The sequence below is a fragment of the Dyadobacter sp. CY327 genome, assembly GCF_021390415.1.
GTDB lineage: Bacteria > Bacteroidota > Bacteroidia > Cytophagales > Spirosomataceae > Dyadobacter > Dyadobacter chenhuakuii.
Genome location: NZ_JAJUXJ010000007.1, coordinates 749,730 through 806,314, shown reverse-complemented (window position 1 = coordinate 806,314; position 56,585 = coordinate 749,730). Strand labels below are relative to the sequence as shown.

Annotated in this window: 55 protein-coding genes and 2 tRNA genes (2 of these 57 cut by a window edge); 33 read left to right on the top strand and 24 right to left on the bottom strand. The window is 46.7% G+C overall.

The window, feature by feature from the left end:
• A protein-coding gene (locus LZG74_RS19700) for an AraC family transcriptional regulator (protein ID WP_233798219.1) crosses the window boundary here: on the bottom strand, window positions 1-703 show its 5' portion. 203 nt of this gene lie to the left of the window's left edge; the window shows 703 of its 906 coding nt (coding positions 1-703); the start codon lies at window positions 701-703; its stop codon lies off the left edge, out of view.
• A gap of 165 nt (window positions 704-868) precedes the next feature.
• Here LZG74_RS19700 and LZG74_RS19695 point away from each other — a divergent pair, with 165 nt between their 5' ends.
• From LZG74_RS19695 to LZG74_RS19645, 11 genes are all read left to right on the top strand, one after another.
• On the top strand, window positions 869-2,479 hold the full coding sequence (locus LZG74_RS19695) for a carboxylesterase/lipase family protein (RefSeq protein ID WP_233798218.1): 1,611 nt from the start codon (window positions 869-871) through the stop codon (window positions 2,477-2,479).
• A 142-nt stretch (window positions 2,480-2,621) separates the two neighbouring features.
• Window positions 2,622-3,476, top strand: a complete 855-nt coding sequence (locus tag LZG74_RS19690) for an aldo/keto reductase (RefSeq protein ID WP_233798217.1) — start codon at window positions 2,622-2,624, stop codon at window positions 3,474-3,476.
• 51 nt (window positions 3,477-3,527) lie between these two features.
• A complete protein-coding gene (locus LZG74_RS19685) occupies window positions 3,528-4,013 on the top strand; it encodes a nuclear transport factor 2 family protein (RefSeq protein WP_233798216.1) in 486 nt (161 codons plus the stop codon).
• A 13-nt stretch (window positions 4,014-4,026) separates the two neighbouring features.
• A complete protein-coding gene (locus LZG74_RS19680) occupies window positions 4,027-4,497 on the top strand; it encodes a nuclear transport factor 2 family protein (RefSeq protein ID WP_233798215.1) in 471 nt (156 codons plus the stop codon).
• Between the two features lie 17 nt (window positions 4,498-4,514).
• A complete protein-coding gene (locus LZG74_RS19675; protein WP_233798214.1) occupies window positions 4,515-5,147 on the top strand; it encodes a flavodoxin in 633 nt (210 codons plus the stop codon).
• Window positions 5,148-5,191: 44 nt separating this feature from the next.
• Window positions 5,192-6,259 carry an alpha/beta fold hydrolase gene (locus LZG74_RS19670; protein WP_233798213.1) on the top strand — a complete coding sequence of 356 codons (1,068 nt, stop codon included), beginning with the start codon at window positions 5,192-5,194 and terminating at the stop codon, window positions 6,257-6,259.
• 103 nt (window positions 6,260-6,362) lie between these two features.
• A complete protein-coding gene (locus LZG74_RS19665; protein WP_138484962.1) occupies window positions 6,363-7,046 on the top strand; it encodes a carboxymuconolactone decarboxylase family protein in 684 nt (227 codons plus the stop codon).
• A gap of 38 nt (window positions 7,047-7,084) precedes the next feature.
• Window positions 7,085-7,564 (top strand): (2Fe-2S)-binding protein, encoded by a 480-nt coding sequence (locus tag LZG74_RS19660; protein WP_255699428.1) that lies wholly within the window; start codon window positions 7,085-7,087, stop codon window positions 7,562-7,564.
• Between the two features lie 25 nt (window positions 7,565-7,589).
• On the top strand, window positions 7,590-8,231 hold the full coding sequence (locus LZG74_RS19655; RefSeq protein ID WP_233798212.1) for a hypothetical protein: 642 nt from the start codon (window positions 7,590-7,592) through the stop codon (window positions 8,229-8,231).
• 41 nt (window positions 8,232-8,272) lie between these two features.
• Entirely contained in the window at window positions 8,273-9,286 is a 1,014-nt protein-coding gene (locus LZG74_RS19650) for an aldo/keto reductase (RefSeq protein WP_233798211.1), read from the top strand.
• Between the two features lie 143 nt (window positions 9,287-9,429).
• Complete coding sequence (locus LZG74_RS19645; RefSeq protein ID WP_233798210.1) at window positions 9,430-11,682, top strand: xanthine dehydrogenase family protein molybdopterin-binding subunit; 2,253 nt, start codon at window positions 9,430-9,432, stop codon at window positions 11,680-11,682.
• Between the two features lie 198 nt (window positions 11,683-11,880).
• On the opposite strand, the gene LZG74_RS19640 is transcribed toward LZG74_RS19645, so the two are convergent.
• Window positions 11,881-11,953: transfer RNA gene (locus tag LZG74_RS19640), tRNA-Thr, on the bottom strand.
• Between the two features lie 113 nt (window positions 11,954-12,066).
• Window positions 12,067-13,971 carry a DUF349 domain-containing protein gene (locus LZG74_RS19635; protein ID WP_233798209.1) on the bottom strand — a complete coding sequence of 635 codons (1,905 nt, stop codon included), beginning with the start codon at window positions 13,969-13,971 and terminating at the stop codon, window positions 12,067-12,069.
• Window positions 13,972-14,077: 106 nt separating this feature from the next.
• Here LZG74_RS19635 and pdxH point away from each other — a divergent pair, with 106 nt between their 5' ends.
• Window positions 14,078-14,719, top strand: a complete 642-nt coding sequence (pdxH, locus tag LZG74_RS19630; RefSeq protein ID WP_233798208.1) for a pyridoxamine 5'-phosphate oxidase — start codon at window positions 14,078-14,080, stop codon at window positions 14,717-14,719.
• Here pdxH and LZG74_RS19625 read toward each other — a convergent pair.
• The 7 genes from LZG74_RS19625 to LZG74_RS19595 form a co-directional block, all read right to left on the bottom strand.
• The gene (locus tag LZG74_RS19625; RefSeq protein ID WP_233798207.1) at window positions 14,708-15,313 is read right to left on the bottom strand and encodes a hypothetical protein; all 606 of its coding nucleotides are present in this window, start codon (window positions 15,311-15,313) and stop codon (window positions 14,708-14,710) included. The two genes, pdxH and LZG74_RS19625, sit on opposite strands and share 12 nt — an antisense overlap.
• A 76-nt stretch (window positions 15,314-15,389) precedes the next feature.
• A complete protein-coding gene (locus LZG74_RS19620) occupies window positions 15,390-16,673 on the bottom strand; it encodes a citrate synthase (protein WP_233798206.1) in 1,284 nt (427 codons plus the stop codon).
• Window positions 16,674-16,983: 310 nt separating this feature from the next.
• Window positions 16,984-17,442: a hypothetical protein gene (locus LZG74_RS19615; protein ID WP_233798205.1), complete on the bottom strand. Its 459-nt coding sequence runs from the start codon at window positions 17,440-17,442 to the stop codon at window positions 16,984-16,986.
• 31 nt (window positions 17,443-17,473) lie between these two features.
• On the bottom strand, window positions 17,474-18,427 hold the full coding sequence (gene miaA, locus LZG74_RS19610) for a tRNA (adenosine(37)-N6)-dimethylallyltransferase MiaA (protein ID WP_233798204.1): 954 nt from the start codon (window positions 18,425-18,427) through the stop codon (window positions 17,474-17,476).
• On the bottom strand, window positions 18,428-19,318 hold the full coding sequence (locus LZG74_RS19605; protein ID WP_233798203.1) for a hypothetical protein: 891 nt from the start codon (window positions 19,316-19,318) through the stop codon (window positions 18,428-18,430).
• 88 nt (window positions 19,319-19,406) lie between these two features.
• On the bottom strand, window positions 19,407-20,012 hold the full coding sequence (locus tag LZG74_RS19600) for a hypothetical protein (protein WP_233798202.1): 606 nt from the start codon (window positions 20,010-20,012) through the stop codon (window positions 19,407-19,409).
• 214 nt (window positions 20,013-20,226) lie between these two features.
• Window positions 20,227-21,066 (bottom strand): methylated-DNA--[protein]-cysteine S-methyltransferase, encoded by an 840-nt coding sequence (locus LZG74_RS19595; RefSeq protein ID WP_233798201.1) that lies wholly within the window; start codon window positions 21,064-21,066, stop codon window positions 20,227-20,229.
• 167 nt (window positions 21,067-21,233) lie between these two features.
• Between LZG74_RS19595 and LZG74_RS19590 the strand changes: the two genes are divergently transcribed.
• The gene (locus LZG74_RS19590; protein WP_233798200.1) at window positions 21,234-21,536 is read left to right on the top strand and encodes a hypothetical protein; all 303 of its coding nucleotides are present in this window, start codon (window positions 21,234-21,236) and stop codon (window positions 21,534-21,536) included.
• 268 nt (window positions 21,537-21,804) lie between these two features.
• On the opposite strand, the gene LZG74_RS19585 is transcribed toward LZG74_RS19590, so the two are convergent.
• Window positions 21,805-22,785, bottom strand: coding sequence for a Gfo/Idh/MocA family protein (locus LZG74_RS19585; RefSeq protein ID WP_233798199.1), 981 nt, complete (start codon window positions 22,783-22,785; stop codon window positions 21,805-21,807).
• 116 nt (window positions 22,786-22,901) lie between these two features.
• Between LZG74_RS19585 and LZG74_RS19580 the strand changes: the two genes are divergently transcribed.
• The 3 genes from LZG74_RS19580 to LZG74_RS19570 all read left to right on the top strand — a co-directional run bounded on the left by LZG74_RS19580 (window position 22,902) and on the right by LZG74_RS19570 (window position 25,382).
• Window positions 22,902-23,123, top strand: coding sequence for a VF530 family DNA-binding protein (locus tag LZG74_RS19580; RefSeq protein ID WP_026633021.1), 222 nt, complete (start codon window positions 22,902-22,904; stop codon window positions 23,121-23,123).
• A 60-nt stretch (window positions 23,124-23,183) separates the two neighbouring features.
• The gene (locus tag LZG74_RS19575) at window positions 23,184-24,062 is read left to right on the top strand and encodes a DnaJ C-terminal domain-containing protein (protein WP_233798198.1); all 879 of its coding nucleotides are present in this window, start codon (window positions 23,184-23,186) and stop codon (window positions 24,060-24,062) included.
• An 84-nt stretch (window positions 24,063-24,146) separates the two neighbouring features.
• Window positions 24,147-25,382, top strand: coding sequence for a DEAD/DEAH box helicase (locus LZG74_RS19570; protein ID WP_233798197.1), 1,236 nt, complete (start codon window positions 24,147-24,149; stop codon window positions 25,380-25,382).
• An 80-nt stretch (window positions 25,383-25,462) separates the two neighbouring features.
• Here LZG74_RS19570 and LZG74_RS19565 read toward each other — a convergent pair whose 3' ends face one another.
• Together LZG74_RS19565 and LZG74_RS19560 are read right to left on the bottom strand one after the other, a co-directional pair.
• The gene (locus LZG74_RS19565) at window positions 25,463-25,927 is read right to left on the bottom strand and encodes a CHRD domain-containing protein (protein ID WP_233798196.1); all 465 of its coding nucleotides are present in this window, start codon (window positions 25,925-25,927) and stop codon (window positions 25,463-25,465) included.
• 78 nt (window positions 25,928-26,005) lie between these two features.
• Complete coding sequence (locus tag LZG74_RS19560; protein ID WP_233798195.1) at window positions 26,006-26,620, bottom strand: SH3 domain-containing protein; 615 nt, start codon at window positions 26,618-26,620, stop codon at window positions 26,006-26,008.
• A 203-nt stretch (window positions 26,621-26,823) separates the two neighbouring features.
• Here LZG74_RS19560 and LZG74_RS19555 point away from each other — a divergent pair.
• From LZG74_RS19555 to LZG74_RS19540, 4 genes are all read left to right on the top strand, one after another.
• Window positions 26,824-26,896 (top strand) — tRNA-Lys (locus LZG74_RS19555).
• A gap of 253 nt (window positions 26,897-27,149) precedes the next feature.
• Window positions 27,150-28,382, top strand: a complete 1,233-nt coding sequence (locus tag LZG74_RS19550; RefSeq protein WP_233798194.1) for a site-specific integrase — start codon at window positions 27,150-27,152, stop codon at window positions 28,380-28,382.
• A 393-nt stretch (window positions 28,383-28,775) separates the two neighbouring features.
• Window positions 28,776-29,237, top strand: coding sequence for an ankyrin repeat domain-containing protein (locus LZG74_RS19545; RefSeq protein WP_233798193.1), 462 nt, complete (start codon window positions 28,776-28,778; stop codon window positions 29,235-29,237).
• A 358-nt stretch (window positions 29,238-29,595) separates the two neighbouring features.
• Window positions 29,596-30,351: a DUF6882 domain-containing protein gene (locus tag LZG74_RS19540; RefSeq protein WP_233798192.1), complete on the top strand. Its 756-nt coding sequence runs from the start codon at window positions 29,596-29,598 to the stop codon at window positions 30,349-30,351.
• Window positions 30,352-30,946: 595 nt separating this feature from the next.
• Here the strand turns inward: LZG74_RS19540 and LZG74_RS19535 are convergent.
• On the bottom strand, window positions 30,947-31,867 hold the full coding sequence (locus LZG74_RS19535) for an AraC family transcriptional regulator (protein WP_233798822.1): 921 nt from the start codon (window positions 31,865-31,867) through the stop codon (window positions 30,947-30,949).
• Window positions 31,868-31,928: 61 nt separating this feature from the next.
• Window positions 31,929-32,675 (bottom strand): SDR family NAD(P)-dependent oxidoreductase, encoded by a 747-nt coding sequence (locus tag LZG74_RS19530; protein WP_255699557.1) that lies wholly within the window; start codon window positions 32,673-32,675, stop codon window positions 31,929-31,931.
• 237 nt (window positions 32,676-32,912) lie between these two features.
• Between LZG74_RS19530 and LZG74_RS19525 the strand changes: the two genes are divergently transcribed.
• The 4 genes from LZG74_RS19525 (at window position 32,913) to LZG74_RS19510 (ending at window position 34,859) form a co-directional block, all read left to right on the top strand.
• On the top strand, window positions 32,913-33,353 hold the full coding sequence (locus LZG74_RS19525) for an SDR family NAD(P)-dependent oxidoreductase (protein ID WP_233798190.1): 441 nt from the start codon (window positions 32,913-32,915) through the stop codon (window positions 33,351-33,353).
• Window positions 33,307-33,474: a hypothetical protein gene (locus LZG74_RS19520; protein ID WP_233798834.1), complete on the top strand. Its 168-nt coding sequence runs from the start codon at window positions 33,307-33,309 to the stop codon at window positions 33,472-33,474. The genes LZG74_RS19525 and LZG74_RS19520 overlap by 47 nt, the downstream gene beginning before the upstream one ends.
• A 31-nt stretch (window positions 33,475-33,505) precedes the next feature.
• Complete coding sequence (locus tag LZG74_RS19515; RefSeq protein ID WP_233798189.1) at window positions 33,506-34,225, top strand: AraC family transcriptional regulator; 720 nt, start codon at window positions 33,506-33,508, stop codon at window positions 34,223-34,225.
• A gap of 199 nt (window positions 34,226-34,424) precedes the next feature.
• Window positions 34,425-34,859, top strand: a complete 435-nt coding sequence (locus LZG74_RS19510; RefSeq protein ID WP_233798188.1) for a VOC family protein — start codon at window positions 34,425-34,427, stop codon at window positions 34,857-34,859.
• An 80-nt stretch (window positions 34,860-34,939) separates the two neighbouring features.
• On the opposite strand, the gene LZG74_RS19505 is transcribed toward LZG74_RS19510, so the two are convergent.
• Complete coding sequence (locus LZG74_RS19505) at window positions 34,940-35,311, bottom strand: RidA family protein (protein WP_233798187.1); 372 nt, start codon at window positions 35,309-35,311, stop codon at window positions 34,940-34,942.
• A gap of 229 nt (window positions 35,312-35,540) precedes the next feature.
• Here LZG74_RS19505 and LZG74_RS19500 point away from each other — a divergent pair, with 229 nt between their 5' ends.
• On the top strand, window positions 35,541-36,866 hold the full coding sequence (locus LZG74_RS19500; RefSeq protein WP_233798186.1) for a glycoside hydrolase family 28 protein: 1,326 nt from the start codon (window positions 35,541-35,543) through the stop codon (window positions 36,864-36,866).
• A 68-nt stretch (window positions 36,867-36,934) separates the two neighbouring features.
• On the opposite strand, the gene LZG74_RS19495 is transcribed toward LZG74_RS19500, so the two are convergent.
• The 3 genes from LZG74_RS19495 to LZG74_RS19485 all read right to left on the bottom strand — a co-directional run bounded on the left by LZG74_RS19495 (window position 36,935) and on the right by LZG74_RS19485 (window position 44,254).
• A complete protein-coding gene (locus LZG74_RS19495) occupies window positions 36,935-39,415 on the bottom strand; it encodes a hypothetical protein (RefSeq protein ID WP_233798185.1) in 2,481 nt (826 codons plus the stop codon).
• A 69-nt stretch (window positions 39,416-39,484) separates the two neighbouring features.
• Entirely contained in the window at window positions 39,485-41,155 is a 1,671-nt protein-coding gene (locus tag LZG74_RS19490; RefSeq protein ID WP_233798184.1) for a RagB/SusD family nutrient uptake outer membrane protein, read from the bottom strand.
• Between the two features lie 36 nt (window positions 41,156-41,191).
• Entirely contained in the window at window positions 41,192-44,254 is a 3,063-nt protein-coding gene (locus tag LZG74_RS19485; RefSeq protein ID WP_233798183.1) for a TonB-dependent receptor, read from the bottom strand.
• A gap of 182 nt (window positions 44,255-44,436) precedes the next feature.
• Here LZG74_RS19485 and LZG74_RS19480 point away from each other — a divergent pair, with 182 nt between their 5' ends.
• From LZG74_RS19480 to LZG74_RS19465, 4 genes are all read left to right on the top strand, one after another.
• A complete protein-coding gene (locus LZG74_RS19480; protein ID WP_233798182.1) occupies window positions 44,437-45,783 on the top strand; it encodes a hypothetical protein in 1,347 nt (448 codons plus the stop codon).
• Between the two features lie 97 nt (window positions 45,784-45,880).
• The gene (locus tag LZG74_RS19475; RefSeq protein WP_233798181.1) at window positions 45,881-48,277 is read left to right on the top strand and encodes an ABC transporter permease; all 2,397 of its coding nucleotides are present in this window, start codon (window positions 45,881-45,883) and stop codon (window positions 48,275-48,277) included.
• 91 nt (window positions 48,278-48,368) lie between these two features.
• The gene (locus tag LZG74_RS19470; RefSeq protein ID WP_233798180.1) at window positions 48,369-48,671 is read left to right on the top strand and encodes a type II toxin-antitoxin system HigB family toxin; all 303 of its coding nucleotides are present in this window, start codon (window positions 48,369-48,371) and stop codon (window positions 48,669-48,671) included.
• A 10-nt stretch (window positions 48,672-48,681) separates the two neighbouring features.
• Window positions 48,682-49,041: a type II toxin-antitoxin system HigA family antitoxin gene (locus tag LZG74_RS19465; protein ID WP_233798179.1), complete on the top strand. Its 360-nt coding sequence runs from the start codon at window positions 48,682-48,684 to the stop codon at window positions 49,039-49,041.
• Window positions 49,042-49,050: 9 nt separating this feature from the next.
• Here the strand turns inward: LZG74_RS19465 and LZG74_RS19460 are convergent, their stop codons facing one another.
• The gene (locus tag LZG74_RS19460) at window positions 49,051-50,334 is read right to left on the bottom strand and encodes a Gfo/Idh/MocA family protein (RefSeq protein WP_233798178.1); all 1,284 of its coding nucleotides are present in this window, start codon (window positions 50,332-50,334) and stop codon (window positions 49,051-49,053) included.
• Between the two features lie 162 nt (window positions 50,335-50,496).
• Here LZG74_RS19460 and LZG74_RS19455 point away from each other — a divergent pair, with 162 nt between their 5' ends.
• Entirely contained in the window at window positions 50,497-52,059 is a 1,563-nt protein-coding gene (locus LZG74_RS19455; protein ID WP_233798177.1) for a M81 family metallopeptidase, read from the top strand.
• 88 nt (window positions 52,060-52,147) lie between these two features.
• Here the strand turns inward: LZG74_RS19455 and LZG74_RS26420 are convergent, their stop codons facing one another.
• Window positions 52,148-52,789, bottom strand: coding sequence for a glycine zipper family protein (locus LZG74_RS26420; RefSeq protein WP_233798176.1), 642 nt, complete (start codon window positions 52,787-52,789; stop codon window positions 52,148-52,150).
• 280 nt (window positions 52,790-53,069) lie between these two features.
• Between LZG74_RS26420 and LZG74_RS19445 the strand changes: the two genes are divergently transcribed.
• Both LZG74_RS19445 and LZG74_RS19440 read left to right on the top strand, forming a co-directional pair.
• The gene (locus LZG74_RS19445) at window positions 53,070-53,645 is read left to right on the top strand and encodes a helix-turn-helix domain-containing protein (protein WP_233798175.1); all 576 of its coding nucleotides are present in this window, start codon (window positions 53,070-53,072) and stop codon (window positions 53,643-53,645) included.
• An 86-nt stretch (window positions 53,646-53,731) separates the two neighbouring features.
• Entirely contained in the window at window positions 53,732-54,808 is a 1,077-nt protein-coding gene (locus LZG74_RS19440; RefSeq protein ID WP_233798174.1) for a spore photoproduct lyase family protein, read from the top strand.
• Between the two features lie 7 nt (window positions 54,809-54,815).
• Here LZG74_RS19440 and LZG74_RS19435 read toward each other — a convergent pair whose 3' ends face one another.
• Both LZG74_RS19435 and LZG74_RS19430 read right to left on the bottom strand, forming a co-directional pair.
• Window positions 54,816-55,424: a dihydrofolate reductase family protein gene (locus tag LZG74_RS19435; protein WP_233798173.1), complete on the bottom strand. Its 609-nt coding sequence runs from the start codon at window positions 55,422-55,424 to the stop codon at window positions 54,816-54,818.
• 226 nt (window positions 55,425-55,650) lie between these two features.
• The gene (locus LZG74_RS19430; protein ID WP_233798172.1) at window positions 55,651-55,920 is read right to left on the bottom strand and encodes a SymE family type I addiction module toxin; all 270 of its coding nucleotides are present in this window, start codon (window positions 55,918-55,920) and stop codon (window positions 55,651-55,653) included.
• A 151-nt stretch (window positions 55,921-56,071) separates the two neighbouring features.
• Between LZG74_RS19430 and LZG74_RS19425 the strand changes: the two genes are divergently transcribed.
• Complete coding sequence (locus tag LZG74_RS19425; protein ID WP_310589349.1) at window positions 56,072-56,281, top strand: helix-turn-helix transcriptional regulator; 210 nt, start codon at window positions 56,072-56,074, stop codon at window positions 56,279-56,281.
• A gap of 14 nt (window positions 56,282-56,295) precedes the next feature.
• On the opposite strand, the gene LZG74_RS19420 is transcribed toward LZG74_RS19425, so the two are convergent.
• On the bottom strand, window positions 56,296-56,585 hold the end of the coding sequence (locus LZG74_RS19420; RefSeq protein ID WP_233798170.1) for a PIN domain-containing protein. The gene runs 940 nt beyond the window's last position; 290 of the gene's 1,230 nt are visible here — the last part of the coding sequence; its start codon lies off the right edge, out of view — the gene reads right to left on this strand; it ends in the stop codon at window positions 56,296-56,298.

Genomic DNA, 56,585 nt, shown 5'->3' with positions numbered 1-56,585 from the left:
TCTTGATCAGGTCACCAAAATATTTTGCTGATAAATTGAGCTCTTCGGCACAATACGAGACAGACGGCAGGCCAATGGTCTGGGGTTTCTCTGAGCTGAAATAGCTGCTCAAAAGGGTCTCAAATTTTGCCAGGATTCCCCGGTGTATGGTATCGCGCGTAATAAACTGCCGATCGTAAAAGCGTGTGCAATAGTCCAGGAACAATTCGAGATTCGCGACAATGAGTTTTCTGCTGTGCTTGTCAATAGCGTGTTCTAGCTCATACTTGATCTTGCCAAAACAATCCATCACTATCTGCCTTTCACGCTGTGATAAATGCAGGGCTTCATTGACCTGGTAACCAAAAAACGAAAATTCATACATCTTCCCGTTCAGCGAAGTTCCCAAAAGCAGATCAGGATGAAATACGAGCGCGTGGCCTTTGGGTTGATAAAGCTCCCCGTCATTTTCGACAGTGAAAACCTGTCCAGGAGACATGAAGACAAGCGTGCCCTCCTGATAATCATAATATTCTTTCCCGTAACGAAGATCGCCGCAGACGACATCTTTTAAGAAAATCCCGTAGCAGCCCATGTATTGGCTGGTCTTCTTTCTGGGACTGGCGGTTGACAAATCAATCACAGTAACCAGCGGGTGCAATGTTTCCTGTTGGTTAAATGCATTGTATTGATTTACAGTTTCGAAACGAATGATGTCTTCCATAGTCTGAGAATTTTATATGCCCAAAGTTACCCAATTCATTACCCGGTTGAAAACCTGGAAAGTCAAATCAGGAATATTGGTAGACAAATCGGGAATCTGTATACCATTTGCTCTGAAAGCAAAGCCGAAATTTACAATCCAATTAAACTGCGGAAATATCCAAAAATGAGAAACATACTTACAGGTTTAACTTTCATTTTAAGTTTTGGTTTGCAGGCCCAGCCAACATCAACCAATACAGGTGCCAGCGCAAGTCCTACGGTGCAGACAAGCGCTGGAACTTTACGGGGGCTCACAGAAGCAGACGCTGATGTCTTTAAAGGAATCCCCTATGCGGCAGCACCGGTTGGAGAATTCCGGTGGCGGCCCCCGCAGCCATTTACTGCATGGCAGGGCGTAAAGGATGCAACCAAATTTTGCGCCGATTGTGCCCAGGCGGGCTGGCCACGCCAGGCGGGTAAGATCCGGGAAAACACATCGGAGGATTGTCTGTTTCTAAATATATGGAAGCCTAGTGCAGCCAAGCTGGGAGCCAAACTACCTGTCATGGTATGGATTTACGGAGGCGGGTTTGTGGGCGGTGGGAGTTCCTATCCTGAAACTTTCGGCACTCAGTTTGCCAAACAAGGCGTCATTCTGGTGAATTTCAATTATCGCCTGGGTCGGCTCGGGCATTTTGCGTTCCCTGCATTAAGCGCTGAGCATCCCAATGAGCCAAAAGGGAGCTATGCCTATATGGATCAGATCGCGGCGCTTAAATGGGTGCAGCAGAATATTGCCGCATTTGGTGGTGATCCAAAGAATGTGACGATTTTTGGAGAATCGGCTGGTGGCGTTTCAGTGCATTCACTGCTGACGATCCCGTCTGCGAAAGGCCTTTTTCAAAAGGCAATTATCGAGTCGGGCGGCGGCCGTGACGGCGTTTTATCAAGCAGGCCGATCAGTAAAGAAAATGCCGACAAATATTATCCTGTGTCAGCCGAGACAATCGGCGTAAACTTTGCTGCTAAACATGGTATCCAGGGTAAGGATGCAGCAGCCTTGGACAAACTGCGCTCACTTTCTGTGGAAGATATTGTCGATAATGGACAAGAAAGCAATGGCCAGGGCGGGGCGCTGATTTACGCCGGGCCGATCCTGGACGGCAAATTGGTTGTAGAGACATTCGAGCAGGCATATAAGGCAGGCAGGCAGATCCGTGTTCCAATCATCATTGGTTCGAATAGTGCAGAAGTACCGGCTGGCTTTGTGAATGCAAAGTCAAAGGACGAATTGCTGGCGCAGTTTGAACCTGTACGTAAGGAAATGACTGCTGCCTATGATCCGGATGGTAAAACAGACTTCGCTCAAATGCTTTCGATGGTCAACACCGATAAAGTTTGGGCAGAGCCAGCCCGTTTTACTGCAAGTGCGGTCACAGCCAAAGGTGACAAAGCCTACGTTTATCTTTTCTCCTATGTTGCAGCTGCTATGCAACAGCGGATGCGTTTTGGTGCATCGCATGCTTCCGAAATCGCTTATGTTTTTGACAATCTGATCGAGCGCAACGGAGCTACAATTGCACCAACAGACAAACAGGTTGCTACGATGATGAACACGTATTGGGCCAATTTTGCCAAGACATCAGACCCGAATGGTAAGGGCTTACCAAAGTGGCCGGTTTATGATCCAGGGAAAAACGAAATCATCGAGTTCCGCTCTGACGGCTCGGCTATGGGCGGGCCCGACCCTAAAAAAGCACGGCTGGATGTGATGCAGCAGGCTGCGGAGAAATAGACTAAGAGCGGTTCTGGCATAGCTTTCCTATAATGGTTTGACCCAAACTTCTACCGGGAATATTGGTAGAGAAAACGGGAATCCATATACCAAATATGCCCTTGGGAAGGCGGAACTTTGCATCATCAAATTAAAGACCACTATGGAAACAGTGAAATTGAATAACGGCGTAGAAATGCCAATTCTAGGGTTCGGGGTTTTTCAAGTACCGGACCTGGCAGAATGTGAGAGAAGTGTATTAGACGCGATCGATACAGGTTACCGTCTGATTGATACAGCGGCGTCTTATCAAAACGAAGAAGCCGTAGGGAATGCAATAAAGAAAAGTGGCCTTGCCAGGGAAGAGCTCTTTATCACTACAAAGCTCTGGATACAATCCAACGGATACCAGGATACCAAAAAGGCATTTGAGGTTTCGCTGAAAAAGTTACAGCTGGACTACCTGGACTTGTATTTGATCCACCAGCCATTCGGCGATGTGTATGGAGCGTGGCGGGCAATGCAGGAACTATATAAGGAGGGTAAAATCAGGGCAATTGGTGTAAGTAACTTCCAACCTGACAGGCTCATTGACCTGATCATCCACAACGAAATAGTCCCGGCAGTCAACCAGATTGAAACGCACCCTTTTCACCAGCAGATCCAGACACAACAGTTCCTGGAAGAAAACAATGTGCAGATCCAGTCCTGGGGGCCATTCGCAGAAGGTAAAAACGGCTTGTTTCAAAATGAGCTTTTAGCCTCGATTGGTCAAAAATATAACAAAACAATCGCGCAGGTAGTCGTCCGTTGGCTCACGCAGCGGGGGGTGATTGCAATTCCCAAATCAGTCCGTAAAGAAAGAATGGCAGAGAACCTGAACATTTTTGATTTCCAGCTGAGCGCGCAAGATATGGACGCGATTAAATCTCTGGATACCCATGCGAGTAGCTTCTTTGATCACCGCGATCCTAATATGGTGAAATGGCTGGGTGAAAGAAAGCTCAACGACAAATAGCCTATAAGAGCCAAGAAATTAATATTTAACCTCTAAATCAACTTATTACCTATGCATTCTCAATCATTTTTCAAATCTGTTCTGGTAGCTACGTTTTTGGGGCTATGCTTCGTGCTGGCAGGTACTCAATCGTCACTTGCACAAGGCGCAGCCGGCCAGGAGCAACAAATCATTGAGCTTTCAAAAAAGAAGTGGCAATGGATGGCTGATAAGAACGTGGACGAGCTGGCCAAACTCTTTGATGACAAAGCAAAATTTGTCCATATGAGCGGCACCTGGAAAAAAGACGAAGAGCTCGAAATCATAAAGACCGGAAGCATCTGGTATAAAAACGCAGACGTCAAAGATGTTGCTGTCGAGATTGTGGGTAACACGGCAATTATTTGGAGCCGGATTATGCTTTCAGCGATGGTCAGGGGCAATGAAGCCAATACAGAGTTTACTGTTACAGAGGTTTATACCAAACAGGCCAGTGACTGGAAACTGTTGGCGCTCACATTCAGCAGCGTGCGCGATACGCATGTTATCAAACATTAAAACCGGGGATATAATGAAATTGAACGTAAATAAAACAATCACCAGAATCCTTACCTGCCTGATGCTTGCAGCAGGCTTGATCCTAGGATCTCAGGGAGCATTCGCGCAAGTTGAAAATAGCGCCGAGCAGAAAATCATTGCACTTTCTAAAACGAAATGGCAATGGATGGCAGACAAGAATGCAGACTCGCTTGCTGCGCTCTTTGATGAAAAGGCCATCTTTGTTCACATGGGCGGATCCTGGGGCAAACAGCAGGAAGTCAATATCATCAAGTCCGGGGGCATTCACTACAAAAAGGCAGATATCCATAAAGTATCTGTAAACATCATTGGATCAACGGCTATCCTTCTGAACAGGATTACACTGTTAGCGATCGTTGGCGGCAGGGAGGTTACCAACGAGTTTGAAGTGACGGAAGTGTATGTGCAGCAAAAAGAAGGTTGGAAACTGGGATCACTCTCATTTACCAAGGTGGGTGGATAATAAACAGATCAGAAAACATGAAACTAACCGCTCCATTAGCACACCTGCTGCTGGCTTTTTTGTTTTTGGTTTCGGCTTGCTCTTCTACTCAAACGGAGCGGATCGATGCTGAAACGGGTCCTGAGAAAGCAGCTGGCAAGATCCTGATCGTCTATTTATCCCGCACGAAGAATACCAAGGCAGTTGCGGAAATGATCCAGAAGACCGTAGGTGGAAAACTGGTAGCAATTGAGCTGGAAAAGCCGTATCCTGAGAATTATCAGGCAACTGTCGCGCAGGTAGCCAGTGAAAACCAGTCGGGATATCTGCCGCCTTTGAAAACTAAAATTGATAGTATCGGCCAGTACGATGTGGTCTTTGTCGGTTTTCCGACCTGGGGGATGCAGCTACCGCCGCCGATGAAAAGTTTTTTAAAACAATACGATTTGAGCGGTAAGACCATCATTCCATTCAATACGAACGGTGGCTACGGCATTGGCAGCACGTTCGAAACAGTCAGGCAGCTATGCCCGAACAGTAAGATACTGGAAGGTTATTCGACCCGGGGCGGCCTTGAAAGGGACGGGCAACTGCTGATGATCAAGGATGAGAAAGCGCGCCAGACCGAGGATGAGATCAAGCAATGGCTCGAAAAGCTTAAAATAATTTAATGCGAACAATTTGATTCAAGCGTCGCAAATTAAATGCAATAGATATGAGAAATAAAGCAATGCTAAGCCTTGTATGTGTGATATGCTCCATAGTAAGCTTGCAAGGCCAGCCACAGAAAACTAAAAGTCAGAAACCTTTAATCATCCAGGAGCAGGGCGCTTTTTCGGCTGGCGGCAGCGTAACCAAAAGTGAGGGCACATTCGACGCGCTAAAACCCTGGAATGTAGCGCAGGGCGGACAAACCCGCCACGGGGACCATGCCGACGTGTTTTACCAGATCCCACCAAAGGCAAAGCGACTTTCTATGGTTTTCCTGCATGGCTACGGGCAGTCTCGCCGCAGTTGGCAAACCACGGCCGATGGAAGGGAAGGCTTTGCCAATATCTTTCTAAGAAAAGGCTACGGTATTTATCTAGTAGACCAACCCGGGCGTGGCCATGCAGGGCAAACTTCAAAGCCGGGACAGATCACGGCCACACCAGATGATCAGACCTGGTTCACCCAGTTCCGGATCGGCTTGTATCCAGATTTTAATGAGGGCGTGCAGTTTCCAAAAGACAGCGTATCGCTCAATAATTTTTTCCGGATGATGACGCCCAACACGGGCAGTGTCGATGAAGCAACGATTGTAAATGCTATGTCGGCAGTGATGGATAAATCTGGCGACGGGATCTTGTTTACCCATTCCGCCGGTGGTTCGCCGGGATGGAAGACGGCTATTATAAACCAGCATGTTAAAGCCGTTGTGGCCTATGAGCCGGGCGGGTTTACCTTTCCCGAAGGCCAGGAGCCCGAAGGCAACCGTGGCGGTAAAGGAGTGCCGCTTGAAGAGTTCAAGAAACTAACCAAAATACCCATCGTGGTTTATTTCGGTGATTTTATCCCGAATGACGAAACGAAAGCAGCTTCACTTAATTTTTGGAGGAATGTATTGGCTACGGCGCGCCAGTGGGCAAAGGTGGTAAACAGCCACGGGGGTGATGCGACTATTGTCCATTTGCCAGAGATAGGTATTAAAGGCAATACCCATTTTCTGATGTCGGATTTAAACAGTGAGCAAGTTGCAGGCGCGTTGGAGAAATGGTTAAAAGAAAAAGGCCTGGATAAGTAATCATTAGACTATGGATTTAAGCAAAATCAAATTGAGAACCATCAGGTTAAAATCATCTGCCTTAATAACGGTGTTAGCGGTAATTTTGGTGGCTACTAGCGGCATGAATGCACAGAAAGTGACCAGCTCCAAAGAAGGGTTAGATTCAAAAGAGAAAAGTATCATTATTATTTCTTCCCTGACAGCACAAGGTGAGATCCCAAAGCTAAAAAAACAGCTTGAAGGGGGCCTTGATGCAGGTTTGAGTGTCAATGAGATTAAGGAAGTCCTGGTACATACCTATGCCTATTGTGGCTTTCCACGGAGCATTCGAGGCCTGCAAACATTCATGCAGGTCATTGAAGAAAGGAAAGCCAGGGGCATTAATGATAATATGGGAAAAGAAGCATCGCCTGCTGCTGCTGATAGCAACAAATATGAGCGCGGCAAAAAAATATTAGGAGAGCTGACGGGCACGCCGCAGCCCGAGCAGCCTTCGGGCTATGGGGCATTTGCGCCGGCCATAGACACATTCTTAAAGGAACATTTGTTTGCAGACATCTTTGAAAGAGATGTGCTGACCTACGGCCAAAGGGAACTGGTGACCATTTCGGTAATCAGCGCTATTGGCCAGGCAGAGCCGATGCTCAAAAGCCATTTGAACATTTCACTACGTACAGGTTGGTCGCCTGCCCAGTTAAAAGAGTTTGTCACGGTCATTGCCCCAACAATTGGCAAGCAGAAAACCACAGCGGCAAATACAGTTTTAAACGAAATATTAAGCAGCAATAAATCCGACGAAAGATAAAAAGTATCATCTCACCATCAATGTAAACACTATTCACCATGGCCAAAATCACATTAAACATCAACAAAAAGGATTACCCTTTGGAAGCTGATCCGCAAATGCCGCTCTTGTGGGCGATCCGCGATCTGGCTGGTCTGAAAGGGACTAAGTATGGTTGTGGGGTCGCGCAGTGCGGGGCTTGTGTGGTGCATTTAGACGGCGAAGCAGTACGCTCTTGTGTGACCAAGGTCAGCCGGGCTGCTGGAAAAAAGGTGGTAACGATCGAGGGGTTGTCTGAAACAAATTCACACCCTGTCCAGAAAGCCTGGCAGGAAATTGACGTGCCGCAATGCGGTTATTGCCATTCCGGGCAGATTATGTCGGCTGCGGTGCTGCTGCGCGAAAAGCCTAATCCGACCGACCAGGATATTGATGATGCGATGGCGGGTAATATTTGCCGCTGTGGCACCTACCTGCGGATTCGCGAGGCAATCCACACGGCTGCCGAGATGCAGAAAAAAACAGGTACGAAGTGTTAACACCGTCCATTTTCAAACTCACCTTATGAAGCAAAAATCAGAAAATGGAATGAAACTATTTGTTCCAAAAAAGGCCGCTACCGTGCTGTCAATATTCATTTTTATCATCGCCGTCGGGGCATCTGCATTCCGAAATGATGCGCCGGTAAAACAGATTACATTCAGTACCATTAACCGTGATAGCGTAGCGTCGGTGCAAGCTTTTGACACTGTTTACAAAACGCTGATGAGCCCGCGCTGTATGAACTGCCATCCGGCTGGTGATGTGCCATTGCAAGGTGATGACAGCCATTTGCATGCGATGGGACCCAAACGTGGCTTGGATGGCAAGGGCGTTTATGCCATGAAATGTTCTAATTGCCATCAGGAAACCAACATAGCTGGCCTTCATATGCCGCCCGGCAACCCTGAGTGGCATTTGCCGCCTGCTGCCATGAAAATGGTTTTTCAAGGAAAAAGTGCGCATGAGCTGGCTAAACAGCTGGTCGACAAAAAGCAAAATGGGAACAAGGATATCAAAAAGCTGATCGAGCATGCCGATGATGGGCTTGTGTTGGCAGGCTGGGATCCAGGAGAAGGAAGGACATTGCCACCGGTAACACATGCCGAATTTAAAAAAGCCTGGATTACCTGGCTTCAAAGCGGCGCTTACGCCCCCAAGAAGTAAGACTTTCAATTCAGGATCATCAACGACAAAGTAAGAACACAATGGAAAAAAGACAATTAGGAAAAAGCGGGCTTGAAGTGTCAGCACTTGGCCTGGGTTGCATGGGATTGAGCTTCGGCTACGGCCCGGCGATAGATAAAAATGATGGCATTGCACTAATTAGGGCTGCATTCGAGCGCGGTGTAACTTTCTTTGACACTGCCGAAGCTTACGGGCCATTTACCAATGAAGAGCTGCTGGGCGAAGCACTTGAACCTTTTCGGGATCAGGTAGTGATTGCGACAAAATTTGGCTTTGAAGGTGGCGACTCGAAAGGCGGGCTCAACAGCAAGCCTGAAAATATACGTGCATTTGTTGAAGCGTCACTCAAACGCCTTAGAACAGACCGCATCGATTTGCTATATCAACACCGGGTCGATCCACAGGTGCCAATAGAAGATGTGGCCGGAGCAGTAAAAGAGTTGATCCAGGCTGGAAAAGTCAAACATTTCGGACTTTCAGAAGCAGGCGCGCAAACGATTCGCCGGGCGCATGCGGTTCAGCCAGTCGCTGCGTTGCAAAGTGAATATTCATTATGGTGGCGAGAGCCAGAAAATGAGATTATCCCCACTCTTGAAGAGTTGGGGATCGGTTTTGTTCCATTCAGCCCGTTAGGCAAAGGGTTTTTGACTGGGAAGATCGACGAGAACACAAACTTTGACAAAAACGATTTCAGAAATATCGTACCCCGCTTCACCATAGAAGCACGTAAGGCAAACCAGGAAATGGTGGAATTGCTTAATCGTATTGCGCAGCAAAAAGGTGGAACAGGAATGCCTGACACAGGAATGCCTGCCACCCCGGCGCAAATTGCATTGGCCTGGTTGCTCGTGCAAAAGCCCTGGATTGTGCCTATTCCAGGAACAACGAAGCTGCACAGGTTAGAAGAGAACTTAGGCGGGGCAATAGTCCAACTTAGCGAGCAGGACCTGGCTGAAATCGAAACTGCAGCTTCGAAAATTAAAATTGAAGGGGCGCGATATCCCGAAGCGTTGCAGAACCGGGTTGGCAAATAGCCCGTGGACGCTGCTTTATTTGCTATTGCTGATGAAAGTCTGTCCTTACAGGATTAGCCCGAAAAGATAGAAATACATGCACTTGGCCAGTTAGAGATTGAAGCAAAAAAGATTCTTAGTTAACTATTTAAAGATATCCGAACATGGACAAAGATAAAACAGCCTTGAACAGACGCTCTTTCCTAAAAGCTTCAATCCTGTCTGGTGGCGGAATGATGCTTACCGTGAGCTGGTTATCCAGCTTCAAATCTGCTGATGAGACCCAGGCGCTGGGCTTGCCTGAGCAGTGGGCAACCCTGAATGGTTACATTCATATCTTACCTGATAACAAGGTGAAGCTCATTTGTCCCAACCCTGAATTTGGTCAGAATGTAATGACTTCCCTGCCGATGATGCTGGCCGAAGAACTGGATGTGGATTGGAAAAACGTGAGCGTCGAAATGGGGCCACACGATCCGGCCAAACTCGGGGCACAGTTTACAGGCGGAAGCAATTCTGTGCGCATGTACTGGAAACCCCTTCGTGAGGCCGGGGCAGCTGTCAGGCAGATGCTGCGAGAAGCTGCCGGCCAAACCTGGAATGTGCCAGCCAGCGAAGTGAGCACCAAGGCAGGTGTCTTGTCGCATTCGAGCGGGAAATCGGCCAAGTATGGAGATATGGCCAGCAAAGCAGCCAGCGTGCCTGTACCAAAAGATTTGAAGCTGAAAGCACCAAAGGATTTTACCATTGTCAGCAAGTCCAAAAAGAATGTAGAAATAACGAAGATCACTTCCGGCCAGCCGCTTTTTGGGTTGGATTATAGTGTTGACAGAATGCTGATCGCCATGATCCAGCACCCGCCTGCTTTTGGAATGAAACTAAAATCCTTCGATGCTGCCGAAACATTGAAAATGCCGGGCATTAAAGATGTTTTCACCCTGAAATTATATGCGGCCGATTTTGAACAAGGCGGTTTTGATACGCGTACGTTCAATGATCTGTTGGTTATAGTCGGAAGTAGCACCTGGGAAGTGATCAGTGCGCGTAAAAAACTGGTTGCCAACTGGGAAGCAGCTGGTGATGTGAAAGACACAATGGGTGGAAGGGGCGGAAAGCGGGAAGTTACCGTTCCAGGAGCGCTCGAAAGTACAACCACACAGATGCAGCAAATGCAGGAATATGCTGCCAAACCAGCTCAGGAGTTGAGACGAGATGGTGATCCGGAAGCAGCGTTTAAGAATGCAGCCCAGGTAATCGAGCGTACATACAACGGGCCCTTTTTGGCTCATAATTGCATGGAGCCGATGAATTTCTTTGCCCATGTGACAGATGAAAAGGCGCTGGTAGCGGGGCCCTTGCAAGCCCCAGGTTGGTCTGAGCCTACACTTGCAAAGCTATTAAACCTGCCCGCCGACAAGATTGAGATACAAATGACGCGCATGGGCGGTGGCTTTGGACGCAGGGCGTATGGGCATTATCTCTACGAAGCTGCGTTGATTTCCAAAAAAATGAAAGCGCCTGTTAAGCTGATGTACACAAGGGAGGACGACATGACCTACGGTATTTACCGCCCGATGTACACAGCCACTTACCGCGCTGCTTTGGACGGCAATAAAAACCTGATTGCTTTTCATGTGAAAGGAGGCGGCATTCCCGAGCATCCAATACATGCAAACCGTTTTCCGGCCGGGGCTGTTGACAACTACCTGGCAGAAGGCTGGCAGATCGCCTCAAACATTACCATAGGTGCTTTCCGGGCTCCCCGGTCCAATTTCAACGCAGCTGCCGAACAATCGTTTCTAGATGAAGTAGCAGAAGCAGCTGGCAAAGATCCGATCGCATTCAGGCTGGAACTTTTGAAAAGGGCAAAGGAAAAGCCGGTAGGCAAAAACAACGAATATGATGCAGACCGTTACGCAGGTGTACTGGAACTGGTGCGTGATAAATCTAACTGGAACAAGCCCGGAAATGAGAAATACAACCGTGGGGTGGCCGCTTATTTTTGTCACAATTCCTATGCGGCGCACGTCGTGGATATGATCACACGAGATGGCCAGCCTTATGTCGAGCGCGTTTTCAGCGCAATGGATTGCGGGATTGTCATTAATCCCGATGCTGCTACCAATATGGTGCAAGGCGCGGTCGTGGATGGGATCGGTAATGCATTTTATGGCCAGTTGACCCACAAAGAAGGTGCCGCCCAGCAGAGCAACTTTCATAATTACCGGATGATTCGGATAAACGAAGTGCCCAAAAGCATTCAAGTCCATTTCGTGCAAAACGAACTCGATCCAACCGGATTGGGGGAACCTCCATTTCCACCGGTCTTTGGGGCCGTGGCGAATGCTTTATATAAGATGAAAGGCAAGCGTTATTATAACCAACCTTTCAAGGACGAAACGGAAAAAGTTATTTAAAGCATCAGAAGATATGAGATAATCACTTTGACTCGACCCACAAGCTTATCGCTTCGTGGGTCTTTTCTTTCGTTAATTTAAAATCAGCGCTTTCGTGGATTTCTGATCCGTTCATATTGCACACCCAAAATGTTTGCAAATTGTTTGCAAATAAAAAAGCACTTACAAGTTTTACCTTGTAAGTGCTTGATTTTCAGGAGCCCCCAGTCGGGATCGAACCAACGACCTACTGATTACAAGTCAGTTGCTCTACCAGCTGAGCTATGGAGGCCTCTTTTTACTTTCTGATACCGTTTGTTATTCCGTTATCATGGTGCAAAAGTAGTAGGAAAGGCTATACAGCGCAACATTTAGCGCTAAAATTTTTCAACTTTTTTTCGAAAATTATATAGCTTCCTGAATGATAGATAGTTGGTGTTTCAAGTCATTCAGTTGACTCAGCGCACTATTTATCTTCCTTTCGAATTCTGCTTTCAACCGGTCCGACGTTTTTGATTTCGCAAAGAACTCAATATTGTTCTGCCAAAGCGCAATGTCGTTTTCAAGCTGCGTAATCTTGCGTCGGATGTCGCTTTCTTTCCTGTAAAGGTTACGGCTGCTATCGCCATCGCGAACCAATTCCACTTCGCTTTCCAAAACCGCCTGCTCCTTCTCCTTGCTCGAGAGCTGGCCGATTGCGCTTACATATGTGTTAATCGCCGCAATGTATCGTTTCTGAATCGCCTGCATGTCCTTTTTAGGAACAAAGCCAATAGACGTCCACTCGCCCTTGAACGCACTCAGCAAGTTCAATGTTGACTCGTCCTTATTGTTGGCAGCCGCCTCGATTCTTTCGATCAGATCGACTTTCTTTTTCAGGTTGCTTTCAAATTCTTCTTCAACCTCCTTATTCTTGGCGCGTTTCTGATCAAAATAGGCATCGCAAGCCTTTTTGAAACGCTCGTAAATAGTGTCTTTGAATTTTTCAGGCACTTGTCCGATCCCTTTCCAGCGCTTTTGAAGCTCAATGATCTTCTGAGTCGTTGAAGGGTTATCCTCACCCGTCTCCAGAATAGCTTCTGCTTCCGCGCAAAGCTGGTTTTTCAATTCCAGGTTTTGCTCGCGCTTCGATTCCAGCTGACGGAAAAACTCTCCTTTATTATTGAAGAAAGTTTTCAATGCTGCCCAGAATTTCTTGCTCAGATCCTTGCCCTCTTCACGCGGCATAATGCCTTTCAACGCAACCCACTGGTCCTGGAATGCCATTATTTCCTTTGTCTTGGCATTCCATTCCTTAATGCTGCCCGAATTATAAGTCGTGAAGGGTGTTATTGCTTCGTAGATTTTAAGCTTCTGCTCGTAATTTTCCTGCATCGACTTCTTCTGCTCTGCAAACTGACCGCGTTGCGCATTATAAAGCACGTCCAGTGCTTCTTTAAACCGCTGCCACAACTTTTCCTGGTCCTCTTTTGGTGCCGGGCCAAGGTGTTTATAGTCTTCAAAAATGTGATTGGCCTCGTTCAGGATTTCACGCGTCATAGGACGGGTTTCCAGCGACTTGCCCAGCTCCTCCACCTTTTCGCAAAGCTCCGCTTTCAATTCAGCGTTGCGGCGGCGATCCAGTTCTTTCAGCTCGAAGTAAATGTTCCGGTTGCTGAAATAACGATCGATCAGCGCGTTATAGGTTGCCCAAAGCGTTCCGTTGTGCGGAGAAGCAATGTTACCGGCTAGTTTCCATTCTTCCTGGATCTTCTTAAATTCTTCCCAGCTCGATTTCAACCCGGAAGCATCGGTTTCTTTGCTGCCTTCGTCTTCTAATAATGTACGCAGACGTTGCAGCAGAGCCGTTTTTACATTAAAATTCTTCTCTTTTTCTTTTTCCTGCCCTTGATAGTAGCTGTTTTTCAAACCCCGGATCTCGCGGCTCAAAGCATCTATTTTCTGGGTTTCCGCATCATATTTGTATTCAAACCCCTCTTCACCGCCATTTTCTGCAACAAATGCTGCCAGGGCAGTTTCTTTCTCCTTTTGTTTGATCGAATCAAGGACCGGACGGATTTCTCTCGCAACGGATTCCGCTTTTTTCAATGCTGCTGGTTTTGAACCTTCCGCATTGATAGACGCCAACTCATTTTCCAAAATATTCACAAGCTGTTCCTTAGACAACTGGCTGTAATCCACGTCTGGCACTTCCTCCTCATGTTCTTCCGTCAACTCATTGTTAAGATCAATTTCAAGGGTGTCGATAGTCTTTTGTGTCAGGTCTTCCTGCTCATCGCTTTTGACCCCTTCTTGTTGTTCTTGTGCCATCGTGATTCTGGTTTCGTACGTACGTCTCTTATGGATTACAAATCTAATAATCTTTCCTCTGAAATGGCTACTTTTGGTTTCTTAACATTGAACATATTAGCATCCAATGGACCATAATATTGCCAAATTACGACAGGATTATAATTTGAAGGGTTTAGATGAACAGGATTTGGACCCTAATCCCTTCACACAGTTTAAATTATGGTTTGACGAAGCACTTTCAGCAGGCGTTGTGGAGCCCAATGCAATGGTCCTCAGCACGGTTTCAGACGGTCGTCCCTCGGCAAGAGTTGTGCTTCTGAAAGACCTGGATCAGGCCGGTTTTACATTCTTCACGAACTACGAAAGCAAAAAAGCAAAGGAAATGGAATCGGACCCGTTTGTGGCGGTTACGTTTTTCTGGAAAGAGCTGGAAAGGCAGGTCCGGATCGAAGGAAAGGTTGAGAAAACGACGAATCAGGAATCAGCCGAATACTTTGCCGTGCGGCCGCGCGGGAGCCAGATCGGCGCGTGGGCATCCACACAAAGCGAGCATCTTGCAAGCCGCGCTGAGCTGGAAGAACGGACACTACTTTTGGAACAAAAATTCGAAGGTGCCGAGGTGCCGCGCCCGCCACATTGGGGCGGTTACCGCGTGATCCCGCATTACTTCGAATTCTGGCAGGGACGGAGCAGCCGCCTTCACGACCGGCTTGTTTATAAAAAAACGGATGAAGGCAGCTGGGAAATCGAAAGATTATATCCCTGATCCTTTCTGAGGCTTTTCAGGAAGTGATTTCAAAACATATTCGCCGAGGGGCGACAGCGTATAACCTGGTTCGTGACTAATCGTCAGACCCAGGTTTTTTAGTTTTCTGACATTGGTCTTTAACCATTCCTTTTCCTTGTTCACCTTTGTTGCCAGCGCAACAGCCGGTAGTTTTGGATTATCCTGAATCGCTTTTAACACTTTGGTCGTCCATTTGCCCTGGTTGCTGAACTTGTCCAGGTTAAGGAGCTTTTCTTTCAGTGCTTCCAGCTCTTCGTTCGTAATTTCCTTTTGTTCTCTCTGACCAATGCGCGGATCAGGGCTTTCGTAGCCAAGTTCGATCCGGTAAATGGCGCCGTTCGTGACTTTTTCGAGTTCGCTCGTTACCGCTTGTGCGTTTTCATAACCGGCAAGCCTGGCATCCTCATCCGTTATTTTGAATAGTTCAGTTTCTGCAAGGTCCGTAATCTTCACTACCCCAATGCTCGTCTGGAGCAGGCTGCCTTTCCTGATCGAAAGCTTTTTCCATTTGCGAAAAGCAAGGGAAACATTGCCGGACATGATGCCTTCGAGGTGTTTTTGTTTTATCAGCATTGTATTTTATTTAACAAAAAAGAGACTGCTATTTACAAGCAATCTCTTGATATTGAAAGTGTTATTTCTAAATTGATCAGCGTTCGTTCATCGGAACAAAATCTCTTTTCGGAGCGCCTGTGTAGATCTGACGCGGACGACCGATCGGCTCTTTGTTCGCACGCATTTCTTTCCACTGCGCGATCCATCCCGGAAGACGACCGATTGCGAACATTACCGTGAACATATTCGTAGGAATGCCCAATGCACGGTAAATGATCCCAGAATAAAAATCTACATTTGGATAAAGCTTTCTCGATACAAAATATTCGTCTTCCAAAGCCGCCTTTTCCAGTTTCTGCGCAATTTCCAAAACAGGATCATTGATGCCCAATTTGTTCAAAACATCGTCTGCCGCCTTTTTAATGATGCGGGCACGGGGATCGAAGTTTTTATAAACGCGGTGACCGAAACCAAATAGGCGGAAACCGCTCGATTTGTCTTTGGCCATATTAATGTATTTCTGCGTGTCGCCGCCATCATTCTTAATCGCTTCCAGCATTTCGATCACTTCCTGGTTTGCACCACCGTGAAGCGGGCCCCAAAGTGCGCTGATACCGGAAGAAATGGAAGAGTAAATATTGGCATGAGATGATCCAACGAGCCTTACTGTCGAAGTAGAGCAGTTTTGCTCGTGGTCTGCGTGCAGGATCAGCAATTTGTTCAATGCGGCAGAAACAACGGGATCCACATTGTATTTCGCTACGGGCAGCGAAAACATCATATTCAGGAAATTGGAACAATAATCCAGGTCATTCTGCGGATAATTCACCGGATGACCCTGCGATTTTTTGTAAGACCAGGTTGCTATCGTCGGCAATTTGGACAGCAAACGAATGATATGCAGCTGCGTGATCTCTTCTGAATTGGTATCAAAAGTTTCAGGATAAAAAGCACTCATCGCGCTCACCAGCGACGAAAGTACGCCCATAGGGTGCGCATTTACCGGAAATCCTTCAAATATCTTGCGCATATCCTCATTCACGAGGGTGTGCGTCCTGATCGCGTGCTCGAATTCCTCAAACTCCTTCGCCGTAGGAAGCTCTCCGTAAATAAGCAGGTAAGCCACTTCCAGAAATGACGACTTTTCAGCCAGATCCTCAATCGAATAACCCCTGTAATTCAGTATCCCTTCTTCTCCATCCAGAAACGTTATAGCGCTTTTTGTTGCGCCTGTATTTTTATAACCTGCATCAATTGTAATATACCCTGTCTGGTCACGTAATTTGGCAATATCTATCGCTTTCTCCTGTTCACTTCCTTCTATAATGGGGAACTCGTACTTCTTACCTTCAAGGGTTAATTCAGCTATTTGGGACATATTAATGGGAATAAAATTAAAAAGGTTAATGACAAGATATAGGTAAATCGGGTCAATTCAATCCAAAGATTTTCCGTGCTCCTGATTTACTTATCCAACAAATTAATTTTGTGTTAATTGAACGCAAGAGTAACCATTTCCTGATCCGACACAAGCCGCAATATCCTAAAAAACTGTGTACTTTCTATTATTATCAATGTTTTATTTGTGCAAAATCGGGACTGGGGCAATAATATTTCACAATTTAAAGTAAATATGATATTATTCTATTGAAGACATATATAGGCGAAAATAATGCAATTCGCAGCCGTCAAGCTTCCTTATCCTTTGTCCATTTCACAGTCGGATCCGTCTCTACATACCTGGGCTTGCTCAGTATCTGCTTGATCAGGTAACGCCCAAACAGCCCGGCCAGAATAACCGGCAGCAGGTGAGCGCCATAGATAAATGCTTTGCCGGTAATGCGATAGGAAAAGGTTGAGAACGTGAGATAAACGTAACCAAACCAAAACACCGCGATGCCCAATAACCAGCTGTAATAAATAGTAGCCGGCTTCCGGTCTGCAAACCTCCTTATCAATTCACAAAGAGCCAGCGAAATGCCCACAACGAGCAAGACCGTCAGCAAAGCCCTCGGAAAATTCCGGATGTAAACGTGCTTATAAACCATCACACCGAGCTTTCCGATCAGGTTGGGATGTGCAAGCAAGTAGGCATCGGTTACGCTCAGGGCCAACAGCAGCAAAAGGCTGCTCACTTTCTTATTCATTTTATATGACGTCTTTTAGGGTAAACTACTCTTATTTCAATGCTAAATATTGCTGATAAACCGAAGCTACGGTTGCTGCCTGCTCGTCCGCACTGCGTTCACTATCAAGCCAGTGGATATTAATGCCGTCTTTTTCCATCTTCCTGAAAAAAGTCATCTGCCGCTTTGCAAAACGGTGGATCTCCGTTTCCAGGCGCACCACCATTTCCTCGTATTGCAGCTCGCCGGTCAGATATAATGTGATCCATTTGTATTCCAATCCATAATAGATCAGCTGCTCTGCTGTTAAGCCTCGTTCCAGCAATGCCTTAACCTCTTCAATCAAACCATGCTCCAACCTCGTCCGCAATCTTTTAGAGATTCGATCCCGCCTGATTTCCACCGGAGGATTTAAACCAAAAACAATGTAACCATAAGCAGGCTTCTCTGTAAATGCTTTCTCAGCATGGTTATGCGTCAGAAACTCGGATATTTCAATGGCCCGGATCAATCGCTTTCTGGTCGAAGTGTCCGCAAGTTGCTGATAAGCAGTTTTATAATGCTCAAATCGTGCTAGTAGCAGTTCTTTCGGCAATGCTTCCAATTCTGTCCGGAGTGCCTCATTCACCGGAATGGAGGCATATGCATGACCTTTGAGCAACGACAGTATGTAAAAACCAGTTCCGCCGCATAGGATTGGCACATGGCCGTTGGAAAGAACCGTTTTATATGCCGTTTCAAAATCCTTTTGAAATGCATTGACATTATACTGCTCGCCAGCATCCATAATGTCGATCAAATGATATGGGATTTTTTCACCATTCAGCTGATATTCAGCAAGATCCTTTCCGGTTCCAACGTCCATATCCCTGTAAACCTGTCTCGAATCCGCACTGATCACTTCACCACCCAACATAGCAGCAACTTTCACGGACAAATGTGTTTTGCCGGAAGCAGTTGGCCCTAATATCACGAGCAGGGGAACGGCGGTTTGATTTTCAGACATTTAATCGGGCAATTTATAAGTCTTAACAAACTTAATGCTGCCAGCATTATAGATCGCAATGGCGCCCAGACTTGACTTTGCAGTCCTCGTCATATCCTCGGGAGATAAATAAAATTGCATTGGCTGCGTTTCAGAAATTCTTTCGAAGCCAATCTGCTCATAACCAGCTCCCTCCGACCATTCCCGGTCGGCATAGGTCATGATGTCATCCGGATTTTTCTCCCTGACAAAAGCCATAAGCAGCTTGTCCAATCCGCCCGAAATATTTGTGCCCAGCAAGCTTGCAAACCGCAACAGCTCAAAAGACCTGAACGGACCATCTTCTCTGGCAAAAACACGCGGCGCACTGAATGTTGCAACCGCTACGAGCAGTTCTTCTGATTCTCGATCACATTCAAAATCGCTTTTTAAAACCCGGAAATAACGTTTGGGCAAGAATAAGCCAAATCTGGTCTTAGCGCTAACCGAAGCATTCAGGTGATTTTTTTCTAAAAAATGAGAAGCCGTTTCCTGGTCAATCCTTCGGACCTGCGTGAGCCTGGCGGCAATTTTCTGCGAAATTCCCAACATTGCGCTTATCCGGGATTTCACGACCTGCGGCTTTTTAAGCCAGTAATCCTCCCAGATCAGAACTCGCTTTTCACCATTTTTCCGCCTATTTATCAACTCACTAAATTCAAGCTGCCAATTGTCGGGGGAGCCGCTTTTTTGCCAATCTTCGAGATTTACGAGCACAAGGTTTAGCGACCGCCCGTTGTCATTCCTGATCTCAATATGTGTCGCAAATGCTGTTTCCAGTTTTATCTCATACGGCAAATGTATTCTACTCAGCCATTTACAGACTTGTTCGCTGAAAGATTGCGTGATGATCAGTGATGACGGGACTGGCATAGGTCGGCAAGTTAGCGGCAGATTTAATCAGTAACAAAAAAACGCGCTCAATGAGCGCGTTTTGCAACTTATTCGATTGATTAGGAAATTACTGTCCGCCCAATCCGAAGATCACACCCACATTAACCCCACCGAAATTGGAAGTCGATTCGAAATCAATGTTATTAGCCGATCCCGTTGTTGATCCGTGGTTTTTATTACCGAAAACGAAATGGTAAATTCCTTCAACCTGAATACCGACGTTGCCGAAAGCAAAAATCAAACCTGCACGCGGCGCCGCACCGAAGTTGCTGTGTTTTGAAGATTCAACGATTGTATTTCCGTTGAACTTGGCGTCGTATTTTGAGAAGTAAATACCGGCATCACCGCCAACATATGGCCTGATCACGCCTTCTGTAAAAAAGTAGTCAATCGTTCCGGTTACCGGCATCAACCGGCCCGTTGAGCTGAGCGTTTGCCCTGCCACCGTATAATCGCTTCCATCTGCGTAAATTTTACCTGCAACACCAAACGCAAAGTTGGGCGAAGTAAAAACACGAAGGTTCACCCCACCACCAGCAACGGTTTTAGAGTCTTCCACATTGGATTTGGCAAGTCCGCCTTGCAGTCCAAGTGAGAACTGGGCGTAACTAACAGAGCTGATGGTCAGGAAAAATGCCGCCACAGCCAACGAACGAAATAATTGCTTTTTCATAACTGATATAGATTACTGATTGTTAATGCGAAGGACATTACGAATATCAGTCCATATCAGAAAAATCTCATTGCGAATAAGCGTGAATGCTTAGCAGACAATGCCTTACAACATTGGCAAATCACAATTATGCTATTCGGCTTACAATAATTGTTGTGCAAATTATTCCTCAGCAGGCCATTTTCCTGGGAAATTTGGCGTCAACGATGATCGGTTATGCAGAGCGCGCCGCCTCCCACCCGATCAATGCCTTCTTGCGAAGGCTGCCCCAACGGTATTCTCCCAGCATTCCCTCCTTGCGGATCACGCGATGGCAGGGAATCAGGTAAGCGATCGGGTTGTCGCCGACTGCGGTTCCTACCGCCCTCACTGCTGCCGGATGGCCGATACTTTGGGCGATCTGCTGATACGTGGTCACCGCGCCTTTTGGAATGCTTAACAAAGCTTCCCAGACTTTGAGCTGAAAGTTGGTCCCCTGAATCAGCACGGGGAGCTTATCCAGCGACCCCGTTGCCGGTTGGAAAATACGGTCAATAAAGCTTTTTGTAGAATCTTGGTCGTGCTGAATGTTGGCATAGTGCCACTTTTTGGCCAATGCGATCAGTTCCGCTTCGCGGCTAGCCTCATCTACGAACGCCATGGCGCAGATTCCGCGGTCCGTTACTGCGATAAAACAATCGCCAAATGGTGTAGGATGAATGCCGTAACGAATGGCCAGCCCCTTGCCCGAAGTTTTGAATTCCTGTGGAGTCACCGCTTCAATGCTGATGAAATGGTCGTAAACCCGGCTCTGGCTGGAAAGACCGGCTTGTTCCGCGAGCTCAACGAGGTTGGATGTTTCCCGGATCTTTTCTTTAAGATATGATGCAGTGATGAATTGAAGGAATTTTTTAGGGCTCACACCTGCCCATTCTGTGAAAACACGCTGAAAATGAAATTGACTAATGCTCACTTCCTCAGCCACTTCGAATAATGAAGGCTGTTCTTTTGCGTTGGCGACGATGAACTCGATGGCTTTGGCAATTTTGTCGTAATTATAATTTTCCTGGTTCATGGGATTAATAATTTGTTATACAAAATTGGCCTCGAATCCACGGTTACCCAACCTGAAACTTGCTCAAAAAGCAACCATTCACACATTTCAATTTTTAAATTAAGTCCCTTAACCCTTATATTCACGATGTTATTCAAACGCAACATTCCTACTAACGACCACTAATCATGAGGTTTTTCGCAATAGCAATCTTCGCTTTTTTTGTCGGCATGCACCAGGCACACGCCCAGAATTTCAAAGCCGAACTGAAAAAACTCGATTCGGAAATTAAGGCAGCCTATAAAAATAAGAAATTAACCGAGCTTGAATATTCCAAATTACAGCGCGAACAGGATGTTATCCTGGCAGCGATAGAAAAGGCTCAGGCTGATGACATTGTGACACCGGACGAGAAAAATAAGATCCATTCAAAAATCGTCCGGTCCAAAAAAAGGCTCGCCAAATACAAGACGAACCGGGAAGTTTATTAAGCCAAAGCCAATGTCAGACTGAGCAGACTTCGGCTCCGCTCAGTCTGACATTGGCTTTGGCTTTGGCTTTGCTTAGTGCGACATTGTCGCTAAGCAGTTTTAGTAGTCTTTTTTGCCGTCTTTTTTCGCTTTTTTCTCTGCGCGTTTTTCTTTCAGGTTCTTCTCAGGCTCTTTTTTCGTGCTTCCCTTGTCGAGATTTTTACCCTTTGCCATGACTATTGAATTTTTGAGGTTATGATGATTGAATAACTGTAAAACTATAAAAAAATTACTTTTTCGTAATCCAATCCATGATATGGTTCGCCCTTGCTCCTGTTTCTCCTGTGCTGGGGCAAGTCCCTTCGCCTCGTAAGGTTTTCACAATCGAATCAATCAAAGGCTGTTGAACATGCGGCGGATACGGAATGTTAATGACCTCCGTTCCGGATTCTGTTTCGACTATAATGTCAAATTTTTCAAAAAACGAAAAGGTGATCCTGCCAGCGGAACCAATGATTTGTGCCTGATCCTCGCGCTGTTCCTTGTTGATGGTATAGCACCAGCATCCATGGCCCAGCACACCGGATTCAAACTCATAATTGGCGACAACGATGTCATCCGCTTCATATAAACCCGCCTGGTTACGCGCAATCCCGGAAGCATACTTAACCGGTCCAAACACAAATTCCAGGAAATCAAACTGGTGCGAAGCAAGGTCGTGAAAATGCCCGCCACCCGATATTTTTGGGTCGACACGCCAGCGCGGTTTCCGGTCGGCACCTACTTCTTCCTCATAAGGTTGCCATTGCAGGCAAATGCTGACAAATCTTACATCACCGATTATCTTACTGTCAATCAATTCTTTAACTTTAAAAAAATAGTCAAGCGAACGCCTGTAAAATGCCACAAAAACAGGCACGCCGCTTTCTTTACTGAATGCATTGATCCGGTCGCATTCAGCGCCATTTAACGCCATCGGCTTTTCAATGTAGACAGGCTTGCCTACCTTCATAGCCTTTATCGCCAGTTCTTCGTGCGCATCCGGTGGCGTGGCAATGTATATCGCGTTGATTTCCGGGTCATTAATGAGCTCGTCGGCATCCGCATACCATTTGGGAACATTGTGTCGGGACGCATAGTCGGCTGCTTTTTCGGCATCGCGCCGCATAACAGCGACAAGGCTGGAATTGGCAACTTTGTTAAAAGCCGGGCCGCTTTTGACTTCGGTAACATTACCACACCCGATAATGCCCCATTTTATCTGATCCATAAGCAGGATTTTTGTTTGAAATTATCGCGATTCAGCTTTGAACTAATCGTTAAGCATAATAATTATTTAATTGGATAAATCTACTTTAAAACGAAGGCAACATTCTATTAAAAAACATGGAAATACAACCCAATAACCCGCTTCACGGAAAGACCCTGGAAGCAATTTTGAACGAACTGGTTGAATATTATGGCTGGGAACAAATGGGTTATCACATTAATATTAATAGCTTTCAGTTTGAGCCGAGTGTTAAATCCAGTTTGAAGTTTTTAAGGAAAACGCCGTGGGCAAGGAAAAAAGTAGAAGACCTGTATTTGAAAATGCTCGAACGCAAATGACGTGAGCGCAATTTTTTTGATATGAATAACAAACCTGAATCGATCTAAACTTTTTTAATTATGCCATTCGTAGATTATTATCAGATCCTTGGCGTAGATAAAAACGCGCAGGACAAGGACATAAAGAACGCTTACCGCAAACTGGCCCGGAAATATCACCCCGATGTAAATCCGGACGATAAAGAAGCTGAAAAGAAGTTCCAGGAGCTAAATGAAGCCAACGAAGTGCTCAGCGATCCTGAAAAAAGAAAAAAATACGACCAGTATGGTAAAGACTGGCAGCATAGTGATGAGTTTGAAAGGGCGCGCCAGTCCCGGGCTCATTCGTCGCGCCAGCAAGGCCAGTGGCAGACAGGCGGCAACGACTTTTCCGATTTTTTTGAATCCATGTTCGGTTCTTCAAGCGGCTTTGGCGGCGGCAGGCAGCGGACATTGCGCGGCCAGGATTACCAGGCCGAGCTGCACCTGACATTACAGGAAGCATATCATACGCAAAAGAAGACGATCACGGTTAACGGCAAAAACATCCGCATTACCGTTCCCGCAGGCATTCAAAACGGCCAGACAATCAAGATCGCAGGCCACGGCGGTCCGGGTGCCAGTGGCGGCCAGAACGGAGATCTTTTCATCACATTCAACATTGCTGCCGACGATAAGCTCAGAAGGACCGGCGACGACATTCATCAGAAAGTGGAGCTCGACCTCAAAACTGCATTGCTGGGCGGTGAACTGATCATCGAAACCCTTAGCGGAAAAGTAAAGCTTCCCGTTAAGGCCGAAACACAGAATGGAAGTGTTGTCAGATTGAAAGGAAAAGGTTTTCCTGTTTACAAAAAAGCGGAAAGTTTCGGGGACCTGTATGTAACATTTGATATAAAAATTCCCGAAAACCTGAACGAGCGCCAAAAAGAACTGATTGCCGAAGCCTTCAACAATTAATCGTGCGGTCTTGGATAACAGCGTATCTTTGGGCAGTTTTTAGAAGGCGGCGAACCAGAAAAGCCGCCTTACAATCCATATTTTATGAAATTCGAAGATTACCACATTGCCTCCGAGATCAAGCGCAGCCTCGATACAGCCGGGTTTAAAAAGCCCACAGACATTCAGTTCAAGGCTATTCCGGCGATTATGAAGGGCGAGGATGTATTGGCCATTGCGCAAACGGGAACGGGTAAAACCGCCGCCTTTGCGATTCCGGTCATTGATAAATTACACAAACAAAAAGTTTCCAGCCGCTCAGAAGGGATCAAATGCGTAGTGATGGTCCCTACGCGGGAACTTGCGATCCAGATCACTGAAGTTTTTGCGAAACTGGCGCAGCATACGAGGGTTAAGGCATTCAGCGTTTTTGGCGGCGTAGAACAAGGTCCGCAAATCGCACAATTGGAAAAAGGCATTGATGTGCTCGTTTCCACACCCGGGAGAATGTTCGATCTGGTAAGTCAGGGCCACATTAAGCTCGACCGCATCGAGATCCTGATCCTCGACGAAGCCGATCATATGCTCGACCTGGGTTTTATTAAAGACATTCAGGATCTGATCAAATTTCTCCCTAAGAGCAGGCAAACGCTATTTTTCTCCGCCACGATCAATGAGAAGATCAAGAAACTCGCCTATTCGCTTGTAAAGAATGCCATACGCATCCAGATTTCCCCTAATGACCGGGTTGCTAAGAACATTACCCATTCGGTTGCTTTTGTCGAAATGGATGACAAGCGATTTTTCCTGGAACGCGTCATCAAAGAAAATCCGGATAGCAAAATCCTCGTTTTTGTCCGCACAAAAGTGCGCGCCGAAAGGGTTTTCAATGCGCTGGAAAGAATGGAGATCAAGAGCTTAACCATTCACGGCGACAAGGAACAAGCCGACCGGCTTACAGCATTGAACGAGTTCAAGAAAGGCAATACCAAAGTGCTGATCGCCACCGACGTCAGCGCCAGGGGAATAGACATTGCCAATGTTGATTATGTGGTGAATTACGACCTTCCTGAACAGGCTGAAAACTATGTGCACCGGGTAGGCCGCACAGGACGCGGAACGCAAAAGGGCCGCGCCGTGTCATTTTGCAGCCCTGAGGAAAAACCGATGCTTGAAGAAATTCAAACCTATCTCGATAAACCCATCGATGTCCTCAACATCAGCGCCACGGATTATTCACAAACCATCGACTTCACCGCCGACACGACCGACGATCTGAAATCGCTGATGAAAGAAGTTGAAGCGTACGAAACGGCCAAGAAGAAGAAAAAGAAAAATTAATGTTCGGATTACGGCACGAAAAAAGGCTTGCAGTGTTCGCTGCAAGCCTTTTTTATATGGTTAAAAACTCCTAAAAGTTTCTATTCTTCGATTTTATCAGCAAGGATCTGTCCGCGAATTTCACCATAAATGTTGTTCACGCTCGGGATGTTAACATACATCATTCCCAGGATCAATTGTGTTTGTTGCTCAGTATTCAGCTTCTGTGTTCCCTGAACCTGGCTGCCCGTAGGCTTATCAGCCAATGTGAACACCAACGGACCTGCCTCCCATGATGGGCTTGCCGTGTGGATGTTTACAGAAGTCGGTGTAACGTTCTGATAATTAATGTTGTATTTCAATTCCATGGTGGCTTTGTTGTATTCAAAAACACCTGTGCCTTGTCCAGCGGAAGTAGCTTTTGGAACAGTAGCACTACTATTTATAACTGCGGAGAACTTCACAATATCATCTTTGTGAGGACCTTCCTCTTTGCAAGACGACACAAACCCTAACATTACAACTCCTGCGATCAATAGTAAAAAACGTTTCATTGGCTTTTTCATACATCGTTAATTTAAAAAAAAATTTGTCCTAAATATATATAAACTTATCTCGTTACAAAAATGATACCCGCGCCGCACTTAAATATTCCAAAGGTCACTTTTACGTATATAGACGATCCGGTTGTTCCATATAACCCGGTTCCAGTGGTCCACCGAGCCCACAATTGTCAGCTTATGCCCCTTTCCTACCCGATCGATAACCGGGGCCGCCGATGACGGCTCATCTCTCAGGAACGTATTTTCGTTAATGATAATGCAAGTCCGGTAAAGCGACGGCACGTTAAGAATACTCAGTAACACAAGCAGATACACGACAATTGACACCTTATGTATTTGCAGTATCGGCTCGCCTCTTCGAACTTTTGAAACCATTATTACCACTATGTACGTCCCCAAAGTTAGAAGCAATATTGGAATGTAATCACCATATCTTCTATAAAAAATTATAAAATAGTTGTAATCGTCGAATTCATAGCCGGTTAGATTCTGTTCAGCCGCCAGCTTATCCATTTTTTCAAAAAGGCGCCGGGACGGGTTTGTGAGGGCGAGTTTGCTGAGATAAAAAAGGCAATCGGTGTAGTTATTTGTCTTTTCGGCCAGAAAAGCCAGTTTGAGAAGCAGGCTCTGGTTATTTTTTTCGTCTTCGCTAAAATTTTTTTTATAGAGTACAAGTGACTCGGGGTATCTTGCCATAGCAAACAGAGAATCAGCCGTTTTTAACTCTTTTTTATTGGCTGAAAAGGCTGTTTCAGGGGCAATGACAGTTCCCAAAAAAATCCAAATTAACAGGTATTTCTTACTCAGGGCTTGCATTATACTTTTTTGAATTCTACTTTTGCATCGCAATTACGGAAACGCCCCGTGCAAATCCAATTAATAAAGAAAGTTGCAAAAACGATTCCGTAGCTCAGCTGGTAGAGCAATACACTTTTAATGTATGGGTCCTGGGTTCGAATCCCAGCGGGATCACTTGAAGAAATAACAAAAAGCATCAAAAGCCTGCAAATCAAACGATTGCAGGCTTTTTTGTTTCCCGGGTTATGCCAAAATATTCAATTTTTCACAAATTTTTGGTGAGTGATTCGGTGAGTTCGAGAATCTGCAAGCTTTACTCACCAGAATCGCTGTAACTTATTGTGTGTGAAGATGTTCACGACGTAAACATCTTGTGCTGATTAGGCTTGCAAGACTACTTTTGTTCAACTTTTAACCTGAAAGGGGTATGAAAACAAAGATCAGTCTGCTTTTCTATTTGAAGAAGCCGAAGAATTATCAAAAAGTGCCGGTGCCGATTTACTTACGGATTACGGTTGAAAGTAAAAGAGCAGAATTTACGACCGGGCGGGAATGCGAGCCTAGCCGGTGGAATGCGGTGGCTGGTAGAGTGACTGGCGCGAAAGAGGCCGTGAAGTCTGTTAATGCCTATCTCGGTAATCTCGAACAGCAATTGTTAGATGCCCACGCCGCCCTGGTTCGTGACGGAGCATTGATAACAGCGGAAACGATCAAAAACAAATATCTAGGCGTTGGCCCAAAACAGCGATTATTGATGACAGTGATCGCAGACCACAACGAGCGGATGAAGGCATTGATTGGCCAGGAATATGCGATCGGCACATTCAACCGCTACAAGGTTCTTGAACGTCACACCGTGGCATTTTTAAAGAGGGATTACAGCACGACTGATTTTGACATCAGCCGCATAGATTTTGCTTTCATAGCCGATTACGAGTTTTATCTCCGCTCTGTCCGCAAGATGGGCAACAATGCTGTGGTGAAACACATGAAAATGTTTCGTAAGATCGTAAACATTTGCCTGGGTAATGGCTGGATTAATCTCGACCCTTATTTGAACTTCAAGGGCAAGTTTAAGAAGGTTGATAAGGCAATTCTAACCAGGGCTGAACTAGACTTGATGGCCAGCAAAGAATTTGCCAGCGACCGGCTCTCACAGGTGCGGGACACCTTTCTTTTTTGTTGTTTCACTGGCCTGGCCTATTCTGATGTCCAGAAGCTCGAAAAAAGCCAGATAGCCAGGGGAATTGACGGAGAGCAGTGGATTTTCAGCCAGCGGACTAAAACGAATGTTAAATCGCATATTCCGCTATTACCGGAAGCGCTTCAAATTATTGACAGATACAAAGAACATCCACTTTGCGAGGCGCGTGGATTAGTATTTCCTGTGCCTAGTAATCAGAAGATGAATGATTATCTGAAAGAAATTGCCGTAATCTGTGGGATTAATAAAGTTCTTACTTCACACGTAGCCAGGCATACGTTCGCCACTACTATTACTTTGCAAAATGGCGTTCCGATTGAGAGTGTTTCTAAAATGCTTGGGCATACGAACATTCGTACTACGCAGATTTACGCCAAGATTCTTGATACGAAGGTTAGTGAGGATATGCAGGCTCTGAAAGGTCGGCTCTCACGAAGGTCTGGCACGGAAGGATAGCGCTGCACCTTCTCTCTCACGACCCCTCCTATTGTGAGAGGGGATCGCGAGAGAGAAGGTGAAAACGGCAAGGGAAAAATAATTTTCAGGACTTTTTAACTATGGATGGAACCGCCTAATATGCCCAGCCTTATAGACTTGGCTTAGCAATGTGCCCTATCCAGAGGATGAAGATGTTTCGATTAATCGTCTTGGAACAATTTGCAAATGCTCATCTTTGCGGTCGGCCTAGACAGTATTAATGCCCAAAATCAACTGTTAAAAAGAAATATCTTCTGGCCATTCCCAGTGCTTCAAAAACTCGGTAGATTTGGCATTGCCTGGTTGAGCTTGTCCCCTAAATCGAGATACTTCTAACTCTCAAAAACTATATTTTAATTAATACACAGCAAAATGAAAGGTCAAAAGTTATCTACCGAGAACATCAGGTTAATTCAAGAAGGCAACGTGGACACTGCGAAAAGCTACCTGAGTTTCGTAGATCGAGATGGCAGATCACCGTTATTTTACAGTATAATTGCTGGTAACACCAATATGACAGATAGTTTACTTACAGCGGGTGCGAATGTTGATCTTCAAGACAAAAATGGTTGGGCACCATTGCATTTTGCGGTTCAATCTTATAACCTAGCAGCAATTTCTTTATTGCTTCAAAATGGTGCAAATATTGAGATTTGTGATGAACATGGCAACACGCCATTGTGGCGCGCTGTGATGGCTTCGCAAGGAAAAGGTGGTGCAATAACTCTACTGCTCGACGCAGGAGCAAACCCGCATAGCAAAAACAATTCTGGAATTTCTTCGTATCACCTCGCCAAAGAAATTGCCAATTATGATATTATCAAATTCTTCTAATTTCGAGGCAATAAACCTACTTGGTTCTTCCTCTTAGGCGGTAGTCAACAAAGCAAAGATTATAACTTTTTCCTTCCTGTATGCAAACCCGGTATTGAAAATATTAGAACATTGATTGCCTCTTAACCGCAATCGGCCAGATGTCAGATTGTGTCACAATCTAATCTGGCCGCCCAAACGCTCCGGAGTCGCTGGCGGGAGAGTTTTATAAATATTCCTGGAAGAGTGGAAAATAAGTAGATTATGGATTTGGCTATATTTGTTTCCAAGAGTAGCCGATTGCAATACGAAGTTACCCCGCATATTGTACTAGCTTCTTACACGCATGACTATTTGGACCTTCTAAAAATTAAACCGTATGGAGATAACTGACTACAACGCTTTTGCCGGCGATTGTATTGACGAACTGAAAGCTTTGCAGGACCAATTCAAAGAAACTTTTGACATCGCTCAGGCAAACTGGTTCTACAATCAAGCAACCGGTTTACTGACTTTCTCCACCGATGACACTGAACTCAATTTTAAATATTTTCAAGTAGGGAGCTTCTCGTCAAAATCCGAAACATGGATGTGGTCATGGCACAATGAAAATACTTTGGAAAATGTTAAGGAACCCACGAGTCAGATAAGGGATTTTGGAGAGAGTTTCAATTTCGCCAAACTAACCGAGGGGCACTTCGCCAGCGATGAGTTTGAAGCTTGGGAATTCACAGCTATCTCGGTTAAACTTATAAAAGGGATTGGTGTCTACCGGCCCGTCAACGACGAAGGATTAATGATCTTTCTGGTCATAACCGAATTTGTTGACAATGAAACAGCGAAGAACATTAAGAACAAGTACATAGAATGCGGCGATCACGAATATAGAAGAGTTGCGTTTGTGTGTCAACACCTGAATTTCGATACCAAAGTTGGTTTTGAAGAATCTTTCGAAACCATTGAAGGAATGGAGCTGTCGGACGAGGATGACTTTCAAGCATGGTGTGACGAATGTGAAACAATAAGGGTTGCAGAAGATGGATGGAGCCGCAATGCGATGAAATTCGCGAAATATAGAGTCGTGTGCGAGGGATGCTATTTTAAGATGAAGACACTGAACCTAGGATCGGACTAAAGAACGTCTTTTGGAGGTCACCGTTGTGCTAACAGTGTCACGACAATTTAGCCTCTTCCCTTCCGAGCCACTGAAAAGCTTGCACATCGTAGGCGGGACCTTTGACATATAATTCTATCTTTGAGCTAATTGCAAGCTAGTCACCGCAAGTTGGTGAGTGACAAGGTGAGTAAATGATTTGGCAGGGCGTAAACAATTGATAAACAACTTGTTACTTCAAAAAATATGATCCCAGCGGGATCACAAAGGCGCCTCGAAAGGGGGCTATTTTTGTCTAATTGCAATTCCATACCTCAGTTGGAAGAGCAATACACCGGAACGCCGGCCGCTTTTAATGTATGGGTCCTGGCGGTGCCGCGATCGGCTTCGAATCCCAGCGGGATCACTTGAAGAAATAATAAAGCCTGCTAATCAATAGATTTGCAGGCTTTTTCTTTTCAAGATTACCCCAAAATATTCAATTTTCCAGAGATTTTTGGTGAGTAATTCGGTGAGTTCAATAATCTGCAAATTTTACTCACCAGGATCGAGTTTTAAATCTGGGAATAACCTGGACGCCTACCATGCTAATGTTTACTCTCTTTGAGCGACTTTATCACGTAAACGAAGCCCTGAAATCCATTGGAGATTGATTGGTTTTGTTTTTGAATAGCTTGCTGAAACTTTGCGAATGCTCAAAACCAAGCTCATAGGCAATTTCGGACATGCTTAACTGCGTCGTGGTCAGCCGCTCTTTTGCTTTCTCGATTAATTTCTCATGGATATACTGCTGTGCATTCTGCCCGATCAGCGAACGGAGCATATCACTTAAGTAACCCGGCGAGAGGTTCAGTTTTTCGGAAAGAAACTGAACGGTAGGAACCCCGTCATGCAGGGATTGCTGGCTGTTCAAATAATTATCCAGTATGGCTTCTGTTTTCGACAGTATATCATGGTTGACCACTTTGCGTGTAATAAACTGCCGCTTGTAATAGCGGTTAACATAGCTCAGCAGCAGTTCGATATGTGCGATCATGACCTCCTGACTGAATTCATCTACACGGCTATTGAGCTCCTGTTCCATATTCCTGTAAATCGAAAGGATATTTTCCTTTTCGGTGTCGGACAAATGAAGTGCTTCATTAGCTGAATATGCGAAATAGCCATATTGCCTGATCTTACTTGCCAACGGGTGGCCCAATAAAAAATCGGGGTGTATGAGCAGAATGTAACAGTAGGTCTTGCTATTATAGTCCGTGCTGCCCACTAATTGGTTAGGCGCCAGGAACAGCATGCTTCCTTCATCGTAATCATAATAGTCCCTTCCATACTTTAGCCTTCCGTTGTTATCGGTGATGAAGGTGATCTTATAAAAGCTAAGCAAGTCGTAGATCGGCGCCATGCTTGTATTAAAGGGGTTGCGCTCGTTGAAATGGACAAGGCTGATCAACGGATGCTGGGGTTTGGGCAAGCCGAAGGCCTCATGCGTTTCCGATATGGTTATGAACCGAATCAATTTGTCTTCCTTATTTTTCATCATATAAATGTATCAAAATCCCGTAACTATTTCCAGCCACGGGATTTTGACCTTTTTACTATCACCACGGAACAATGTTATCTGCTCCCGCATAGGCAGCCGGTCCTGTAAAGCTTCCTGTGGGAAGGTCTTCTGCCAGGGCCACCCTTATTGGCTCCCTGGAACCTTCCTCTACCGTATCGGTTCCCTGGAAATTATTAAGAGCCGTTGCCGTAAAACCCGGACTTACCAGGTGTACTTTGATATTTGCACTCTCTAAATCGATCGCCAGTGAAAGGAAAATACCATTGAGTGCAGTTTTGGATGCGCCATAAGCGGCGTCGAACGCAGAGCGGAAGGGGTTAGCCGGATTGGCATTCAAAGTAAGGGAACCCAGTGCGCTCGACACTGTGACAATCCGTGCTGTGTCGGCTTTCCTTAATAGAGGTAAAAAGGCTTGTGTCACGGCAAGTGTACCAAACACATTCGTTTCCCAGACCTTTTTCATTTCATCGATAGGCGCAATACTGGCGCGCTGAGCTCCAAGGACCTCTTCCATGGTGCGTCCCGGTTTTCCTGCATTTGAGATTGCTGCGTTATTGACCAGCAGCGTCAGGTATCCGGCTTCGCTTTGAATTTGCCTTACTGCTGCGTCGATGGACTGGGAATCGGTAATATCCAATTGAATCGCTTTTGACTGTTTGCCTATCCCGGTAACGGCAGCGTCCCCTTTGTCCTTGTTTCTGGCACCGACGTAAACGGTGTAGCCTTCATCAGCAAGTGATTTGGCGATCTGGTATCCCACGCCTGTATTTGCTCCTGTAACCAGTGCTACTTTCTTTTATTCTGTCTGCATATCATTTGAATTTTTATAAGGCAAAATTCGGTGATCGTAACACAGCGCTTGTAGCCGAAACAGGAAATGTTGTATCCAAATTGAGGGTGCATTCCGTATATGCATCCAGCTATTGGCAAGACCATTTCGGCTACAACAATCTCCACATCCACTACGAGCGCCAGCCGCAAGCCACGGAAATTTGTCTCTCGAAAAAAATAAGCAAGACAAATGACAAAGACGATTTTTATTACCGGTGCTTCAACAGGTATCGGAAGGGCTACGGCCAAATTGTTTGCGGCCAAAGGCTGGAAGGTGATCGCGACCATGCGCAAGCCTGAAAATGAAACAGAACTCAATGCGCTGAATAAGGTAACCGTGTTGCCCCTCGATGTGACCAACGCGCGGCAAATCCGTGAAATCACGCAGCAGGCGCTGGCTTTGGGCGATATTGATGTTGTATTTAATAATGCAGGGTATGGATTGTTTGGCGCATTGAAAGCGATGACCGACGAGCAGCTGGTTCAACAAATGGAAACCAATTTCTTCGGTGTAGTGCGGGTGACGCAGGCATTTCTCCCCTATTTCCGCGAGCGGAAAGCGGGACTTTTTATCACTACCGGCTATGAAAAGGGAACATCTCAAACCGCGCGTGTACCATTCCATTTCTGAAATGCAGCGCGCATTCGGCCTGCCACAACCATTGCACCCGCTGATCAGCTTGCTCGATTTCAATAAGGTGCGGATCACAGCCGAAATGCTGGCCGAAACTTTTTTCAATAGATTTCTATAACATCACCTACAACGAATCGGCGGGCTGCCGGATGCGCTATGGGCAAACAACCTACGACTTTCAGGAAGGCGGCATGTTTTTCTCCTCGCCGGGCCAGCCGCTGACGGGCATTCAGGTGGCCGAAGAAACCCTGGGATTTACATTGCTGGTACATCCTGATTTTCTTCGGAACTATCCTCTCGACGCCAAAATGAAACATTATGGCTTTTTCTCTTACTCGGTGACCGAGTCGCTGCATTTATCGGACAAAGAAAAGTTGATCATCGAAGGCATTGCCAGCAACATCGGCGACGAGCTCGAAACGGCGATCGACGACCTGAGCCAGGATGTGCTGATTTCGCAGTTGGAGCTGATGCTGAATTACAGTCAGCGGTTTTACAAACGCCAGTTCATTACCCGCAAACCGATCAACAATGCATTGCTGGAAAAGCTGGATCAATTGCTAAATAACTATTTCGACGACGAAACCGCCCTGCTGAAAGGACTGCCGAGCGTCCAGTATCTTTCCGACGAACTACACGTTTCGCCCCGCTACCTGGGCGATATGCTCCGCGCACTGACCGGCCAGAATACGCAGCAGCACATTCACAACAAGCTGATTGAAAAAGCAAAGGAGGTGCTGACATTCAGCGATCTGACAGTAGGGGAAATCGCCTACCAGCTCGGCTTTGAGCATCCGCAGTCTTTCAATAAGTTATTTAAATCAAAGACAAACTTTTCCCCTCTGGAATTCAGGGCGAGCTTTAACTGAGGCGCCGAGCATTGTCAAAGTTTGGCGGTATTCACCCCCTAGATTGTCGCATTTGCACAGTGTCAGGGCCAGGACTTAGTTTCACCTTTGTGATGCCTATATCTGCTTTATTGCAGTAATATAGCAAAAAGCTTCTCTGCCAACCGTACGAGAACAAATGCTGGTAAGCACAAGAATCAACTAAAAATATACCCAAATTATGAGAACAATCAACCCCTGGATCAATTTCAATGGAAATGCGGAAGAAGCATTTAATTTTTACAAATCCGTTTTTGGCGGTGATTTCACGAAGATCGTCCGTTTCAAAGACCTGGCAAACGATGAGTTTCCGATCCCAGAAAACGAGGCAGATAAAATAATGACCATCGTTCTACCCATAGGAAATCACAATGTATTGATTGCCAATGATGTGCCGGAATTTATGGGCCGGGTAAGCGAAAGTGAAAACAGGTCCAAAATATCCATCAGCGCAGAAAGCCGTGAAGAAGCCGAGCAAATTTTCAACGGACTGTCAGCAGGAGGAACTATTGAAGGACCAATAGACGAAAGTCCCTGGGGAACCTACGCTGGCATGTTCAGAGACAAATATGGAATAGAATGGATCGTGGAATTTGATCCAAGCTATAACGCGTAATACCAGCACAAGAAAAACGCCGTTCTGGGTTACCGGAGCGGCGTTTTTTATTCATTTCAGCGTGCCTATTAAATCCAGCTCTACTGCAATTCCAAACAAGCCATAGTAGTCAACTCAACCCTGGCTTGTTTCGGCAAACCTGCTACGGCTATGCAAGTGCGGGTTGGGAAGCGGTCGGTGAAGTAGGTTTGGTATACGGCGTTGAGTTCGTCGAAATAGCGCATATCGGTTAGGTATACGGTGACGCTGACGATGTGGCTGAATGTTAAATTGTGCTCGCTGAGTATGGTTTCAATATTCGTAAACACCTGCCTGACCTCGTCCTGGAAAGATGTCGTCACCAGCTGCCCGCCTGCCGAGCCGATCTGGCCCGAAATGAATAAGAATCCGTTGGAAACCAAAGCTTTTGAAATCGGAACTGCCGGTGCAGCAGCATTTTCATTTGTACTCATGTGATAATATTTTATTGATATGTTTGTATCTCAGCACCAAGTTATGCCCTTTGGATGAAAGTATCGATCCCCTTGGGCGTAAAAATCAAAGGTGATTGACGCAGTCTGAAAACCCTGGAAGTACATTATCAGTATATTCGGCCGGGCACTTCCTCTCTACAACATTACGAAAGACGCGATGCTCATTTTGCATCGGAAAGCGATACACTAACAATCAGAAATCTTTGTTATGCCAAAATTTTGTCTGTTGCTCCTTACAAGCGTATGCGCTCTTATTTCATTTGCTCAAACAAAAAAATCCACTGAATTCCCTGACGGCACCGAAATACCAGACTGGTTTTCAGACAGTTCCAAAATTGAGCTTTCGGATTTGGGTAAACAGTTTGTCATTACAAAACACGGGGTGTCAGCGGATAGCAACGCAGTACAAACGGCAGCTATCCAGAAAGTAATAGATTTGGCGCATCAGCAAGGCGGCGGCGTGATCATTGTTCCAAAAGGTACGTTCCTGAGCGGTGCCCTGTTTTTCAAGCCAAAAACGCATTTGTATGTTTCCGAAGGCGCGGTGTTGAAAGGCTCAGATAAGATTGCGGATTACCCGATGATGCCGTCCCGGATGGAAGGTCAGACGCTGGATTACTTCCCGGCATTGGTGAATGCGTATGGCGTGAATGGCTTTACAATCTCAGGAAAAGGAACGATTGACGGAAATGGGCTGAATTATTGGAAGGCATTCTGGCAGAGAAGAAAGGAAAATCCGAATTGTACTAACCTGGAAGTGTCGCGCCCGAGGCTGGTTTTTATATGGAAAAGCAATGATGTGCAGGTTCAGGATGTGCGGCTGCAAAATTCCGGTTTCTGGACGAGCCACTATTATCAATGCAATAACATTAAGATCTTGAATGTTCGGATTACGGCCCCGCATGTGCCCATTAAGGCGCCCAGCACGGATGCAATCGATCTCGACGTTTGTAATAATGTGTTGATCAAGGGGTGCTATCTGGCTGTAAATGATGATGCTATCGCATTGAAAGGTGGAAAAGGCCCTTATGCCGACAAGGATGCGGGGAATGGTGCGAACACGAATGTAATTATAGAAGATTCAGAATTTGGGTTCTGTCACGCGGCGCTCACGTGTGGCAGCGAAGCCATTCATAATAAGAACATTGTGATGCGCAACTGCCACATTACCAACGCTATGCGTGTGCTATGGCTTAAAATGAGACCGGACACACCGCAGAAATACGAGTTTGTGAGCGTTGAGAACATTACGGGTTACGCTTACAGTCTGATCTATGTAAAGCCCTGGAAGCAGTTTTTTGATTTGAAAGGACGTAAAGACGTGCCCCTGTCCTACTGCGACAATATCAGCCTGAAAAACATTGATCTGAAATGCGAAGTCTTTTTTGATGTCAGCCCCGGCGACTATGATAAGTTGTCCAAATTCAAATTCGAGAACCTGAATATTTCCGCAAAAAATGGAGCTTATGACAAAACCGTCGTTCAGGATTTCAGGCTGACCAATGTAAAAGTGAATGGTAAGATGATTGACTAAAATGGTAAAATGATTGACTAAATGATATAAGAAGCGAGACTGCCTGTGGGACAGTCTTGCTTTCGTTTTTATTTGTAATCCAACCACGTTGTAGCCACACAGTCTTTGTCGGTTTTGAACCTGATCCATCTGGCTCCGAAGTCTTTTGGAAAATCAAATGTGAATGTTTCACCTGCCTTCACCGTGAACTTCCCGGCTTCCATCCAAGGTCCGTTTCCAACCGGATCCACTTCCATCGTGAACGTGACATCATTGTTGGCTTTGTGAGAAAGCTTCAATGATTTTTTGTCATAAAAACCAATCAGATAAGGATCCGATGCAGCATTTGCTTTCACAGCAGCATCTTTCCACGGACCGCCCTGGCCGGTGGGTTTGCCGAGTTTCCAGAGATCATCGATCGCCCCTGCCCAAACCGCCGCCTTGTTATCACTTGAAGCAACAATGTGCTTGTTTCCTTTCAGATTCTTAGCGTCCACGCCGGTCATCACCAGCAAACCGCGGTAAGATGCATAATCATTAATACGCAGATTATGAGATGAAACCGGGCGGATTTTGGCATAACCATCCGCATTCTCAGCCGGCAGTTCATAAAAAGTACCATGGCAGTTGAAAAGATCACGCTCCGTTGACACTTCGCGGCATATGCGCAGCGCGCCATCATTGGTAAGGCCCGTAAAAGCATTATCGCCAAGCGGCAACCTCCATCTTCGTCCTTTGTCGTCCACAACCAGGACGGATGATTCGTCAACAGTCACCACTTTTTGCGGGATAGCAAACTTATTCTGAATAAAAGAAAGCGTTTTAGCATCTTCCTTTCGTACCAGATTCATGTCGGCATCCAGCTCATAATAACCTGACAATGTTGGCTTTCCTGCCGAATAATCCATGGCTGCAACACCCAGCGCGCGGCGGTTATCTCCCAGGCCGTAAAGCAACCCGCCCGAGCTGGCCGGTGCTGTTACATCACTCAAACCTGCAAAAATCGCATCGGGAGCCGTCTTACGCGGGTCATTGGCAATGTACGAAAAGTGCGCCGACGCATTCGTCGGTTTGTCCGCCTTGATCCTGATCCATTCTCCTCCGTCATTCGCGTTAAATTGGATGTTAGCAGCCTTTTTTGCCCCTACTTTTAATGTTTTAAGATTTGTCCAAAGTCCATTTCCATTTTTGTCCACTTCGAATGTAAAAGTCACCTCAGCGTCGCCATTGTTCTGGATCCAGGCGGAACGGTTGGCCCATCCGCTGAACAGAAACGGCTCGGAAGTAGCATTGGCCGCGATTTTCTCATTCAACCAAACGGCTCCCTCGGCTGTATTCGGGCCTAGCTGATCCGGCTGGTTCAGAGAAGTGAACCACAAGTTGGAATTGGATTGACCCGGCCCCTCAATGTTGCCTTTGGCTTTTCTTTTGTTCAAAAATTCCCTCTGCGCCGAATCGTCACAACCAAAAACCAGCTGATCCTTCCAGCGCGTAAAGTCACCAATCACTTTCAGGTATGAAGTCCGCGGCCGGATCCCCGCCGTATTTTTAGAGGAAAAATGGCCTGGAAATTCCCAGAACATGCCGTGCATCGTCATCAGATAATCCGGTTTTGCTTCTGTTCCTACATCCCGGATGCGCGGCCATTCTGTGTTCCAGCCGTGGGCGCCGTCGTAACTGTGACTTGCTTTGGGCAGCCTGAAAAATGTCCACTTACCATTGTCCCGCACGCCCAGCAGCACCGATTTGTGATCCCAGCCTGTTGCCCAGATCGGATCGGTTGCCGGATTTTTGTTGCCCAGAATGCCGCCCGGCCCCGTCACTTCCACAAACTGGTTGCGGCGAACCACTTTCCAATCCTTACCGTCCCATTCAGACAGTGAACCCGACTCAATATCAAACTGCTTCTCTGCAAGCTTTCCGGGCTCACCATTATTGGAGTAAACAGTCACGCCCTGACCGGAATAGTAACCTTTTCCGTGTGTTCCCGGAAGCAATCCATTGTATTGATAAGTCTGCTTATCCGCTGTTCTTTTATTGTTTTTGACATTCCCATCTTCATACAAAGTCTTCACTGCCAATGTTTTGACGTCCACTTCATAAAAACCTTCTTCCATGGTGCCATAGTAAATTTTGTTGGCAGGATCGGTCAGATGGCGCGCATTGCCGGTGTGCCGGCCCGGCATTGTTTTGTACGAAATCGTCTTTACATTTCCCTTGCCGTCTATGGCGTAAGGACCAATAAAAAGCTGGTTACTTTCCTGGTGGATCATGCGGTTGGCTGGCGTTCCGCCGATGCTTTCCGGGCGGACCGTTTGCGTCAGGTCCGTACCGATTTCATACAGCTTATCCGAAGAGCCGAAGGGCAAATGCGGCGCATACGTGATCGCCCAAAGCTTTCCGGCCCAGCCCACAACGGCACCCGTTCCACACTCGCCCTCGTTGTTATACATGGCAAGATGCGGATAGATGCCGCTGAATGAGGGTTTAGGTTTGGTCTTAGGCTGAGCAATAACGGAAAGGCTAAGCAATGCCAGCAATGCTGCAAAGCAATGGTTAAATTTTTTCATTAAAATAAAATGGTTTAAAACGAGTGTGATTACACCAAGTTTCTGATTATGAGATATAAAATGGTATGATTAGTAACCTGTATTTTGGGTAATTCCCGGATTTACACGGCGCTCGACGGCAGGAATCGGCCAGAGATATTGCCTTGTTTTATCAAAATTGCGTTGGGCAATGACTTTTACATCTGTTCCAAAGCCGCTATAATCCGCAATGCCGTCCGCATCAATCGGCGTCACTCCTGGAAACGGCCATTTCGTACGATTCTGTGCAGCCGGATCAGGCAGGCCTATCACAGGTTTGACAAGCACTTTTTCTGCCAACTTCCACCGGATCAGATCCATGTAGCGCAATCCTTCCCGTGGAAACTCCACGCGGCGCTCGCGGCGGAGTATCTGCCGTAAAGCGGCGGCATTGGAAAGCTTAATGGAAGGGTAAGCGGTTGTTTTGTCCACCGTAACGCCATAGGCCCGCGCCCGCACCTGGTTGATCGCATCCACGACCGTTTCGTCAATTTCGCCCAGTTCAATTTTCGCTTCCGCGTAGGTCAGCAGCATTTCTGCATAGCGGATTATGATGGCATCATTGTCTTCAACCAGCCGCTCCGGCCAGGTTTGATCAATGCCTTTTTTCCAAAGAAAACCCGTAAAACTCGCAAATGCAGCCACTGCGCGTGTGTCCTTGTTTGGGACTTTTTTGTTTTCTTTCACACTAAAAATCGTCAGCGAGTCGGGATGCGGAGTGTAGTTATAGCCCAGCCATTGCGTGTTAAACTCTACGATGGTCGCATTTAATCTCGGGTCCCGGTTTTTGAAGGGCATCTTAGGGTCGTAGAGCGGCGATTCGTCGATCAGCTTTCCGTCCACACATTCATAGGCGTCCATCAAATCACGCGTCGGTAATTGTGCGCCATAGCCGCCTGCGTTGCGCGAAATGTTGTCCTGGACATAAGCTGTATTGCCAAAAACCTGCTGTTTTTCATCTCTGGGAATGCTGATGATCAGCTCCTTACTGCTTTCGCCTGCTTTTACAAAAAGCTGAGAATAGGAATCGTGCAAGGAATAAGTGGCCAATTTCATAACCGCTTCGGAAGCTTCTTTTGCAATCTGCCATTTACCCAAATGCAAAGCTGTGCGCGCCTTAACAGCCAATGCAGCGCCTTTTGTCAGCCGTTTTACTTCGGCAGCTCCATAGTTTGCAGGCAAATTTGCGGCGGCAAAATCGAGCTCTGCGAAAACAAATGCCAGCACTTCCTCCTGGCTTGTGCGCGCAATGCCGTAAGATTCAGTCAATGTAACAGGCTCGGTCATCAGCGGAACGTCCCCGAAATGCGTGATCAGGCGTGCATACTGATAGGCCCGGATCAGCCGCATTTCTGCTTCCAGTCTTAAAAGGATCGCTGCAGGCGTGTTAGCAGCTGCTTTGTCTTTGTTGGCGAGAAACGAATTGGCGCGGGCAATGGCTTTGTAGCTGTTAAGCCAGTAAGTTTGCACGGGCACGTCATCTGCATTCATCGTTCCGCCGATCACGGCGTTGGTCAGCTGGGCGCGGTGCCATTCGTTATCGCTGAAAAGTTCATTATCATTGCCCCAGAACGTGATTCTGTACAAGTCATTCACAGCCAGTTCCAGCTCGGTCTGATTGGAATAGAATGTAGCAGTGGACGCCTCCGACAGCGGGTTGAGGTCGAGAGTATGACAGGCCGAAACCGATGTCATGAGCAGGATATATATTAATTTTTTCATGATCAATGATTTTGATTTTTTATAAAACCGGAAGCCTTAAAACCGGATCGTTGCACCGGCCATCAGCGTTGTCACGATCGGGTAAGCATAGCTTGCCGATTCCGGATCCAGGTATTTCGGAAATTTGCTAAGCGAAAAAACATCATTGGCCGACACATAAAACCGCAGCGATTGAATGCCGATCTTCTTCACGCCCGGTTGCTGCAAGGTGTATCCCAATGTGACGTTTTTCAGCCTGAAATAGCCGCCATTAATCAGCCAGTAATCCGAGAGTGCGTAATTGGCTGCGTTGGAAGTCCGGGAAAGGCGTGGATATGTGGCTTGCTGGTTTTGCTCAGCAGTATTGTTCAGGCTCCAGAACTTTCCGATCATATCCGCAGGCATGTTACCGAAAGCCTCTGCAAATGGCTGCACAGCCTCGCTATTCAGCCTCGAAAGCTTTTTGGCCACGCCCTGAAAACTGAGACCAAAATCAAATCCGGCATAGTCGGCCCGCAGGTTTCCGCCGTACAAATAGCGCGGTAATGCGCCTCCCAGCAGCACTTTATCATCCGTTGTAATCTTGCCATCCTTGTTAATGTCAACGTAACGGACGTCGCCGGGCTTGGTAGTAACATTCAGCACGGGCGCACCATTGATTTCATCCTGCGTCTGGAACAAACCATTGGAAATATACCCAAACCACTCGTTATACTCGCTCCCGTTCCGGATGATCTGGTCTTCCCGGAACTCCGTGCCTTTGAGATCGCCGACTGTTGATTTGGCGTCCGAAAGATTGGCGGAAACCAAGTAAGTCAGTTTGTCTATCCGGTCCCGCCAAGCCATTTCAAGTTCCCATCCTTTTACTTTCAGGACACCTGCATTCTGGTTCGGTTTGTCGTATCCGAGATAAAGCGGAATGTCGAGCGGCAGCAGAATGTCCGTTGTTTTCTTCATATAATAGTCTGCTCCCAAGGTGAGCCTGTCGTTCAAAAACGCGGCATCCAGACCGATATCCGTGGTGCGGCTGGTTTCCCAGCTGATATTTTCAACTGCGTAAACCTGCTGCCCGCCGCCTGTTAATGGAACCACGCCGCCATTCTGGTAAAATAATGCAGTTGAAAAATCAATGGTTGCCAGATAAGGGTAATAGGCCGGATTGCCGTCCTTGTTCAGCAAGCGCTCGTTGCCCGCCTTTCCCCACGAACCTCTCAGTTTCAGAAAAGACAGCCAGCGGATATCCTTCATGAATTGCTCCTCCGAAATAGTCCATCCAGCTGAAAGTGAGGGATATACCGCCCTGCGATAAGCATTCGCAAAACGCGACGACAGGTCTGAACGCAGGTTTCCTTGTAAAGAATATTTGCTTTTATAGCTGTATTGCAATCTCCCAAAAAAGGAATGCAGGCCCGACTCATTTGCGCTTCCTGAGTTATCCCGCAGCTCGGTTGAGCCGGAATTGAGATAAGGGTAATCAGTTAATGCAAAGCCACTTCTGATCGCGCCCAAATTTTCCAGCGAGCGGTAATTTTCCTCAAAACCGCCCAGCACATCAATGCTATGCCCGCTTTTGAATTCTTTGACATAATTGGCCAGCACTTGCCCGTTGATCGCAATGCCTTCCGACCTTCCTTCGGTTAAAACAGTCCTGGCCTGGTTCACAACTGTGCTATTGGAGCCGTCCGGATTGGTGAATCGCACTTGTTTTGAGAAAAATTTATTTTTATCCAAATCAAAAACCGGCGCAACCAGTGCCGTTAACGTCAGTCCGTCGATGGGTCTGTAATTTAAGGACATTCTCCCGCCGATCTGGTTATTCAAAGTTTTGGTAAAACCACCTTCCCGCAGCTGGGCCAGCGGATTACGGCCGTCTTTTCCAAGGGCAAGTTTACCATTGGCATACACATCATCATAAATCGGCGGCATTACGCGTGCTTCGTATATCGGATTGTACGCGCCGGTGGTAAGCAGCTCGTTACCATTGCCCTGATTGGCTGTTCTTTTATAAAACACATCCAGATTAATGCCCAGCTTCTTGCTCACTTGCAGGTCGTTGTTAATGCGGAACAGATAGCGGTTATAATTGCGGTTATCATAAAATGCACCCGCACTGGCATATCCCAGCGAAGCTTTTGTGCTGATTTTCCCCGTGCCCATCGTGAACACAATGTCGTGGCGCTGACGAGGTGCAGAGGACCTGCTAATGATCGATTTCTGCCAGTCGGTGTTTGGGAAAAGGTCCGGATTAACACGGTTACTATCTAAATATGAATCAATTAGCGGCTGTGCAAACGGGCCCTGGCTTGCGCCATCATTCGTTGCCTGCTCATTGAAGTAGCGCATATAATCCTGAACGCCCGCATACGAAGGCTTGGCCGTAGCGCGCTGAACGCCGTATTCGTAGGTGTATTCCAAACTGCTCTGTCCTGATTTTGCACGTTTAGTTGTCACGAGGATAACCCCGGCTGCACCCCTGGAACCATAAATGGCAGCCGAAGAAGCGTCTTTTAAAACCGTAACACTCTCGACGTCGCCGGGATTAACATTATCAATGCTGGCCACGGGCACACCGTCCACGACAACGAGCGGGTTGTTCGTGCCAATGGTGGTTATGCCTCGGATCAGAATGTTGGAGCCGGAGCCGGGCGCGCCGCCTGCACGCGTCACCGACACGCCGGCCACACTTCCCTGCAATGCGTCCGAAACCTGCAATGTCTGCCGCCCCGCCACGTCTTTGGAACTGATCGTGGAAATGGCACCCGTGAGGTCTTTTTTCTTCTGCGTTCCATATCCTACCACCACAACTTCCGCCAGCGACTGATCGTTGGGTGCGAGGGTAACGTCAAGGGTTGTACGTCCGTTCAGGGGAACGTCCTGCGCCTGGTAACCCACGAAGGAGAATGTCAATATCGGCGAGCCGGATTCCGGAACGGCTAGTTGATACAGCCCGTTTACATCCGTGACCGTCCCCTGCTGCGTGCCTTTGATCACAATGCTGACGCCGGGAAGTTCTTTGGCCTGCTCGTCAACGACCTTGCCGGACACTTGCCGGGTTTGCGCGAGCAAAGGCGCAAGACAGCCAAATAAGAGAAAGCAACTCAGTAGAATTTTTTGTCTCATAAGTTTTAATAGGTTAGCGTTTAGGGTTGAGTTTCAATGGTAAGCCGGAGGGATATGTTATTTGATTATGCAAATATAATTTTGCATAATTTGGTTAAGACAAGCCGATCCTGACCATTTGCTTGATCAAAAGAATGGACAACCTAAACAATTGATTTCTAGTAGATTATTGCTTTCAAAATATGGAGAATGGACAAGCCAGGGCAAGCTCTTTGGATCATCTGGATCACTGCTGCCGGCTGGTGAGTGAAATGTATGGCAAGTCTGATATCGGCTCCTGGACCAACAGCGACTATGTGCGGCTGGGTTATATTCTTTACAAAAAAACAAATGTCCAGATCAGCCCGAATACACTAAAAAGGATCTTTGGTAAAATCAAAACAGACGTCCGTTACTATCCGCAGAAAGCGACCCGCGACGCACTGGCCGGTTACGTCGGCTATGGTGATTGGGAAAAGTTTGTATCCGAAGCTCCCCGCCACGCCGTTGTTACCAAGGATCCTGTACGGACAGCGCAGCCTTATTTTGAAGCCATTTTACCCGACGAGCCCATATTGGCGCCCGTCAGAAAGCGGCGAAAAATGAGTTCGGTTTATATCGGCCTGATCTTGGCCGTGTTCATTGCTGCTGTTGCATTTGCAAGTTACGAGCTGTTTTTCTCGTCGCCCGCACCGGTTAATGCTGCACTTGTTTGCCAGAACCCAGTTGGAGAAAATCCGCATTCAGCAGCGTTTGTTGTGCGTGGGATTCCCGAAAGTTATGATGTAAACAAAGAACATTACACCATTGATTTTGGCGATGGCAGACGGATTTCGCTGATCGAGGGCGACAGTCTCTATTCGCATTACTATGAAGTTCCAGGCCGCTACTCAGCTATTTTGAAGCGAAATGGCGTGACCTTGGACACAGCATCGGTTTATCTCAAAACGAACGGCTGGACGGCGACGGCCAAAATGATGTACGACACAACAAGGGTTTACCCGATCGACATTCAAAATCTGCTGACCAGGGACAAGAAAAGCGTAAGTGCGCTGGAAGTTTCGCGCGCGGGCATTGACACAAACCGCACCTTTTTCGTAGACTTCATCAATACGCAACGCACAGACATTGACGCAGATAACTTCGAGCTTTTTATCAAACTCAACACTTCCGCTCCCCGCGCAGGCGTACGCTGCTCACAGGTGCGGGTGACCGTTTTTGGAGAATCATCCAAGCATGTCTTCGATGTAATGAAGCCCGGTTGCACGCATTGGACGGACCTGCAATTTTCCGAAGTGACCAAGCCCGGCGAGCTCAACCAGCTCAATTTCCTTGGTGTGGACCTCCACACAGGCGGCACCGTAACATTGAAGGTTGTAGACAAGCATGTCCGCCTTTTTATCAATGCAAAAGAGGTTTTTGAAACAAATTATAAAAAGCCGCTGAAACAGATCTATGGACTCGGCATTTCATTTTCAGGCATCGGGGCGATTGATTCTGTTATGCTGAAAGATGTGAGAACGGGGAAAAGCTTTGCCGGCAATTTTTGATGGACGCACTTTTTATATATAAATTTCTTGTATATTAAATAGAAATTAGCATACTTACATTCCGTGCCTAAACCACTAAATGTAAGCTATAAGCCATATGCTAAACCTCGACGTCCTTCGCAATCATCTCAAAAATTCCTGGCGCTATCTGTTGAAGGATAAGCAATTTACTTTGCTCAATCTGCTTGGCCTGTCCACGGGTCTGGCCTGCGCATTACTCATTTCTCTATGGGTCAGAAGCGAGCTGAATTTTGACAAGTTTCATGAGAACGACGATCAACTTTATGAGGTGATGATCCATGAAAAAGCTGGAAACCGCATTGCTACTTCCAACGCAACCGGTGATCAGATGGGCGAAACGCTTTTGAGGGACCTACCGGAAGTGGAAACGGCCGTGACGACAACGCCCGCTTCGTGGTTTCAAACATTCAGTTTAACGGCGGGCAGCAACACCATCAGCGCGGGAGGAAATTTCGTCAGCGGTGACTACTTCCATGCATTTTCCGTCCCGCTCATACAAGGCCGAGCGAGTGAGGTGCTTCACAATAAAAACGCCATTGCAATCTCTCAAACAATGGCTGTTAAGCTGTTTCGGGAGCCCGAGTTGGCCATAGGGAAAATTATGGAATGGAAATGGCAGGCATTTTCAGGTAAATGCATGGTGACTGGCGTCTTCGCCGATTTCCCGGCCAGCTCATCCCAGCAGCACGATTTCCTGCTATCCATGGATGCCTGGAACCAGATTGTGCCCAAAGGCGATAAACGCATCAGCAGCGGCCCGTTTGATAATTTTGTTGTGCTAAAAAAGGGCACGGACATAGATCATATCAACCAAAAGCTGGCTGGCCTGACAAAAACCACCTTCAACGATTCAACTTCCACATTATTCCTTCGGAAATATTCCGATGCATATCTGTTTGGTAACTATGAGAATGGCGTACAAACGGGCGGAAAGATCACCTATGTCAGACTTTTTTCATGTATAGCCATCATTATCCTGCTCGTTGCGTGCATCAATTTTATGAATCTTTCGACGGCCAAAGCTTCTATGCGCATGAAGGAAGTGGGTGTTAAGAAAGCGCTGGGCGCAAGGCGTGGCACATTGGTCTTGCAGTTCCTCGGCGAATCAATGGTTATGAGCTTCCTTGCATTATCTATTGCGATTTTCATCACCTGGGCGCTTCTGCCGCAATTCAGTTACATGACCGGCGAGGCACTTTCCCTGCATTTTGATGCAGTGACCATCCTGATCATGTGCGGCGCAGCAGCCGGAACCGGATTATTGGCAGGCAGTTATCCAGCGTTTCATCTGTCCCGTTTTAATCCTTCTCTTACGTTGAAAGGTGGGTTAGCAAGCTCATGGGGAGAGGTTTTGGTGCGGAAAGGATTGGTTGTTTTTCAGTTCAGCATATCCATTGTTTTCATCGTTTCTGTAATGGTTGTTTACCGGCAAATCAGTTATGTTCAGGAGAAAAGTCCCGGTTACGATAAGGATAATGTTGTTTATTTCGAAATGAACGGTCGTGTTGCGGAACAGGCGGAATCGTTCCTTGCGCAATTGAAATCGGTTCCTGGGGTGATTAATGCTTCCAGCATCCAGCAAAAGATGATACTGCCTGCCATGCTGCCGGGCAATGGCGCGGGCGTCCGTTGGGAAGGGAAAAATGCTGACGACAAGATCCGGTTTTTCCGCATGCCTGTCAACTACGACCTGATCGAAACAATGAACATTCAAATAGCGGAAGGGCGCAGTTTCTCAAAACGCTATGGTAATGAAGCATCCAACATCATTCTGAATGAGGCAGCTGTAAAGGCTATGGAACTTCGCGACCCAATCGGTAAAATGGTGATGATAAGCGGGCAGAAAAGGCAGGTTGTGGGAGTAGCCAAGAACTTCCATTTCAACTCCTTACACGAAGCAGTCCGGCCATTTATCCTCTACATTTCCCCGGCAGAAACAATGCTGGTAATGGCGAGGATCAGCGCCGGAAATCAAAAAGAAACTTTAAAAAATATCCAGGCATTTCATAAAAGTTTCAATCCTGGCTATGCCTTTGATTACCAGTTCCTGGACTACGATTTTCAGCGCCAGTACGCGTCGGAGCAACTTGTAGCACAACTGGCCAAATATTTCGCTGCCTTGGCAATCATCATTTCTTGCCTCGGCTTATACGGCCTCGCAGCATTCACAGCCAATCGCCGACGACAGGAAATCGGCGTCCGGAAAGTGCTCGGCGCAACCGCTGGCAATGTTGTGACGATGTTAACTAAGGACTTTATGATCCTGATGATCATAGCTATGAGCATTGCATTCCCGCTGGGCTGGTGGCTGACTAACCAATGGCTGCAAAACTTCGCATATCACATCCATATCAGCGCGGGAATCTTCATTATCACAACCCTTCTAATGCTTATTATCACCCTAACCACCATTGGCTTCCAATCTCTAAAAGCCGCATGGATGAATCCGACGGATGCGTTGAAAGTGCAGTAATAAAAAAAGTGCAAAGTCGAGGTTGAAGAATATATTACTACGCATTGTCACAAGTTCCAAATTAAGGAACTTTTGATACATTTGTATCCTTATGCGAATTGTTGCGAAAGGCACTTTGAAAGAATTCTGGGAAACACACACTGACGCCAGAATTGGGTTACTGAGCTGGTATGAAAAAATGAACAGCCACAATTACAGCACGCCCCAGGAAGTTATCGCGGATTTCAAGGATGCCGACTTTGTTGGCAATGATCGAATAGTGTTCAACATTGCCCGGAATAAATTCAGGCTGATCGTTTCATTCAATTACCAGTTCAAAGCTTGTTGGATCAAATTTGTTGGCACACATAAGGATTATGATCGGATAGATGCCAAAACTGTTGAACACTCATAAAAGCCAGGCAATGAAGAATTACAAGATAAAACCACTTAAAACAACCGCTGACTACAAAGAAGCGCTGGACAACCTGGGTGAAATTTGGCAAGCAAAGCCGAATACACCGGAGGGTGACCAGTTGGAACTGCTTTTAATGGTCATAGAAAAGTACCAAAATGAGCACCACAAAATGCCTGAACTGGATCCTGTGGAGGCTATCAAATACAAAATGGAGGAAGATGGTTTAAGTCAAAAGGACCTTGTAAAATATTTCGGGACCAAATCGAGGGTTTCAGAAGTGTTGGGCGGGAAGAAACCGTTGACGTTGAAAATGATCAAGTCATTATATCACGACTTCGGGATCCCGGCCAAAACCCTTTTGATTTAAATTAAACTACTACACCAAATCCCACTCCTTCCTTGGCTTGCGGGAGAGTAGCTTGTTTGCTTCTTTGTCTCCTACGAATTTTTCTTTGTCGGCATTCCAGGTTAGTTCTCTTTTAAGGCGGTAGGAAATCAGGCCCAAGTGCATGGGGATGGTGAGATCGCGGGCGTAGGCGAGGTTGGATTCGGGTTGTGTTCTGGCTTTGACTGCGTCGACGAAGTTTTGCTGATGACCCGGTGACCTTGGGTTTGTGATGGGAACGGTGGCTATATCGGTCATTGTTTCGCCGTTAATGTTGATCTTCCGGGTGTTGTAATCGCACATGAGCGTTCCTTTATCCCCTTCAAAAAATGCCCCTATCCCCTGCTCTGCCGCACCGGGAATGTTGGGAGGCAATGTCGTCCAGAAAATTTTCAATCCGTCAAATTCATAATCGACATCCAACGTCTTTGGCGCATCGGCAATGCCGGTGTAGGCTTGCCCTCTTGCATTGATTTTTTTCAAACCTTTTGGCTGAATGGCGGAATACACGACATCCGCAATGTGGCACCAGAAATCGGCAAATTCCCCTCCCGAGTAATCCAGAAAATAGCGATATGTAAAATGACATTTTTCCGGTATGTATTCCGTAAATGGCGCCGGCCCGAGCCACATATCCCAATTCAGCGTTTTTGGCACGGGCTGAACGGTGGGCGAGCCCAGCTCTTTGGTGGTCGACTGCTTCCATAAGCGCACGGTGTGCACATTCCCGATGGCTCCCGATTTGATGATTTCAACCACCCTGTGAAAGTTATCCCCTGCATGGATCTGGTTGCCCATCTGGAAAATGCGGTTGTTCTTTTCCATGTGTTTCAGCATCATTTTGCCTTCGCGCTGACAGTAAGAGAGCGGTTTCTCGCCATACACATCCTTCCCGGCCTGAAATGCCAGCGTAGCAATCTGCGCATGCCAGTGATCCGGTGTGGCGACGGTGATGGCGTCAATGTCTTTGCGATCAAGAATCCTGCGGAAATCGCCATAAGTATCCACCTTAATGCCTGGCTTCATGGCTTCTAGCTTTGTTTTTGTTTCACCCAGATGCAGCTCATCCACATCGCAAAGCGCCACAATTTCGACTTCCGGCAGATCTGCAAACCATTTCATGTGATTATTTCCCATTCCACCCACGCCAATGTGTGCAATACGCAGGCGGTCGCTGGCGGCAGCTTTGCCATAAAGAGATGGCAAAATCGTGAAGCCAAGCGCGCCGAGCCCGGCCATTTTAACAAAATCTCTCCTGTTGGTATGCACACTCATAGTTTTGGGATTAAGGTTTTAGGTGGTTCGTATTTGATTTAAAGGCCATTGAAAGGTAAAAATTACTCTAAGAAGCACATGGGGTTAAGCTTAAATTCTCCGGTTTTTTACCTATTTTTCAAACCAAAGCAATCCTAACCCCACTTTGGTAACGTATCGCATATGAAACATTCTCCTTTTCTGATTTTTTGTTTTTGTCTTATCCTCACCCAAATCAATGCGCAGGGCAATGCCAACAAAAAGCTTCCCCGCGTGGCCATTGCGGGACTGGGCATAGAGTCGAGCACGTTCTCCCCGGCCCTGACCACCGAGGAAGCTTTTAAAGCAAAATATGGCGCCGATATTTTTACTTCATACCCATTTCTTGCCAAAGACTCGGCCAACCGCGGCCGTGCCGACTGGGTCCCTACTTTGATGGGTAAATCGCTTCCTGGCGGTGCGGTGACGCGTGAGGCCTATGAATCGCTTGTAAAGCAAACATTGGCGTTGCTAAAAAAAGGTGCTCCTTATGACGGACTTTTCTTCGACATTCACGGCGCTATGAGCGTGGTGGGACTGGATGATCCGGAAGGTGATTTCATTGTGCGGATCCGCGAAGTGATCGGCACCAAAACCGTTATCTCAACTTCCATGGACTTGCATGGCAATGTATCCTGGCGGCTGGCGCAAAATACCGACCTTATCACTTGCTACCGGATGGCTCCGCACGAAGATGCCATGCAATCCAAGAAACGAGCGGTTGACAATCTGCTCTCACGGCTTGAAAGCGGCAAAGGAAAACCCGCATATAAGGCCTGGATCCCGGTTCCGATCCTTTTGCCCGGTGAAAAAACGAGCACCCGGATTGAGCCTGGTAAAACATTATATTCCAAAGTAGCTCCCGCTGCGGCCCAGCCTGGCGTGATCGATGCGGCGATATGGATTGGTTATGCCTGGGCAGACGAGCCTCGTAACCACGCTGTTGTGATGGTAACCGGCGATGATAAAGCTGTTGTGTCCAAAACGGCGGAGCAACTGGCCGCCAGCTTTTGGAAAGTAAGATCAGATTTCGAATTCGTTGCACCGACGGGCACATTGAAAGAAGCCCTGGACAAAGCCGTAAAAAGCCAGAAACACCCATTCTTTATCAGCGATTCGGGAGATAACCCGACGGCGGGCGGCGCGGGAGATGTAACCTGGACATTGCAGGAGATTTTGGCCCGCCCGGAATTTAAGAATGACAAGGGCCCCGCACTGATTTACGCCTCCATTCCCGGCCCGGATCTCGTAAAAGCAGCCATAGCAGCCGGTGTGGGTAACAAAGTCGATGGCTATGCAGGTGCAAAAGTGGATTCCCGCCTCGCACCGCCGCTCCATCTTGTGGGCACTGTGGAGGCCATAGAGCACGGTGACCGCAATGCAGAAACCGAGGTCGTTGTAAAAGTAGGAAGCGTGCGCATCATCGTAACTGCCAAGCGCAAACCTTACCATAAGGAAGCGGATTTTACAAGATTAGGCCTGAACCCAAGGAAAGCGGACATTGTGGTGGTTAAAATCGGTTACCTCGAACCCGAGCTTTACAACATGCGCGCCGACTGGATATTGGCATTAACCCCTGGCGGAGTGGATCAAAATCTGGAAACGCTGGGCTACAAACGCATTAAAAGACCTATGTTTCCACTGGACAAGGATATGAAAGATCCTGATTTGAAAGCGCAGTTCGTGCCAGCTTCCGGCGCCAAATAATTTGTGTAAATGGCATACAACAAAAAAGCGATCTCACATGAAGTGAGATCGCTGCCTATTTGTGTGTGTTTGCCTTAAATGTGTGTGATCAATTATTATTTCTTCTTTTCTTCTTTTGTGAATTATCTACTAATGCACCAGTTCCTGCTCCTACACCGGCACCGATCAATGTCCCTACCAATGCACCCTCACCACGTTTTTTGTTAACAAGTGCTCCTGTAATTGCACCCGTTCCCGCCCCTACTACTGCACCTTTTGCCGTGTGGTTCCATCCTTTTTTACGTCGTTCTGCTGGCGCTGCTGTGCTTGTCGCAACAGCCTCGGTATTTTTTGCTTCCGCAACACGCGCTTCCTCAGCCTTTTTCTCTGCTTCGCGATTGGCCATCACTGTATTCATTGAATCCACAATCGCTTTTTTCTCCATCACATGCTTCATAGAATCGATCGCGAACTGTTTTTCTTTCAGTAAAGCAGCCTCCTTATTAGTGCCGCTGTTGCACGATGCCATGAAAATTGCCGCACTGATGATCGAAATGGGTAACTTGTTCATTTTGATGTTAGGTTGGTTAACATCACGGATTAGTCCTAAAACCGTGCCAAAGTAAATAAACCCATTCCCCGCATCCAGCTTCCTAAGCCCGATACGGGGAAACGCCATCCTGCAATTGTACAAAGTGATGAGGTTGTCTACAATTCTAAGGTGTTTTGAGGTGATGGCGAGGTCAAGCACTACTTTTCTTATTTTATTTATTGCTTATGAGAATTAAAATCATCAGTGACGTCACGCCGGGTTAAAACCCGGCGTTCGGATATCGGTCGAGCCTACGGCTCTGAATCTGATAGGCTAGTTCACAGCCGCCTGTGCCTAAAACGTACACGCTGTGGTGGCTTACGTGGATGAATCAATGGTGCGGAAACCTGAATCTGTTCTTTTGCCGCATAAACGCCGCAACAAAACCGCAACAAAACGCTAAATTCAAGCTCTAAATTTGCTTCAAAACAACTTTATTATGAGCAAACTAACCATATCTGAACAAATCCGTGTTTTGCGGAAGAGCAAGGGGCTTTCACAGGAGGCTTTGGCGGAAAATGCAGGCATTAACCTGCGAACTCTGCAACGCATTGAAACAGGAAACGCTATTCCGCGTGGCGAAACATTGCGGTTGCTGGCACGGGCACTGGATGTGTCTGTACAGGAACTTTCAGTTTTCGTTGACGAGTCGCCGGTTGTCATGGACGAAGATTCCGGCTTTTTGAAATTGATGAACCTTTCGGCACTGACAATGTGGTTTATTCCTTTTGGGAATATCCTGGTGCCACTTGTGTTTTGGATTTTGAAGAGAAATAAAATCAATGGTGTCGCTGAACTTGGCAAACGCATTATAAACACGCAGATCATCTGGTCTGTCTTCACTTTTGGTAGTGCAGCACTAATTATCCTATCGCTATTTTTCGGCGATATTTTTATCGATCCCTTTTTCATGATGCCGGTAATGCTGCTGTTTTATGTGGCCAACACCATTTACATCATTGTTACCACCAAGAAAATTACAGGAGTCGGGCGGCAGGAGTTTGCGCGGGTTTAGAAGTGCCGAATCTTGCGTAGTGGGTTGTTTTTGCATAGGCTCGCTGCTGGCAGGCTTTTTGTCGAAAGGCCGGAAACTTCATCACTATGCTTCATCAGAAAACCATTGACGACCTGCTCACAATCCATGAAATTTATATGGAACCGGACGTTCCTACCTATGAGCGCGGACGGGAGATTTTAGCCAAATATCCTGATGCAAAGCGTATTGAAGTGGATTCGCATTGGAAAATCCCGGAGCTTTTTGGCTTCGAAGGCTCAGTCGATGATTGGCTTTGGAACAAAAAGAATGTTCTGATCCTGGGGACGAAGAAAGGCCTGACCTGTCGGGCCAATACGCGCAGCTCGCATTGGGTAGCGCCCTCGCAGTCCAACGGCTGCACCATGTCGTGCTCCTATTGCTATGTGCCGCGGCGCAAGGGTTATGCCAATCCTATTTCGATTTTTGTTAACATTGAGCAGATCATGAAATATCTCCGCGGTCACGCAGGGCGACAAGGAATCAAGACCGAGCCGGACGCCATTGACCCGGAATATTGGGTGTATGAAATCGGGGAAAACGGCGATTGCTCTGCCGATGCGGCCATTTGTGACAATGTCAAAAACCTGATCGACCTGTATAAGGATCTTCCCAATGCCAAGCTTACATTCGCGACGAAATTTGTAAACCGGGAAATGCTCAGTTATGATCCGCAGCGCAAAACCCGCATCCGTTTCAGCCTGATGCCGCACCAGATGTCCAAGCTGGTCGACGTCCGTACGACGCCCGTCAGCGAGCGTATTGCGGTCATGAAAGAATTCCGGGAGGCTGGTTATGAGGTAAATGTGAGTTTTGCACCCGTCATTTACTACGAAGGCTGGCTCGACGACTGGTATGCACTGTTTGACGAAATGAACGACGTCCTGGACGAAGCCACCAAAGCGCAGCTCGCGACCGAGATCATTTTCCTGACCCACAACGACCGGCTCCACGAAGTGAACATGGGCTGGCATCCCAAAGCCGAAGAAGTGCTTTGGAAGCCAGACATTCAGCAGGTGAAATACAGCCAGACCGGCCAGAAAAATGTTCGTTATAAAAACAACATTAAGCGCGAGATCGTAAGTGAGCTGGTGAATGCAGTGAAAGAGCAATTACCGTATTGTCAGATCCGTTACGCATTCTAGCAATCCCTTAATCGTCCGCAGCATTACCGACCGGCACTTCACCATTGAATTCAAACGAGGCGCAGACCACACCCGTGGAAGACACCGCGTGCTTGGTCATTTTGAGGCCGCTCGGTAATGTTCCTCCGGCAAAAAGTCTCTTTCCCTTGCCCAGCACCACCGGATAAATCCAGATATTCATCTGGTCGACAAGGCCATTTTGAAACAGTGTCTGAATAAAATCAGCGCTGCCCCACATGTGCAGATCAGGCCCGTCACTGGCTTTCAGCTCCTTGATCTGCTCAACCGTGTCACCATCAAGCAAAACAGTGCCCTCCCAACTCGTTTCCGAAAGCGTTCTGGTAGCAACATATTTTTTAATCCCATTAAATTTCTCCGCAATCGGCCCCTCCTGCTTCGGCCAGTACGGTTCCCAGATATCGAATGTAACCCGCCCCAAGAGCAGATCGTAATCCGCATTCAGCACAGCAAAAAGCGACTCCCTGGTAACCTCATCCGCATAATTCGCAGACCAGCCACCTAGCTCAAAACCACCCGACGTATCTTCATCCGGCCCACCAGGCCCCTGAATAACCCCGTCCAAACTCAAATATTCATTGATGATGATCCTTCTCATGACGTTTAAAGTTAATGTTGAAGATTTGTTTGATGGGTGCAAGTTCAGCAAACGTATGGGAACAAACGCGGTGCGAATGCGTCGATTCGGAGGGGCGAATGCGACAACAAATGTTGTCAACCACGGCTATCTTGCTGGGAACTTCTTTTTCCTGTTCTCCGGCTACGTCATTGGCTATGCATAACCCACCAGAGCCTGGCTCCGAAAAAAGCTGAAATAGCGAAGCCTAGGAAAGCACCTCACTGCGCCGGAACCGCCGTTTCCGAACCGGCGCAGGTTCCGGCTCCGGCAGAGGATTAAGCGTAATCTCCAATTTGTTCCCAAAACACCGCACCGTAACCTCATCCCCACATTCAAACCCCGCATCCAGCAGCCACTTCCCACGAAGCCTGATTTCTGGCATTATCACGTACTGGTGCCAAGCGCGGGGAACGTGTTTGCTGTAAACTGTTAGGTGTCGCTCGGTGGGTGGTGTGGATTTTTTTTCGTGTGTCATTGTCTAAGATTTAGAATACAATAGTACCCTAAATAGTAACAACTGCAAAATAAATCAACACAATATTAAGATTTATATACAAAAAAAGTTCTTATAAATTTATGAGTTTTTTATATTTTATTTACACGATCTAGCTATAAATCAGCATTTCGTGTCAAAAAAGCGTCTAAATCGGATAAAGCTTGTACTTGTGGAGAAGGAGAGGTCTGGCAAAGATTTAGCCAAACATTTGGGTAAGACTGAAACCACTGTCTCGCGTTGGGCTAGGAATGAAATACAACCCACATTGGAGACATTGTATGAGATTTCGGTTTTTTTGAAAGTGGATATTAGGGAGTTGTTGGTAAGTACAGCAGGATGATCGCTAAACCAATACTATCCTTGCAGAAAGCTCTCTGTTACACAATTCTTACAAAAGCCGTCGGATATATCCTGATTGTCAAATGACAAACCGCATCTGTCACAAAAAACAGTTAAGGGTAAAATGAAGTATTTTGATGTATGAAAGCCGTCATGGTCATGTGTCCTTTTTACCACATAATTAAGACCGCACCCTTCACACTCCTTAATACTATTGTACTCGCTCTCTAAAACTTCATTCACGGTATTACAGTCGACACATATAAAGTGCTCGCCATTACACCAACTGCAGTGACCAACGTCGA

What these genes read in the sequence shown, in the direction of transcription:
- LZG74_RS19675 (WP_233798214.1), top strand. Translation starts at nt 4,515, where the DNA reads ATGAAACTAACCGCTCCATTAGCACACCTGCTGCTGGCTTTTTTGTTT.
- LZG74_RS19635 (WP_233798209.1), bottom strand. Translation starts at nt 13,971, where the DNA reads ATGGCACAAGAACAACAAGAAGGGGTCAAAAGCGATGAGCAGGAAGAC.
- LZG74_RS19560 (WP_233798195.1), bottom strand. Translation starts at nt 26,620, where the DNA reads ATGGCAAGATACCCCGAGTCACTTGTACTCTATAAAAAAAATTTTAGC.
- LZG74_RS19510 (WP_233798188.1), top strand. Translation starts at nt 34,425, where the DNA reads ATGAGAACAATCAACCCCTGGATCAATTTCAATGGAAATGCGGAAGAA.
- LZG74_RS19565 (WP_233798196.1), bottom strand. Translation starts at nt 25,927, where the DNA reads ATGAAAAAGCCAATGAAACGTTTTTTACTATTGATCGCAGGAGTTGTA.
- LZG74_RS19500 (WP_233798186.1), top strand. Translation starts at nt 35,541, where the DNA reads ATGCCAAAATTTTGTCTGTTGCTCCTTACAAGCGTATGCGCTCTTATT.
- LZG74_RS19615 (WP_233798205.1), bottom strand. Translation starts at nt 17,442, where the DNA reads ATGAATAAGAAAGTGAGCAGCCTTTTGCTGCTGTTGGCCCTGAGCGTA.
- pdxH (WP_233798208.1), top strand. Translation starts at nt 14,078, where the DNA reads ATGGACCATAATATTGCCAAATTACGACAGGATTATAATTTGAAGGGT.
- LZG74_RS19585 (WP_233798199.1), bottom strand. Translation starts at nt 22,785, where the DNA reads ATGGATCAGATAAAATGGGGCATTATCGGGTGTGGTAATGTTACCGAA.
- miaA (WP_233798204.1), bottom strand. Translation starts at nt 18,427, where the DNA reads ATGTCTGAAAATCAAACCGCCGTTCCCCTGCTCGTGATATTAGGGCCA.
- LZG74_RS19460 (WP_233798178.1), bottom strand. Translation starts at nt 50,334, where the DNA reads ATGAGTGTGCATACCAACAGGAGAGATTTTGTTAAAATGGCCGGGCTC.
- LZG74_RS19625 (WP_233798207.1), bottom strand. Translation starts at nt 15,313, where the DNA reads ATGCTGATAAAACAAAAACACCTCGAAGGCATCATGTCCGGCAATGTT.
- LZG74_RS19540 (WP_233798192.1), top strand. Translation starts at nt 29,596, where the DNA reads ATGGAGATAACTGACTACAACGCTTTTGCCGGCGATTGTATTGACGAA.
- LZG74_RS19430 (WP_233798172.1), bottom strand. Translation starts at nt 55,920, where the DNA reads ATGACACACGAAAAAAAATCCACACCACCCACCGAGCGACACCTAACA.
- LZG74_RS19645 (WP_233798210.1), top strand. Translation starts at nt 9,430, where the DNA reads ATGGACAAAGATAAAACAGCCTTGAACAGACGCTCTTTCCTAAAAGCT.
- LZG74_RS19515 (WP_233798189.1), top strand. Translation starts at nt 33,506, where the DNA reads ATGCGCTATGGGCAAACAACCTACGACTTTCAGGAAGGCGGCATGTTT.
- LZG74_RS19435 (WP_233798173.1), bottom strand. Translation starts at nt 55,424, where the DNA reads ATGAGAAGGATCATCATCAATGAATATTTGAGTTTGGACGGGGTTATT.
- LZG74_RS19685 (WP_233798216.1), top strand. Translation starts at nt 3,528, where the DNA reads ATGCATTCTCAATCATTTTTCAAATCTGTTCTGGTAGCTACGTTTTTG.
- LZG74_RS19695 (WP_233798218.1), top strand. Translation starts at nt 869, where the DNA reads ATGAGAAACATACTTACAGGTTTAACTTTCATTTTAAGTTTTGGTTTG.
- LZG74_RS19575 (WP_233798198.1), top strand. Translation starts at nt 23,184, where the DNA reads ATGCCATTCGTAGATTATTATCAGATCCTTGGCGTAGATAAAAACGCG.
- LZG74_RS19670 (WP_233798213.1), top strand. Translation starts at nt 5,192, where the DNA reads ATGAGAAATAAAGCAATGCTAAGCCTTGTATGTGTGATATGCTCCATA.
- LZG74_RS19495 (WP_233798185.1), bottom strand. Translation starts at nt 39,415, where the DNA reads ATGAAAAAATTTAACCATTGCTTTGCAGCATTGCTGGCATTGCTTAGC.
- LZG74_RS19475 (WP_233798181.1), top strand. Translation starts at nt 45,881, where the DNA reads ATGCTAAACCTCGACGTCCTTCGCAATCATCTCAAAAATTCCTGGCGC.
- LZG74_RS19470 (WP_233798180.1), top strand. Translation starts at nt 48,369, where the DNA reads ATGCGAATTGTTGCGAAAGGCACTTTGAAAGAATTCTGGGAAACACAC.
- LZG74_RS19655 (WP_233798212.1), top strand. Translation starts at nt 7,590, where the DNA reads ATGAAGCAAAAATCAGAAAATGGAATGAAACTATTTGTTCCAAAAAAG.
- LZG74_RS19485 (WP_233798183.1), bottom strand. Translation starts at nt 44,254, where the DNA reads ATGAGACAAAAAATTCTACTGAGTTGCTTTCTCTTATTTGGCTGTCTT.
- LZG74_RS19650 (WP_233798211.1), top strand. Translation starts at nt 8,273, where the DNA reads ATGGAAAAAAGACAATTAGGAAAAAGCGGGCTTGAAGTGTCAGCACTT.
- LZG74_RS19550 (WP_233798194.1), top strand. Translation starts at nt 27,150, where the DNA reads ATGAAAACAAAGATCAGTCTGCTTTTCTATTTGAAGAAGCCGAAGAAT.
- LZG74_RS19590 (WP_233798200.1), top strand. Translation starts at nt 21,234, where the DNA reads ATGAGGTTTTTCGCAATAGCAATCTTCGCTTTTTTTGTCGGCATGCAC.
- LZG74_RS19480 (WP_233798182.1), top strand. Translation starts at nt 44,437, where the DNA reads ATGGAGAATGGACAAGCCAGGGCAAGCTCTTTGGATCATCTGGATCAC.
- LZG74_RS19535 (WP_233798822.1), bottom strand. Translation starts at nt 31,867, where the DNA reads ATGAAAAATAAGGAAGACAAATTGATTCGGTTCATAACCATATCGGAA.
- LZG74_RS19690 (WP_233798217.1), top strand. Translation starts at nt 2,622, where the DNA reads ATGGAAACAGTGAAATTGAATAACGGCGTAGAAATGCCAATTCTAGGG.
- LZG74_RS19665 (WP_138484962.1), top strand. Translation starts at nt 6,363, where the DNA reads ATGAATGCACAGAAAGTGACCAGCTCCAAAGAAGGGTTAGATTCAAAA.
- LZG74_RS19445 (WP_233798175.1), top strand. Translation starts at nt 53,070, where the DNA reads ATGAGCAAACTAACCATATCTGAACAAATCCGTGTTTTGCGGAAGAGC.
- LZG74_RS19455 (WP_233798177.1), top strand. Translation starts at nt 50,497, where the DNA reads ATGAAACATTCTCCTTTTCTGATTTTTTGTTTTTGTCTTATCCTCACC.
- LZG74_RS19605 (WP_233798203.1), bottom strand. Translation starts at nt 19,318, where the DNA reads ATGCCAGTCCCGTCATCACTGATCATCACGCAATCTTTCAGCGAACAA.
- LZG74_RS19600 (WP_233798202.1), bottom strand. Translation starts at nt 20,012, where the DNA reads ATGAAAAAGCAATTATTTCGTTCGTTGGCTGTGGCGGCATTTTTCCTG.
- LZG74_RS19545 (WP_233798193.1), top strand. Translation starts at nt 28,776, where the DNA reads ATGAAAGGTCAAAAGTTATCTACCGAGAACATCAGGTTAATTCAAGAA.
- LZG74_RS19580 (WP_026633021.1), top strand. Translation starts at nt 22,902, where the DNA reads ATGGAAATACAACCCAATAACCCGCTTCACGGAAAGACCCTGGAAGCA.
- LZG74_RS19440 (WP_233798174.1), top strand. Translation starts at nt 53,732, where the DNA reads ATGCTTCATCAGAAAACCATTGACGACCTGCTCACAATCCATGAAATT.
- LZG74_RS19620 (WP_233798206.1), bottom strand. Translation starts at nt 16,673, where the DNA reads ATGTCCCAAATAGCTGAATTAACCCTTGAAGGTAAGAAGTACGAGTTC.
- LZG74_RS19595 (WP_233798201.1), bottom strand. Translation starts at nt 21,066, where the DNA reads ATGAACCAGGAAAATTATAATTACGACAAAATTGCCAAAGCCATCGAG.
- LZG74_RS19570 (WP_233798197.1), top strand. Translation starts at nt 24,147, where the DNA reads ATGAAATTCGAAGATTACCACATTGCCTCCGAGATCAAGCGCAGCCTC.
- LZG74_RS19505 (WP_233798187.1), bottom strand. Translation starts at nt 35,311, where the DNA reads ATGAGTACAAATGAAAATGCTGCTGCACCGGCAGTTCCGATTTCAAAA.
- LZG74_RS19465 (WP_233798179.1), top strand. Translation starts at nt 48,682, where the DNA reads ATGAAGAATTACAAGATAAAACCACTTAAAACAACCGCTGACTACAAA.
- LZG74_RS19520 (WP_233798834.1), top strand. Translation starts at nt 33,307, where the DNA reads ATGAAAAGGGAACATCTCAAACCGCGCGTGTACCATTCCATTTCTGAA.
- LZG74_RS19490 (WP_233798184.1), bottom strand. Translation starts at nt 41,155, where the DNA reads ATGAAAAAATTAATATATATCCTGCTCATGACATCGGTTTCGGCCTGT.
- LZG74_RS19525 (WP_233798190.1), top strand. Translation starts at nt 32,913, where the DNA reads ATGACAAAGACGATTTTTATTACCGGTGCTTCAACAGGTATCGGAAGG.
- LZG74_RS19660 (WP_255699428.1), top strand. Translation starts at nt 7,085, where the DNA reads ATGGCCAAAATCACATTAAACATCAACAAAAAGGATTACCCTTTGGAA.
- LZG74_RS19680 (WP_233798215.1), top strand. Translation starts at nt 4,027, where the DNA reads ATGAAATTGAACGTAAATAAAACAATCACCAGAATCCTTACCTGCCTG.